The organism is Amycolatopsis sp. NPDC001319, assembly GCF_042896185.1.
Lineage (GTDB): Bacteria > Actinomycetota > Actinomycetes > Mycobacteriales > Pseudonocardiaceae > Amycolatopsis.
Genome location: NZ_JBIAWY010000010.1, coordinates 280,609 through 335,453, shown reverse-complemented (window position 1 = coordinate 335,453; position 54,845 = coordinate 280,609). Strand labels below are relative to the sequence as shown.

The following is a 54,845-nucleotide window of genomic DNA, read 5'->3' as shown; positions in this document are numbered from 1 at the left end:
GCGGGACTGACGTGCGTTCGCCAGTTCGCCGGGACCACACGGGAGGCGGCCTAGGATGACGATCATGAGCGGGGCACCCCGGACCGCACCGCCCGAGGGCGGCCAGCACCGGCAGCCGATCGTCACCGCGGCCATCGAGCTGACGGCGAGCGAAGGCTGGTCGGCGGTCACGATGGCGCGGCTGGCCGAGGCCGCGGGCGTGAGCCGCCAGACCGTGTACAACGAGATCGGCTCCAAGGCCACGCTGGCCGAGGTGATGATCTCCCACGAGCTGGCCCGCTTCCTCGCCGTGGTGCGCACCGCGTTCGACCGGCACCCCGACGACCTGGTCGAGGCGATCTACGAGGCCATCCGCGCCGTGCTCGACCTCGCCGACGACAACACGCTGCTGCGCGCCATCGCGTCGGCGACACACGGCACGGACACGGAACTGCTGCCACTGCTGACCACGCGCGCGGGCTCGTTGCTCACCGAGGCGAAGACCATGCTGATCGAGCGCGTGCGCACCTACGGGCCGCCGCTGGACGACGAGCAGATCGCCGTGGTGATCGACCTCGTCGTGCGCACCGTGCTCAGCCACGTGATGCAGCCGTCCGACACCCCCGCCCGCACGGCCGACGCGCTGGCCTGGGTGGTCGGGCGCGTGCTGGGCACGTCGGCGGCGCGGCCTATGCGCCGCGGCTGACCGGCGGCTGGGGCATGATGGACCCGTGGAGTCGACCAGGGTGGACCGCTGGCTGTGGGCCGTACGGCTGGCGAAAACGCGCTCGGACGCGGCCGCCGCGTGCCGGGGCGGGCACGTGCGCGTGAACGACCGGCCGGCCAAACCCGCCACCACCGTCGTCCCCGGCGACGAGGTCCGCGCCCGGATCGGCCAGACCACCCGCGTCGTCGAGGTCGTCCAGGTCATCCAGAAACGCGTCGGTGCGCCCGAGGCGGCCAAGTGCATCATCGACCGCACCCCGAAACCCCCGCCGGAGGCCGCGATCCCGGTGGCGCGCCGCGAGCGCGGCGCGGGCCGGCCGACGAAGCGGGAGCGCCGCGTGCTCGACGAGTTCCGGTCGCGCTGGGGCTGAGTCAGCCCAGGGTTCGGGCGACGTACTTCGCGGCCTCGGCGATCAACGCGTACCGGGGTTCGTCGTCGTAGGCGGTGCGGTCGGACATGATCGCGAAGACCAGCGGGGGCGCGCCCGGCGGCCGGAGGACGGCGACGTCGTTGACGCGGCCGTAGTCGCCGTGGCCGGTTTTGCCGATCACGCGCCAGGCGGCGGGCACACCCGCGCGGATGGTCTGGGCGCCCGTGGTGCTGCGGGCCAGCCAGTCTTCGAGGAGTGCTCGCTGGTCCGGCTGGAGCGTGGTGCCGAGCACGACCGCTCGATGGTCGGCGGCCAGCGCGCGCGGGGTGGTGGTGTCGCGGGGGTCGTCCAGGGGGTCGCGGTTGAGCTCCGGCTCGTACTGGTCCATGCGGCTGGTGGCGTCGCCGAGCCCGCGCAGGTACGCGGTGAGCCCGGCCGGCCCGCCGGCGTCGCGCATGAGCAGGTTGCCGGCCGTCCCGTCGCTGTAGCGGATCGCGGCGTCGCACAGCTGCCGCACGCTCATCCCGGCGCCGGCGTGGTGCTGGGTGATCGGCGAGAACGAGTTGACTTCGGCTGGGGTGTACGGGATTTTCGTGTCCAGGTAGGACAGAGAGTGGTTCTGCAGCACGGCTGCCGCGGCGAAGGTTTTGAAGGTGGAACAGAAGGCGAATCTTTCGTCGGCCCGGTAGTCCAGCGTGGCTCCGGTTTTCGTGTCGAGCGCGTGAATCCCCAGGCGGGCCTGGTACTTCCGCTCAAGGGCTTCGAGTGGGGCGGTCGACGGCGGGATTGCCGTTTTCGGTGGTGGTGCGGGGTTCGGCGGTGATGCGGGGCTCGGTAGGGCCGGGTTCGCACACCCGGCGATAGGTGCGGCGAGCACTCCGGCGAGCAGGGTCCGCCGCGTGATGCGACGTCGGTCCGCCACGGAAGTTCCTCTCACGATTCCGCGTCCGCCAGGGAGAAGCCCGGGTGGGGGACGCGCGGTGGACGGCCTTCGGGGTGGTATTCGAAGTGCCACCATTCGTTGTCGTAGACGCGGTACAGGTGGTGGGCCGCGCCGTGGAGTTCGAGCCAGTGGGCGCCGTCGCGGGGGCGGATGTCGAGGGCGGTGCCGGTGACGTGGCGGGAGCTCGCCGGGGGCAGGGCGCGCCGGCGGGCCGAGGCGGCGGAGCCAGTGCGGCGGACCTCGGCGGTGAACAGGCGGTCCTGGGCGCCGGCGTCGCGGTGGCCGGAGGTGAGCCCGAGGAGGGTGCCGTGGTGCCAGAGGGCCGCGCAGCGGGCCGCGACGAAAGCGGCGTGGGTGCCGGGCGACAGGCCGCTGAGGTCCTCGGACGGGAAGCGGATGCGGAGCGCCCAGGAGCACGCGACGGATCGTCCGAGGCCGGGCGCGACCAGGCAGGCCGGTGGCCACAGCGCGAAGGCGAGCAGTCGCGTGATCACCCGGTAGCCGAGGTCACGACGCCGCGAATAAGGGTCCGAAGTGGACGGTTTCATGACTCCCCCAGGAGAACGTCTCATCCCAGCGCCTTCACCGCGGCCGCCGTGGCGCGGGCGACGAGGGCGTCGTCGATGGGGGCGTCGGTGGCGAGGTGGTCGGAGAACACGACGAACACGATCGGCGCGCGGCCCGGGGGCCAGGCGATCGCGATGTCGTTGCGGGTGCCGCGGTCGGCGGTGCCGGACTTGTCGGCGACCTGCCACCCCGAAGGAACGCCCGCGCGGACGAGGTTGGTGCCGGTGGTGCTGGCGCGCATGGTGTTCGTCAAGACGGTGCGCAGCGGCGCGGCCAGGGTGTCGCCGAGGGCGACCGTGCGCAGCGACCGGGCCCAGGCGCGCGGGGTGGTCGTGTCGCGGAGGTCGCCGGGCGTGGTTTCGTTCAGGGTGGGTTCGGTGCGGTCGACGTGGGTGGTCGTGTCGCCGATCGAGCGCAGCCACGTGCCCAGCGCGGCCGGCCCGCCGAGCTCGCGGAAGAGCAGGTTGCCGCCGGTGTTGTCGCTGTAGCGCAGGGCGGCGTCCATGATCGCGCCGAGCGTCATGCCGGCGCCCGCGTGTTTTTCGGTGATCGGCGAGTTCGCGACGACGTCGCCCGGCCCGTACTTGATCACGCGGTCGAGCCCCGCCGTCCCCACCTTCTGCAGCACAGCCGCGGCGCTGAACACCTTGTGCGTCGACGCGTACGCGAACCGCTCGTCCGCGCGGTAGGCGACTTCGCGGCCCGAGCCGGTGTCCACGACGTACACGCCGAGCCGGGCGCCGAACGACCGTTCGAGATCGGCGAACGCTTGGTTCGAGACCGTCGGCGAAGCGGAAGTGACGGGCGGCGCGGCGGGCGGCAGAGCCTGCGGCGCGCCGCATCCCGCCAGCGCCACCAATGCCACCGCCGCCACCACAGACTTGCTGAACACCGGGTTCCCCCTTCGGAAGTGATCGACATCCGCAGTCTCACCAAGGTCGTTCATGCTGTCCAAGACAGAAGTGGCCCCTTCCATGCGGAACGGGCATACAGTGTGGTCGTGGACCTGATCGGAAGCTGCCGCGCGTTCGTCGGCGTGAGCGAGACCGGGAGCTTCACGGCGGGGGCGGCGGTGGCCGGCATCCCCCAGCCCGTGGCGAGCCGCCGGATCGCAGCGCTCGAACGCCACCTCGGCGAGCGCCTCTTCGACCGCGCGACGCGAAGAGCCCAGCTCACGCCGTTCGGCCGCGACATGCTGCCGTCCGCGCGGCGCCTCGTCCACCTCGCCGACGCCATGGAGCACGACGCGAAGCGCGCCAAGCTGCGTCCGCTGCGCCTCGCCGTGCCCGGCACCTGCCCGACGCGTGACCTGGCGGAGCTCGACGCCGAGGCCCGCGCGCTCGGCATCTTCCTCGAGTTCCGCCCGGCGCCGCCCGGCGAGCGCGCCGAGCTCGTGCGCACGCAGGACGTGCGCGCCGCCCTGGTGGCCGTGCCCGAGACCGAGGCCGTGTGGACGGTGCCGCTCGGCGTCGCCGCGACGGAACGCCAGCAGCTCCCGCCCGTGGTCCACCTCGAGACGCTGCGCGCCGGCCGTGCCACGAAAGCCGGGCGCCGCCGCGTGTGGATCCAGCCCGAGGACGACGTGCCCCACATCCGCGATCGCGTGTTCCGCGTCCGCGACGCCGTCGGGCTGCAACCGGCCCAGGTCTCCGTCGCCGATTCCCTGACGGCCGCCGCGGCCGCCGTCTACAGTTCCGCCGACCTGCTCCTGTGCTCCCCCGCGCAGGCCACCGAGCTCGGCCTGGGCTGGCGCCCCCTCGGCGTCGCCTCCCTCGCCCGCGGCTTCGACATCGCCGCCGCACTCGGCGAAGACGCCCACCACCTGCGCACCCGGCTGCGGTCCGGCATCGCCCGCTGCCTCGGCGCCTCCGACGAGGAGACCGTGTGAACACCGAATCCCTGCTCCGCGACCTCCGCGAACAACTCGACGACGGCGGCCTGCGCGGCTCCTTCCTCGTGCGCGACCTCCACACCGGACACGAGATCGGCCTCGACGCGGACTGGGAGTTCCCCAGCGCGTCGCTGGTCAAGGTGCCGCTCGCGGCGGCGACGCTGGAGCGCATCCGGCGGGGCGAGCTCGACGGCGCCACACAGCTGGAGGTGGAGCCCGGGCGGGTCACCACCGCCGGGCCGGCCGGGCTGGCGCGGTTCCGCCACCCGGCGCGCGTGGCGATCGACGATCTGCTCTACCTGAGCGTGGCGGTGAGCGACGGCACCGCGGCCGACGCGTTGTTCGAGCTCACGCCGCCGGCCGAGGTCACGCGGATGCTGCGCGAGTGGGGCATCGACGGCGTCTCCGTGCGGCACCCGACGGCGGAGCTGGCCGACACCCCCGCGGAACGGTTCGAGCCCGGCGAGGTGCACCTCGCCCACGCGCTCGCCATTCGCGCGGGCACGGCCGGGCGGGGGCACCCGGTGTCGCAACTGGACGTCAGCCGGGCCAGTGCCGGGTCGGCGCGGGCGTATGTCGCTTTGCTGGAGGCGTTGTGGCGGCCGTCCGAAGTGGACTCCGAGGTGGCGGCGCGCACCCGGGAGCTCATGGCCCACAACCTGCTGCGCCAGCGGCTCACGCCGGATTTCGGGTCCGACGCGACGAAGTGGTCGTCCAAGACCGGCACGCTGCTGAACCTGCGGCACGAGGTCGGGGTCGCCGAGCACGCCGACGGGCAGGTGTTCGCGGTGGCCGCGCTCACCGAGTCGCGGGTGCCGGCGGCGATCCAGCCCGAGGCGGAGATCCTCATGGCCCGGGTCGCGCGCACGATGCGGGACCACCTGCGGTCGCGGTGAACCTCAGCCCAGGCGGTCGAACCAGCGGTCCACGACCGCGTCGGCAACGGTGGTGTCGTCGCGCAGGATGCTGGTGAGCGCGAGGCCCCGCAACAGCATCAGCAGCGACTCGTAGCCGACGCGATCGTCCCCTGTGGACTCGAACGCCTTGCGCAGCTCCCGCCCCAGCTCGCGTTCGGCGGGCAGCAACGCCGCACGCAACGCCGGGTCGGTCCGCGCGCCGAGCCAGAGTTCCAGCCCCGCCAGGAACAACGGCCCCGACATCGCCTCCCGCAACGCCGCCACCAGCTGCCGCCGCGAGTCGGCGCCGGCGAGCCGCACCCGCGCCAGCTGCTGCTCGGCGATGTAGTGGATCGCCGCGACGAACAGGTCCGCCTTCGAGCCGAAGTGGTGCAGCAGCGCGCCGCGCGACACGCCCGCTCGCTCCTGCACGCGCTGCGTCGTCGTGCCGGCGTAGCCGAACTCGACCAGGCACGCGACGGTGGCGTCCAGCAGGGTCTGGTGGGTGCGCGCTCGTTGTTCGCTGCGGGTCACCCGGGCAGCCTACCGTCCTCGTTGACAGTCCGGACGGACTGTGAAAACCTTCCGGCATGCTCGCTGTGGAGTTGGTGCGCCGGGGTGCCCAGCGCTTCGCGGACCGGACGGCCGTGGTCGTCGGCGACCGGGAGTTCTCCTTCGCCGAGGTCGACGAGCGCGCCAGCCGCCTCGCGAACGCGCTGCTCGCCGCAGGGGCCGGCCGCGGCACGAGGGTGGGGCTGCTGGTCGACAACGGCGAGTGGTCCGTCCCGCTCGACTTCGCCTGCCTCAAGGCCGGCGTGACCCGGGTGCCGCTCAACGCCCGCCTCGCCGTGGCCGAACAAACGCGGATGCTCGCCGAAACCGGCGTCACCCTGCTCGTGTACAGCAAGCCCCTGGCCGAACGTGCCGCGGAACTCGCCGAAGCCCTCGACGGCCTGCGCCTGGCCGGGCTCGGCGACCGCCGGCGCGCCCGGGACCTCGACCTCGTCGCCGAGCTGGACCGCTTTCCGGCGGCCGACCCGTGCATCCGGGTCGCCCCGGACGACGTCGTGCTCGCCCTCTACACGTCCGGCACCACCGGCACCCTCAAGGCCGCGCAGCACACGCAGGCCAGCTACGCCGCGATCACCACGAACATCCTCGCCAACCTCCTCTCCCCCGGGCCCGGCTCGGCGATGCTGCACGCCGCGTCGCTCATCCACGCCAGCGGGACTTTCGTGCTGCCGTACTGGATCCGCGGCGGCCGCGCGGTCGTGCTGCCGGGTTTCGACCCCGGGTCCTATCTCGACTCGATCGCCCGGCACCACGTCACCGAGGTCAACCTCGTGCCGACGATGCTGGGCCTGCTGCTCACCGAGTCCAGTGTGGACTTTTCTGCGGTGGACACCATCGTCTACGGCGCCAGCCCCATGCCGAAGCCGCTGATCGAGGAGGCGATGGGGCGCTTCGGCCCGAAGTTCGTGCAGTACTACGGCCAGACCGAGGCACCGCTGTGCCAGACGGTGCTCGGCAAGGCCGACCACCTGCGCGGCGAGCTGCTCGGCTCGTGCGGCCACCCGGCCGTCGACGCGGAACTCCTGCTCACCGACCCGGACGGGAATCCGGTGCCGCGCGGGGAGATCGGGGAGATCCGCGTGCGCGCGCCGTTTACGATGAGCGGGTACCTCGACGCGCCCGAGCTCACCGCCGAGACCCTCGTGGACGGCTGGATCCGCACGCGCGACCTCGCTCGCGCCGACGAGCGCGGGTACCTCTACCTGGTCGACCGCGCGAGCGACATGATCGTGACAGGCGGCTACAACGTCTACCCGCGGGAGGTCGAGGACGCGCTGGCCGCGCACCCGGCCGTCGCCGAGTCCGCTGTGGTCGGCGCACCCGACCCGACGTGGGTCGAGGCGGTGACGGCGTTCGTCGCCCTGCGGCCGGGCGCTGCGGTGTCCGAAGAGGACTTGCGCACGCACGTGCGTGGCCTGCTCGCGGGGTACAAGGTGCCCAAGAGCGTGCACGTGGTCGACGCGATCCCGAAGTCGGCGGTGGGCAAGATCCTGCGCCGTGCCCTGCGTGAGCCCCTGTGGGAGGACCGATGACCGTCCTGGTCGAGAAGCGCGGCCCCGTCACGATCGTGACAATCGACCGGCCCGAACGGCGCAACGCCGTCGACCGCGCCACCGCTTCGGCGCTGGCGGACGCTTTCCGCGCCTTCGACGCCGATCCCGACGCCTCGGTCGCCGTGCTGCAGGGCTCCGGCGGCACGTTCTGCGCGGGCGCCGACCTCAAGGCCGTGAGCGAAGGCCGCGGCAACCGCACCGAACCGTCGGGCGACGGTCCGATGGGCCCGACGCGGCTGCGCCTGAGCAAGCCGGTCATCGCCGCCGTGAGCGGCCACGCCGTGGCGGGCGGGCTGGAGCTGGCGATCTGGTGCGACCTGCGCGTGGCCGACGAAACCGCCGTGTTCGGCGTGTTCTGCCGGCGCTGGGGCGTGCCGCTCATCGACGGTGGCACCGTACGGCTGCCGCGTCTGATCGGCCAGAGCCACGCTTTGGACCTGATCCTGACCGGACGCCCGGTCGCCGCCGACGAAGCACTCCGGATCGGACTTGCCAACCGCGTCGTTCCCGCCGGCCAGGCCCTCGACGCGGCCGTCGAGCTGGCCCGGAGCCTGGCGGCTTTCCCGCAGACCTGCCTGCGCGAGGACCGCGCGTCCGTGCTCGAACAACACGGCGCCACCGAAGAACAAGCCCTGGCCAACGAGTTCGGCCACGGCCTGGTGTCCCTCGCGAGCGACACCGTCGCCGGCGCCACCCGCTTCACCCGCGGCGCCGGCCGCCACGGCTCGTTCGACGCGTGACTCCGGGGCGGGGCACAGCAAACCCCGCCCCGGATCCGTCACGCCGCGACGTAGCCCGCGTCCAGCTCCCGATGCAGGGTCACGCGGTCGATGGCCTTCTCCCACTTGCCCACGACCAGTGTGGCCACGCAGTTGCCCGCGATGTTGGTGAACACGAACGCGGCCGACAGGACACTGTGGACACCCAGCACCAGGGCGATGCTGCTGACCGGGATCGTGTGCGTGGCCGCCAGGGTCAGCGCCAGCACCGCGATGGCCGAGCCCGACACGCCGGCGCCGCCCTTGGACGTCAGGAGCAGCACGAACAGCAGGCCCAGCTGGGCCTGCCAGCTCAGGTCCGTGCCGGTGGCCTGGGCCAGGAACACGCTCACCGCGGCGAAGTACAGGCAGGTGCCGTCGTGGTTGAAGCTGTACGCGGTGGGCAGCACGAGCCCCACCACCGGCTCGTCGACGCCCAGCTTTTCCAGCTTCGCCGTGAGCTGCGGGAAGACGCTTTCGGACGAGCTCGTGCCGAGCACCAGTACCAGCTCCGCGCGGAAGTAGCGCAGGACCTTCCACAGGCTGACCCCGGCGTAGTGCGACACCGGCCACAGCACGAGCACGAAGAACAGCACCACGATCAGGTAGAACACCCCGACCAGCTTGCCCAGCGGCAGCAGCGTGCTCAGCCCGTACTTCGACACCGTGAACGCGATGGCCCCGAACGCGGCGAACGGCGCGAGCCGCATGACCTTCTTGATGATCCAGAACAGCGACTGCTGCACGGTGCCGACGATGTTCAGCACCGGCTGCGCCTTCTCGCCCAGCGCGGCGAGGCCGCAGGCGAACAGGACCGAGAACACCAGCACCTGCAGGATCTCGCCCTTGGCGAACGCGTCGACGGCCGACGTGGGCACGAGGCTCACGAGGAAGTCGTCGAAGCCCTCCGACTTGGCCGGCGCGGCCGAGGCGGGGGCGTGCAGCGACGACGGGTCGATGTTCATGCCGATGCCGGGCTTGAGCACGTTGACCACCACGAGGCCGATCACCAGCGCGATCGTGGTGATCACCTCGAAGTACACAATGGACTTCACCGCGATGCGGCCGACCTTGCCGAGGTCGCGCACGCTGGCGATGCCGTGCGTGACCGTGCAGAAGATGATCAGGCCGACGACCATCTGGATGAGGTGGATGAAGATGTCGCCGAGGAAGTCGACGTGGTGGCCGACCGAGGGCGCGAGCGCGCCCACGAGCACGCCGACGACGACGCCGGCGAGGACCTGGAAGGTCAGGTCCTGGTAGAACGGCTTGCGCTTGCGGGTCTGCCCGGGGGCGCCCGTGGACGTGGTTTCGCTCATCGTCTTCCGGTTTCTCCGTTGAAATGTCCGGTGGGGAGGGAACTAGCCGAGGATCTGCCGGGCCGGCGCGAACACCTCGTCGGCGCCGAGGCGGCGCGGGAGCAGGCCCTGTTCGAGGCACGCGTCGACGATCAGCTCGATCGGGGCGCTCAGGTTCTCGAAGCCGAACATCGTGGGGACCGGCGCGCCGTCGGGCCGCTCGACGGTCGCGTCGGCGCGGCGCAGTAGCTCGTAGGCCTCGCGGACGGCGCCGGGGTCGCGGCGGCTGAGCGACTCCCCCGCGACGACCATGTGGTTGATCGGCATGAAGCCGTGCTCGCGCCACCACTGCTCATCACGCGTTGCGGCGTCGGGGATCACGCGCACGAACTCGTCGCCTTCGGGCAGGTCGTTGCCGAGGATGGTGGCGTCGATGCGGCCTTCGCGCAGGAGGTCGGGCAGGCTCGAGTCGCCGACGCCGTGCTCGACGAAGTCGGGGTCCTCGTACTCCGCGACGTGGGCGCCGTCGCGGGTGAGCCAGTGGATGTCGCGCGAGGCGAGGCCGAAATCCTCGGTGAGGTGCGCGCGGACCCACATGCCGGTGGTCTGCGTGAAGGCGCGCACGCCGATGCGCTTGCCCTTGAGCCCGGCCGGGTCCACCGGGCGCGACGCGTGCGCGATGAGGCAACCGCGCTGGAACCGCGACGCGACCACGACCGGCAGCAGCACCACGGGCCGGCCGTAGGCGATCGCCTGCAGCGCCGTGACCACGGCCAGCTCGCTCAGGTCGTAGGCCTCGTCGCGCACCATCGGCGCGAACGCCTTGTGCACCGGGGAGACCGCGGTGAAGTCGAGCTCGACCGACGGGCTGGTGACCTCGCCGTTCTTGAGCGGCTTCGTGTGCGGGTAGTCCGCGAGGACGGTCCGCAGGATCGTGGGCTCAGGCACGGCTCGCACCCTTCAGCGACGGGTAGAAGGCGGCGGCGGTCCCGCCGAAGATCTGGTCGAGGTCGGCTTCGGGCAGCACGGACACCGTCTCGCGGGCCTCGGCCAGCAGGTCGGGCAGCACGCCGTCGGCCGCGGGGAAGTTGGAGCCCCACGCGATGCGGGCGGCGCCGTAGGCCGAGACCAGGTCGTTGAGGAAGTCCTCGGTCGTGGACGCGCCCTTCGCCGACGCGGCCAGCGCGCGGTGGGTGAGCTTGAGGTGCACGCCGGGGTAGGCGGCGAGGTCGAACAGGTCCTTGGCCAGGCGGTACGGCCGCCCGTCGGACAGGTCGGGGCGCGCGCAGTGGTCGAGCAGCACCCGCACGCGCGGGAACCGGTCGAGGATCTCCCGCAGCTTCGGCAGGCCCTGGATCGTCATCTGCAGGCACACGGGGATGTCGTGCTTCTCGGCGTGGGCCCAGGCGGGGAACGAGTCCTCGTGGCCGAGCCAGTCGGCCTGGCCGGGCATGGTCGTGCCGGTGGTGAACAGGCGGAAGCCCGAGAGGCCGAGGCCCTGCCAGTGGTCGATCTTCTCGACGGCGTCCGGCGCCATCGCGTCGATCGAGTAGACGCCCGCGAACCGGTCGGGGTGGCGGCGCAGCGCTTCGGCGACGTAGCGGTTGTCGTGGCCGTACACCGTGGACGCCTGCACCACCACGGCCTGCGCGATGCCCGCCGAGTCCAGCGCCCGCACGAGGCCGTCGATGTCCACCGGGTGCGCCTTCGACCACTCGCTCTGCTTGCCGCCGATGGGGTCGACCGGGTACTGGCCCGCGTCCGGGGAGATGACGTGGGTGTGCGAGTCGATGATGTCCATGTGACCTCCTGTGAACCGGCGATTCGGCGCAGCACCGGATCCTCGGCGACCCGGCTCGGAGCCCGCGCGCTCCGGCAGATCGGGACCATACACGATTGTTAACAATCTCGTACAAGATTGTGGGGACGATTTCGTTGAGGATCACGGTGCGCATCACTCCGCGAACACAGCGCGAGGCGGGCCCCGTGGAATCCGTGCAGGTGGGAGGGTGCGGGACGGGCGGGCGTCCTGACAAGTGAGGGTGGCTGGAGACTCAGTAACCCGGACGGGGGAAGGTGACACCGCGGGAGGGTTCGCCTGAACCGGGCAATCCGAAGCCGGAGGGGTGGCGAGGCCCAGGTCGGGCGCGGGTTCGGGTGGTGTTTCCGGCCCCCGCCCGACACCGACGCCCCTACGCCGGACTCTCCACCCGAGGGGACCTCGGGCCCCGCGGCATCCGGCCGGCGAGCGCGGCCAGGTCTACGACGGCGCGGCGGACGAACTGCCGCTCGACGACCACACCGACAGCGGTCGCCGCGGTCCGGCACCATCGCCGAGGCGCGAGGGGCGAGGGCTCGAAGCAATCCGGCAGTGGGCGGGGCAACGCCCCCGGCTCCGATGAGTCCGGCGCCCGAGGCGTCAGGGCGATGGGAGCGGGGATCGATTCGGCGCTGTCCGGGAGCGGACAGCACGACACCCCTCGCGCCCGAATCCCCCAGGCCACAGCGGCGACCGGATCAGTCAAGAAAGACAAACGGGGCAAATCAGACGCAGACAGCACAACGCCCCAGGCTCTGGGAGATCCGGTGCCTGGGGCGTCGTAGCGGTGGGAGCGGTGGTGGGCCGGGGTCAGCCGAACATGCCCACCTCGTAGTGGCCCGCGGGCTGCTGGGTGATGACGTTCATGCGGTTGTAGGTGTTGATGAGTGCAATGAGCATGGTGAGGCCGGTGAGCTGGTCCTCGTCGTAGTGCTTGGCGGCCTGCTGCCAGACCTCGTCGCTGACGCCGCCGGCGGCGTCGGCGATGCGGGTGCCCTCTTCGGCCAGTTCGAGGGCCGCGCGCTCGGCGTCGGTGAAGACGGTGGCTTCGCGCCAGGCCGCGACGAGGTTGAGGCGCGTGGGTTCCTCGCCCGCGGCCACGGCTTCCTTGTAGTGCATGTCGGTGCAGAAGCCGCAGCCGTTGATCTGGCTGGCGCGCAGCTTCACGAGCTCCTGCGTCGCGGCGGGGAGGCCCGAGTCGGCGATCGGCTTGTTCGCCGCGTTCAGGTACTTGACGAACTTGCCGGCGACAGCGTTTCCGAAGAGGTTGAGTCGTGCTTCCACTGATCTGCTCCTTCACCCGTTTCCACTGGTTACACACCCTTGACGGGTGGGCCCGCGAAGTTGTGACACCGGTGAAAGTGACCTGCGTCTCACCCCAGGTCGGCCTCCGCGCGGATCTCCAGCGCCTCCCCCGGCTGGTGCAGCTCCAGCACCACGAGCTCGTTGCGCCCCCGTCGCCACAGCGGCGCCGGGGCGTAGAGAGTCCGTTGTGGACCGCGGCTCCAGTAACGGCCGAGGTTGAAGCCGTTCAGCCAGACGATGCCCTTCTCCCAGCCCGGCAGCGCGACGAACCCGTCGGCGGGCGCCCCGATCGTCACCGCGGCCCGGTGGAAGGCCGGCCCGGCGCCCGGAGCGCCCGGCGTGAAGTGCACAGTGGACAGATCGTCGAGCGGCAGCGGCCGGATCTCCCAGCCGAAGAGCTTCTGCTGGGTGTTCATCGCGACCCACCCGTCGATGCCCTTGCGATCGGCCAGGTACGGGCCGTAGTTGATCCGGCCCATCGTGTCCACGAGGATGTCGAGCTGGTTCTCCGCCTCCTCGAACACGAGGTCCACCGTGCCGTCGGGGGTGTTGCGGTCGAGAACGCCGACCTGCTCGCCGCCGGCGAAGACCAGCGCGCGGTCGGCGAGGCCGTGGATGCTCAGGGTGCCGTTGTGCGGGCCCTGCACCTTCGTCCGGTAGTGGACGAGCCCCGTGGCCTGGCCGAGCTTCTCCATCGGCAACGGCTGCGGCGAGCGCACCACCTTCGACAACGCGGGCAGCGACTCCAGCAGCGACGCCGTCGCGTCCGGCTTCACGGTCTGCGGCGCCAGCCGCGGGGAACGGCCGGGGATCGGCCCCTCGGGCAGCTTCGTGTACTTGCCGATCACGCTCCGCAGCGCGGTGAACTTGGCGCCGAGGTCGCCGGCCTCCCCCACCGGCGAGTCGTAGTCGTAGCTCGTGACGGTGGGCTGGTAGGTCGTGCCGGAGGTGTTGGCCCCGCTCGTGAAGCCGAAGTTCGTGCCGCCGCACGCCATGTACAGGTTCACCGACGCGCCGGACGCGAGCACGGTGTCGATGTAGCCCGCCATCTGCTGCGGGTCGCGGGTGTTGTGCTGTTCGCCCCAGTGGTCGAACCAGCCGTCCCAGAACTCCGCCATCATCACCGGTTTGCCGGGCTGGAACTTCTTCAGCGCTTCGAGACTCGGCACCGGGTTCCCGTCGCCCGTGCCGACTTCGAGCGTGCCCGGCAGCGAGCCGAAACGCATGAAGAAGTCCGACGCGCCGTCGGCCGCGAACAGCAGGCTCTCGCACCCGCGCGAACGCAGGCTGTCGCGCAGGTGCGCCAGGTACGAGGTGTCGTTGCCGTAGCTGCCGTACTCGTTCTCGATCTGCACGGCGATCACCGGCCCGCCGCGGTGCGCCTCCAGCGCGGCCAGGCGCGGCACGAGGTGGTCGTACCAGGCGTCGACCGCCTTGAGGTACTTCGGATCCGCGCACCGCAGTTCGAGGTCGCGGTCGGCGAGCAGCCACGCGGGCAGGCCGCCGAACTCCCACTCCGCGCAGATGTACGGGCTCGGCCGCACGATCACCCGCAGTCCCACCTCGCCGGCGGTGCGGATGAACTTCGGCAGGTCACGCCACCCGCTGAAGTCCGGCAGGCCCGGCTTCGGCTGGTGGAAGTTCCACGCGACGTACGTCTCGACCGTGTTCAGGCCGAGTGCACGCAGCCGCTCCAGCCGGTCGCGCCACTGGTCGGGGTGGATGCGGAAGTAGTGCACGGCACCCGAGATGATCTGGAACGGCTTACCGTCCAACAGGAACTGCTCGCCGGACACGGTCAGTCCGCCACGGCCCGCCGCGCCGGCCGGCCCGGCGAACACCGTGCTCGCCGCGGCCAGCCCGGCGACCCCGCCGAGGAAACTCCTCCTGCTCACTGCGCTCACGAAGCTCTCCGTCCTTCCGGGGTCAGCCGAGCGTCGCGGCCCGGGCCTGGGTGATGAACGCGTCGAGAACCCCGTCGCCAACGAGCGCCTGCCGCACTCCCCACCGGTTGGTGTCGCCGGTCTTCACGGCCTGGGCCCGGGCGACGAGACCGTCGGCGGACGCGGTGAGCCGTTGCGCCGCCTTGGTGTCACCACGCCCGGCGGCCGCGAGGGCGTCGAGCTGGTCGACCATCGCGCCGCCCCACAACGCCGTCGCGTCGAGCCACGGCGAGGCCTCCTCGACGAAGGCGCTCTCGACCCGGCCACCGCGGATCACCTTCGCGGCGTCGCGGATCTGCACCGCGTACGCCCGCAGGTCGCCCACCCGGTGGTCACCCGCGTTCCACCGCTGCCAGAACGCCTTCGTCTTCGCCGCGAGCACCGGCGCCTGCGGCTGCCACGGCGTCGGGCCGAACGTCGGGGCCAGGTGTTCGAGGTCGGCGAACACCCGCAACGCGGCCGTGGCCCGGGCGTCACCGCCCGCGAGCCGCGCAAGCGCTTGCGGCCAGGAGCGCTCCGGCGAGTACCCGGCGTCGTTCCACGCGAAGTCGGTGGCGCCGAACTCGGCCACCTCGCTGGCCGCCTCCTGGTTCATCGGGTTCGCGACGATCCCGTTGAGGTACTGCGAAAGCCCGGCCTCCCGCTGCGCGTAGGGCGCGAGCAGCAGCCGGCCGGCGGACTGCTCGTAGTCGTTCACGGGGTAGTTGTCCCAGAGGAACACCTTGCGGCCGTACACAGTGGACACCTGCTGCGCCTCGTCGGTGGTGACGCTCGGCGGCACCACGTCCGTGCCGGTCCACTGCACGACCACCGACGGGTCGAGGTTCTCGCGCAGCTCGGTCTTGTACGGCGAGTCCTTCAGGTCGCTGTACTCGGTGGGCACCGTCTGCAGTGGACGCACGCCGTCGTGGGTCTTGACGAAGTCGCTGGTGATCGCGTTGAGCAACGAAACCTGGGCCTTGCCCGCGGCGGCCTGCCCGGGCGCGCCGAACGCCGTCTGGTCGGCGGCGCAGTTCCACTTGGTGTAGGAGATGTCGTCGAACGGGATCGAGAACGACCGCACGCCCAGGTCGTACACCGACTGCAGCTTCGCTTTCACCGCGGCGAGATCGTCGGGCGAGGAGAAGCAGATCGACACGCCGGGCGAGAGCGCGTAGGTGAAGTCGACGTGGTGCGCGGTCGCCGACTGCACCAGCTGCCCGAGCGTGGCCAGCTCGTCCGCGGGGTACGGATCGCGCCACTGCGCACGCAGGTAGGAGTCGTCCTTGGCGCTGTAGACGTAGGTGTTGGCCTTGACCTCGCCGAGGAACGCGATCTGCCGCAGCCGGTCGGCGGTGCTCCACGGCGGGCCGTAGAAGCCTTCGATCGACCCGCGCAGCGCCATGTTCGGCCAGTCGCGCACGGCCACGCCGCTGATCGCCCACCCGTGGCCGGAGCGGACGAAAAGCTGCCGCAACGTCTGCGCGGCGTAGTACTGGCCGGAGCCGTCGCGCCCGGCGAGCACGACCTCGCCGCGCGTGGTGGTGAGCGAGTAGCCCTCGGCCTGGGACGGGGCCGTGGATCCGGCGCCGAGCCGGACCACGAGCGCGTGGCCGCGGCCAGGTTCCTTCGTGACCGTGGTGACCTTGCGTGCGCCGTGCTGCCGCAGCAGCGTGGTGACGAGGTCTTTCGCGGCGGCGTCGGTGGTGCTGTCGGTGACGAGCACGACCTCGTCGGGCACAGCGATGTCGGCGGAGTCACGGGCGAGCGACTGCGGCGTGGGCGTGACGACGGGCAGCGGCTGCTGGTGGTCGGGGGCGGCCGCGGCGGGTTGCGTGACGAGGGCGGCGAGCGAAACCCCGGCCGCGAGCACGGCGGCCAGGTGGCGCTTTCGGGAAGTCATCAAGGGGTCCTTCGGGTCAGGCGGCCGGCGCCACGGTGCGGTACAGGGCGAAGGTCGAGAGGTACGGCGTGGCGCGGGCCTGGGTGATCACCACGCGCAGGTGGCTGGTCGTCACGGGCGCGGAGAGCGTGACCAGGCGGGTGTAGCCGATGGTCGTGACGGTGCCGAGCGTCCGCCACGCGCCGTCGACCTCGGCCTGCACGGTCGCGCCCTCCACGTGCTGGCCGCGGCTGATGTCCTCGCCGAGGCGGATCTGGTCGAACGTCGCGGGCCGGGCGAGCGGCACGTCGAGCGTGCCCGCCGGCGCGCCGTGCGGCGGGGTCCAGGACGTGGTGAGCGATCCGTCCGTGACCGCGGCGACGGCCTTGTCGCCGGGCCGTGCGTGGGCCTGGTTCACCTGTGTGGCCGCGACGGACTGGCCGAAGGCGGCCAACGAAGCGACGTCGGCAGGGGCGAACTCGCCGTCGGGGCCGGGCGGCACGTTCAGCAGCAGCGAGGAGTTGCGGCCCACCGTGCGCCGGTAGATGTCCACTAGCTGCGCGGCGGTTTTCGGCTGTTCGCCCGGGTGGAAGAACCAGCCGGGGCGGATCGAGACGTCGGACTCGGCCGGCGCCCACTGCAGGAAGCGCACGGACGGGTCGGCCAGCACCTGGCGCGAGCCGAGGTCGGTGGCCGTCGCGCCGCCGAGGAACAGCTCCTCGTTGTGCGCGGTGTTCGGGTCGCCGGTCGTCGGCAGCGGGCTCCACTCCGGGGTCCGCGCCTGGCCGGCCTCGTTGCCGACCCAGCGCACGCCGGCGGGCCCGGCGAACGTGACGGTGTTCGGCGAGAGCGCGTGGATCATCGAGAACCAGGTGGTGAAGTCGTAGTTCTCGCTGATGCCGCGGTCGCGCCACGGGTTGGCGCCGTCGAGCCACAGCTCGTCGATCGGGCCGTACTGGGTGAACAGTTCGTAGAGCTGGTTGAGGTAGTAGGTGTTGTAGTCGTCCTCGCTCACGGTGAAGCGCGGCAGCTTCCCGGCGGCGAGCGCGGCCGCGCGGTCGTCGTCCGCCACCAGCGTGGGGATGGTCCGTCGGGTCACGGCGCTGCCGGTGCCGTAGCGGCCCTGGCCCTGCGGGGCGCTCGCGCGGTCGTCGTAGGTGGCCTGTTCCTCGATGGACAGCGACTGTCCGGCCGCGACCTTCGCCTCGATCCGCTTGACCTCGTCGGCGAAGAAGGTCGCGGGCAGCTCGGCGCCGTCGGCGGGCGAGAGGTAGACGCCGACCTTGAGGCCGGCCTTGCGAGCGGAATCCACGTAGTCGCGCAGGATGTCGCCGCGGGGGTTGGTGCAGCCCGCGTCGCGCGCCTGCCAGAACGCGGACGGGTCCTGCGAGCGCGTGGCCTGCGCGGCTTGGCGGGCGGCGTCGGCCTCCGGGTCGGTGCAGCCCGCGCTGAGCCACCACGGGCTGGCGACGACGGAGTGGTCGGTGTAGCGCGTCGGGTAGAGCACGAAACCGTCGTGGTGCTTGGCGGTGAGCATCACCTGCGTCACCCCGGCTGCCTTGAGCGAGCGCATCCACTGGTCGGTGTCCACGGCCGGTGGCGCGAACGTCGACTCCATCTCGGCGCCCGAACCCCATTCGCGGTCGGTGAAGGTGTTCATGCCGAAGTGCGTGAAGGCCGTGACAGGCCGCTGCTGCCAGGCGAGCTGGCCGGGCCGCGGCACGACGGCGGCCGCCTTGGCCAGCACGCGGTCCATGCCGTCGCACGGTTCGACGGTCATGATCGACGCGGTCTTGATCGGTCCGGTGCAGCCGCGGTCCGGCTGTGCGGCGATTCCGGGCGTGGCCGTGGATCCGGCCACGGCGAGGGAAAACAGTGCGGCCAGAACGGCGTTCCGGCGCGTCGAGATCGGCACGTGCTCCTCCTGACGGGTCCGCGCGGCCGCGTGCCCCGGTGGCGGCCGGCGACGAGCTGGTGGATCGCCCAGCACATTAGGTGCGTGATCCATCGGATGTCTAGACCTACTCGGGGGAGATGCACTCGACTGTCCATTCCCTGTCTTCCCGCGGGAATCTGCGTTCGTGCCTGGTTGACGCCGTTTACTCGCGGGTGGGTTTGCCGGTGGGACAAGGTCAGTCGTCCGATGGTTCTTGACCGATGCCGTCGTCGCGCCAAGACCCGATCGCGGCGCTAGGATCCGCGAAGTGCTGACGGTGCCCGGGTGGCTGACGCTCGTGGTGTGGCTGGGACTCGCCTTCGGCCACGGCTGGTTCTGGCGGACGGACCAGCGGCTGCCGCCGTCGGTGCGCCCGGCCGAGTGGCCGTCGGTGGCGGTCGTGGTGCCGGCGCGCGACGAGGCGGCCGTGCTCCCGACGACGTTGCCCGCCCTGCTCGCGCAACGCTATCCGGGCGAGGCGCGCGTGATCCTCGTCGACGACGACAGCGCCGACGGCACCGGCGAGCTGGCCCGGCGGCTCGGCGGTGCGGCCGGGGCGTTGCCGCTGACCGTGGTGACGCCGGACCCGTTGCCGGCGGACTGGACGGGCAAGCTGTGGGCGGCCGCGCGCGGCGTCGCCGAGGCGGGCGCAGTGGATTTCGTGCTGCTGACCGACGCGGACATCGAACACGGGCCGGGTTCGCTCGAAACCCTCGTGGCGGCGTGCGGTGAGCACGACCTCGTGTCGCAGATGGCCGTGCTGCGCACCGAAACGCCGTGGGAACGGCTGATCGTGCCGGCGTTCGTGTACTTCTTCGCGATGCTCTACCCGTTCCGGCGCGTGAACAACCCGCGCTCACGGGTGGCCGCGGCCGCCGGCGGGTGCGTGCTCGTGCGCCGCTCCACTCTCGAACGCGCGGGTGGCCTCGCGGCCGTCCGCGGCGCCGTGATCGACGACGTCGCCCTGGCCCGCGCGGTGTCCGCGGCGGGTGGGCGGACGTGGCTCGGGTTCGCGTCGAACGTCCACAGTGTCCGGCCGTACCCGCGGCTTTCCGATCTGTGGCAGATGGTCGCGCGCACGGCGTACACGCAGCTGCGCCACTCCCCGCTCGTGCTGGCGGGCACGGTCGTCGGTCTGGCGCTGGTGTTCCTCGCTCCCCCGGTGCTGACGTTCACCGGCCCTTCGTGGCCCGCGCCGGCCGCGTGGCTGCTGATGGCGGCGACGTTCGTGTCGATGGCGCGCTACACCGGCAGTGGCCGGTGCTGGGCTTGCTGCTGCCGCTGACGGCGCTGCTGTACACGCTGATGACGCTCGATTCGGCGCGCCGGCACTTCGCCGGCCGTGGCGCCGGGTGGAAGGGGCGGACGTACTCGTCCACTTAGGACGTTGCGCGGGTCGGACACCGGCCTAGGGTCCGGATCGAGACGCCGAATCACTGACGTGACCCAGGACTGCCCACATCGGATTGTTTGACAGGTCCTGGGACCGCGAGTCATGATGAACACCTGTTCATGAACGTATGTTCACAACGCTGGGAGGACATCGTGACCGGGATCGTCAACACGGAGCAGGCGCAGGCGTGGAACGGCTACGAGGGTGGGCACTGGGCGGAGCACGCCGATCGCTACGACGCGGTGAACAGCGGGTTCAACGAGTTCCTGCTGGCCGCGGTGGGGCCGGGCGACGACGTGGTCGACCTCGGGTGCGGCACGGGGCAGCTGACCCGGCTCGCGGCGGCGCGGTCCGGGTCCGGGCGGGTGCTGGGCCTCGACCTGTCCGGGCCGATGCTGGCGACGGCGCGGGACCGGAGTGCGCCGAACGTGGTGTTCGAGCAGGCTGACGTGCAGGTTTACCCGTTCGAGGAGGGCTCGTTCGACGTCGCGCTGAGCCGGTTCGGGGTGATGTTCTACGCGGATCCGGTGGCGGCGTTCGCCCGGGTGCGCCGCGCGCTGCGGCCGGGTGGGCGGCTCGCGTTCGTGTGCCTGACGGAGCCGGCGGGGACCGACCTGGGGGCGGTGTTCGGCGCGCTGGCTCCGCTGCCTTCGGGCGTCGGGCCGGCGTCGCTGGCCGATCCCGCGCACACGCGTTCGGTGCTGACGGACGCCGGGTTCCGCGACGTCACGTGCACGCGCGTCGAGGCCGACCAGGTCTGGGGCCGCGACGTGGCCGACGCGGCGGAGTTCATCGCCGGCTGGGGCCCGGTCCGGCACCACGGACCGGACGCCGAAGCCGTGCTGGTGGAGGCCTTGCGCCCATTCGCCGAGCCCGGCGCCGTGCGGCTGCGGGGCGCGGCGTGGCTCGTCACCGCCGTCCGGTGAATACGATGGCCGCGATGTCACCGAGAACAGCAGCCGCCCTGCGCGACGGGGACCGCAGCCTGCGCGAGCACCTCATCGCGACGGCCGGCGCGCTCATGGCCGAGGAAGGCGCGGCGAAGCTGACGGTCCGCGCGATCGCCCGCCGCGCCGGCGTCGCGGACGGCGTGCTGTACAACCACTTCGCCGACAAGGAGGAACTCCTGGCGCACGCGCTGCGCGCCCACGTCCGCGCCGCCGAACGCGAACTCGGCGCCCTGCCCACACCCGGTGACGCCACGGTCGAAACCAACCTGCGCGCGCACCTCGCCTACGGCCTCGCCCTGCACCGCGCCATCCTGCCCACGTTCGCCGGCCTGCTCGCCCACCCGGCGGTCCTCGCGCGCTTCGCCTCCCTCACCCCCACGCACACCGAATGGCGCGACCGCCTCCTCACCTACCTCCACGCCGAACGCGACCTCGGCCGCCTCTCCCCCACCGCCCACCTCGACGCCGCGGCCGCCCTCCTGGTCGGCGCCTGCCACGAGACGGTGTTCTCGGCCTTGGTTCCCCACGCGGGCCCGCCCCAGGCCCCGTCGATCGACGCCGTGGTGGCGACGGTGCTCGAGGGCATCGGCGCCTGAGGATCACCTCGCCGCACGCGAGTCCCGCCGGTGTTGCCCCTGGTGAGAACGACGCAGTCATCCGCAACAGGTGATGCCGAGATGGCCGGGGGTTCGCAAGGTGGGGCATCGAGGAGAGGGGCGCCCGATGGCCACGGGATCGAAGAGCGTCTCCGCGTCCGCAGTGGTGCTGCCGCTCGCGCTCGGGCAGTTCATCGCGAGCTACGCGGCGACGAACATGAACGTGGCGATCAGCACGATCGCCGACGACATCGGCACGTCGGTCATCAGCATCCAGACCGCGATCACGCTGTTCACGCTCACGATGGCCGCGCTGATGATCCCCGGCAGCAAGCTCACGGACTTCCTCGGCCGCAAGGTCTGTTTCATCGCGGGTCTCGTGATCTACGGCTCGGGTGCGCTGCTGTCGTCGTTCGCGCAGGGCATCGGGGTGCTGATCGTGGGGTACTCGCTGCTGGAGGGCATCGGGTCGGCGCTGCTGATCCCGCCGATCTACATCCTCGTGACGGTGGTGTTCGACGACGTGAGCGCCCGCGCGCGCAACTTCGGGATCGTGAGCGGGGCGGCGGGGCTCGGGGCGGCGGCGGGGCCGCTGCTCGGTGGTCTGATCACGAGCTACCTCGGCTGGCGGGCGTCGTTCCTCTTCCAGGTGGCCGTGATCGTGCTGATCATCTTCCTCGCCCTGCGCATCGTCGACCCGCCGCTGGCCGAGCGGCCGCCGCACTTCGACGTGTGGGGCGCCGTGCTGTCGGCGGCCGGGCTGTTCTTCGTGGTGTTCGGCGTGCTGCAGAGCTCGACCTACGGGTGGCTCAAGTCGCGGGGGGACTTCACGATCGGGGGCACGGTGGTGATCCCGAAGGGCGGCATGTCGCCGGTGTGGATCTACGTCGCGATCGGGGCCGTGCTGCTGGTGATCTTCTTCCTGCACCTGCGGCGCGTGGAGCACGCCGGACGCGCACCGTTGTTCTCGCTGAAGATCTTCCGCAGCAAGGCATCCAACCTCGGGCTCGTCACCCAGGTGCTGCAGTGGCTGGTCATGCAGGGCGCGTTCTTCGTGACATCGGTGTTCCTGCAGCAGATCCGCGGCTTCAGCGCGATCGAGACGGGACTGGTGCTCGTGCCGGCCACCATCGGCATCCTCGCCGCGTCGGCGCTCGCGGGACGGATGTCGCGGCGCCACTCGCTGCGCCGGCTGATCCGGGCCGGCTTCACCTCCACGACGCTGGGCCTGGTGCTGATGCTGGTGCTGGTCCGCGAGGACTCGAGCGTCTGGACCTTCACACCCGGGCTGCTGCTGATGGGCATCGGGATCGGCGTGATGCTGACGGCGTCGGTCAACCTCGTGCAGTCGAGCTCGCCGGAAGAGGCGCAGGGCGACATCTCCGGTGTCTCGCGCAGCGTGTCGAACCTCGGCTCGTCACTGGGCACCGCGCTGGTCGGCTCCGTGCTCGCCGGTGCGGCCGTCCCGGGCAACGGGCCGTTCGGCATCGCCCTGATCATGCTCGTGTGCCTCGGCCTCGTCGGGGTCGTCACGGCGCTGCTGATCCCGAAGCACGCCCAGCGGTAACCGCGAGCGGCTGCGCTGCACGGCCGTCAGGATCACCCGCAGCGCGACGCCGACCACCAGCAGGTTCGCGATCATCTGCACCGTGACCAGCAGGCGCGCGGCCTGCGTCACGGGCACGATGTCGCCGAACCCGACCGTCGCGAACACCGTGACCACGAAGTACAGCGAATCGGTGCGGTTCAGCGGCGCGCTGAAGCTCTGCGGCACGTTGTACTGCAGCACGTAGTAGACGTTGGCGAACACCAGCAGGAACAGCGGCACCACCAGCGCCAGCGCCTGGATGCCCTGCAACGCCGGGCGCGCGGAGCGCAGGATCGCGCGCGCTTCGACCACGACCAGGACCACGACCAGCGTCACCCCGACGACGAGCCCCACGACCGTCCACGCGTCGAGCTGCCGGTTCACCGGGAGCAGGTAGTACACGGCGATGAGCGTCGCCACCGTCAGCACGGGACGCAGCACACCCGGGCCGAGCAGCTGCCGCGCCTTCACCGCCCGGACTCGGCCTTGACCGCACCGGTCTTGATGGCCTTGGTCAGCTCCGTGTGGTCCTTCTCGTTCTGGTCGGCGTAGTCGTGCGTGAACTCGGCGATCGCGTGGTCGAACGAGTCACCGGAACCGACGTAGGCGCCGATCGCCACGCTGTCGCCGGTGCGGGCGTGGGCGCGCGCGAGCGTCCACGCGCACAGCATGCCGTAGGTGCGCAGGTCGCGCGGGTCCATCGACTCGACGTTGGCCGAGCCCTTCCAGTCGCGCAGCTGGCGCAGGTAGAAGTCGCGCGGGCGTTCGTCGACACCGGTCACGTGGACCCAGCCGAGGAAGATGTCGCTCACCGTCTGCATCAGCCGCTGGCCCACGACCACGCGGCGCCCGGAGTTGTCGTAGTCGCTGGCCCCGGCGAACTCCTCCAGCACCGACGGGCCGGCTTCCTTCGCCTGCAGGAACAACGGGTCGCGGTCGTCGTTGCCGAGCAGCAGCACCATCCAGCACCGGGTGCCGACACTGCCGACGCCCACGACCTTGTGCGCCATGTCCACGATCCGGTAGCGGTCCAGCAGCACGCGCCGCTCGGGTTCCAGCGTGGCGCGGTAGGCCTTCAGGATCGAGCCCATCTGGTTGCGCACCTCGTCGGCGGCCTCCTTGGTGGGCGCCAGCTCTTCGAGGGGCAGCACAATCGGCGGGTCGGGCTTGATCTGCACCGTGCCGTCGGTGACCGACGTGAAGCGACGCAGGGCGCCGAGATTGTCGTGCGCCTGAGCCGAGGCCATGCCCTTCGCGATCATCCGGCGCCGGTGCCCGCCCAGGCGATCGGCGTACAAGGCCTCGACCTGATCGACATCGGCGTGGGCGTACCAGACATCGAGCGCGGTGCGCTCGCCGAAGTCCCGCATCGCCTTGCGGTACTGCGCGATCGTCGCGAGCACCACGCCGCGGCACTGGCGGGCGGAAAACCCGTTGTCCCGGCTCGCGATCTCGAGGCTCGCCGCGAGGCGCTTCACGTCCCACTCCCACGGGCCGGGCAGGGTCTCGTCGAAGTCGTTGATGTCGAATACGAGCTTGCGTTCCGGCGAGGCGAACACGCCGAAGTTCATCAGGTGCGCGTCGCCGCACGCCTGCACCCGCAGCCCGCTGACCGGTGTGCCGGACAGGTCGCTCGCCATCGGCAGCGCGGCACCGCGGAAGTAGGTGAACGGCGACACCGCCATGCGCCCGTAGCGGATCGGCAGCAGATCCTTGACGCGCGTCTCGTCTTGGCGTGCGAGCAGTTCCAGCGGACCCGGGCGGCCACGTTCTCTCGTGAACCCGGCGTGGCTCGACCGCGGAGCGGCCGCGCGGGCCGCCTTGCCCCGGGCGATCCGGTCTTCCCGGGATTCGACCGTCGAACGTCGTGAGGTGAGCACCATCGGGGCAGCTTCGCGCTCGGGCGAGCGCCTTTCCTCCCCCGCACGGGGTGAGACGAGGCATCATCCGGACGGGGTGACGACACGGGGCCGTCCGCCCACGCAGGGTCGGCGCATGACCGGCCCTGCTCCGTCGCTCGCCCGGCGCGCGTGCGCGCTCGGCGCCCTCCTCGCGCTGGCCGCCGCGGTCGTGGTGGCGGTGCTCGCCGCGGTCCGCAGCCCGGGGCAGCTGGTGCTCGCCGTGGTGCTACTGGTGATCGCCACGATCGCGGCCTGGGCGGCGCTGGTCCGCCACGGGTTCGCGCGGATCGTGCTCGCGGTCGTGGCGGTCCTCGCGCTCGCCGCGATCGCCCTGCTGCCGGACCTGCGCACGTTGGTGGTGCTGCTTCTGGTCCTCGGGCTGATGGTGCTCGCGGCACTGGCGGCGCGGGTGGCGATCGGCCACGACCTGGCCCGGCGGGCACAAGCCGACCGCGTCGGGCCCGCGCGCCACGGCGTGCTGCTGATGAACCCGCGCTCCGGCGGCGGGAAGGTGGCGCAGTTCGACCTCGAACGCAAGGCGCGCGAACGCGGCGTCACCCCCGTGGTGCTGCGCCGCGGCGATGACCTTCGGGCGCTCGCCGAAGAGGCCGCCCAGCACGCGGACGTGATCGGGATGGCCGGCGGCGACGGCTCCCAGGCGCTGGTCGCCGACGTCGCGCGCCGCCACGGCCTGCCGTACGTCTGCGTGCCCGCCGGCACCCGCAACCACTTCGCCCTCGACCTCGGGCTCGACCGCGAGAACGTGACCGCCGCCCTAGACGCGTACGGCGAAGCGGCCGAGCACCGCATCGACCTCGCGCTGATCGGCGACCGGGTGTTCGTGAACAACGCCTCGCTCGGCGTCTACGCCACCGTGGTCCAGTCACCGGGCTACCGCGACGCCAAGGTGTCGACGGTCGCCGGCCAGCTGCCGCAGCTGCTGGGCCCGGAGTCCGAGCACTTCGACCTCCAGTACCGCGTGCCCGGTGACGAAGACCGCCCGCCGGCCGACATCGTGCTCGTGTCCAACGGCGCCTACCGCCTCGACCGCCTCAGCGGCTTCGGCTCGCGCGAACGGCTCGACAGCGGCTCGCTCGGCATCGTCACCGTGAACGTCGACCGCGCGCGCGACCTGCCGGCGCTGATCACCGCCGAGCTCACGGGCCAGCTCGCCCGCTACCCCGGCTACCACGAGTGGCAGACCGAGGAGTTCGTGGTGAGCTCGGGACAGTCCCTTGTGGACATCGGCGTCGACGGTGAGGCGCTTCGGCTGGAACCACCGCTGCGGTTCCGCACCCTGCCCGGCGCGCTGCGCGTCCGCGTGCCGCTGGACGCGCCCGGCGTCGCCCCCGCCGCGGCCGCGCCCCACGGCATGGGCGAGGCGCTGCGCGTGCTGTTCCGCGTGCTCGCCGGACGGCCGGCCCGCTGACGTCCGGAATGGACGGTTTCATCCGCACGGGGCGAAGCGCCCGCGAGCCCGGCCGTCGAGGATGTCCGCGGCCAGGAGAAGGGACCCGATCATGAGCGATCACGCTGTGCGCCCGGACGCACCCGCGCAGGAGTCCACCGACGAGGAGTCCGGCTGGGCCCGCTGGATCTTCTTCGGTGCCACGATGATGCTCCTGCTCGGGAGCTTCACCCTGGTCGAAGGGCTCACGGCGCTGCTCGACCCGCAGTACTACGCCGTGACCGCGCACGGGACCCTGCTGTTCGACCTCACCGGCTGGGGCTGGGTGCACCTGGTGCTGGGCGTGGCCGCGGTGGTGACGGGGCTCGGGCTGTTCGCGCGGGCGAGCTGGGCCCGGTACCCCGGTATCGCGATCGCCGGGCTCAGCGCCTTGGCGCACCTGACTTTCCTGCCCGCCGCGCCGTTCTGGGCGCTCATCGTGCTCACCCTCGACGTGCTCGTCATCTGGGCGCTGGTCGTACATGCCTCCGACGCACTCCAGCCCCGTCACAGCCGCCGCTGAACCGGCGACGCGCCCCCAAGGCGCGCTGACCGCGTGGGCCTGGGGCCTCGCGCAGCGCCACCTTTCGCGCGAGCTGCCGCGAAGGTGGGAGCACGTGCGGGGCGTCGCGAAGTGCGGGCGGCAGATCGGGCCGAGCCTGCTGTCCGCCGACGAGGAGGAGCTGCTTGTCGCGGCCGCGCTGGTGCACGACATCGGCTACGCACCCGGCCTCGTCGTCACCGGCTACCACCCGCTCGACGGCGCCCGGTTCCTCGTCGCGGTGGCGGCACCGCCCCGGCTGGTGAACCTCGTGGCCCAGCACTCGGCCGCCGCGTTCATCGCAGAGGAGCGCGGGCTCGCGGCCGACCTCGCCCGCTACCCGGACGAGCGCACCGTGCTGCGCGACGCCCTGTGGTTCTGCGACATGCGGACGGCCCCGGACGGCCGCCCGACCGACTTCGCCGAACGCATCGCGAGCATCCGCGCCCGCCACGGCCCCGGCTCACCCCTCGTGCGCGCGCTCGACGCCGGCGCGCAGGCCGCCCGGCACGACGCGGTCCGGCGCACCGAGCTGCGGCTCGGTGCCGCGGCGGTCCGGCGGCGGGTCTCACCCCGCAGGGGCGAGGCGGACGGGGCCGTGCGGGGCGACGGTGGCGTCGGCGCAGCCCGCGAACCCGACAGGAGAGCACGATGACGACGCTGACGGTGTGGAAGTTCGACAGCCCCGACGGAGCCGACAACGCGGTGGACACCCTCCGGAGCCTGGCCAAGCAGGAACTGATCTCGATCCACGACGCGGCCACCGTGTCGTGGAAACCCGACGCCAAGAAGCCGAAGACCCGTCAGCTGCGCAACCTCACCGCCGGCGGAGCGATGAGCGGGATGTTCTGGGGCATGCTGTTCGGCCTGATCTTCCTGGTGCCGCTGCTCGGTGCCGCCATCGGCGCGGCGACCGGGGCGCTCGCCGGCTCGCTGACCGACGTCGGCATCGACGACGACTTCATCAAGTCTGTGCGCGACAAGATCACGCCCGGCACCTCGGCCTTGTTCCTGATGTCCAGCGACGCGGTGGTCGACAAGGTCAAGGCCGCGATCGAGGCCGGCGGCCACAAGCCGGAGCTGCTGCAGTCCAACCTGTCCGCGGAGCAGGAAGCCGCGCTGCGGGAAATGATGTCGAGCTGAGCGGACCGGACCGGTCATGTCGGAGAGCACGGAACACCGCATCGAGCCGACCGCCGACGAGCGGGCCGAGCTGGAACAGCTGCGGCTCGAGGTAGCGCGGCTGCGGGCCACGCGCGAACGTCGCCGCGTCAGCTGGCGGCCGATCGTGTCCTCGATCCTCATCGTGATCGGCTGCATCCTCGCCCCGCTCGCGCTCGCGTCGGTGTGGGTGCACAACCAGATCTCCGACACCGACCGGTTCACCGCCACGATGAGCCCGCTGATCCGCGACCCGGCGGTGCAGGCCGCCGTGACCGACCGGGTCACCGAGGCGATCTTCACCAACGTCAACGTGCAGGCCATCGCGACCGACGCCGTCCGCGCGCTCGCGGCCCAGGGCGTCCCGCCGGCCGTCACCGACCGGCTGGAGGACCTGACCGGTCCGCTCGCGTCGGGCGTGCAGAGCTTCGTGCACGGCCGCGTCGCGACCCTCGTGGCGAGTGACCAGATCGCGCAGACGTGGGACCGCGTGATCCGCGTGGCCCACGAGCAGGCGGTGGCGGTGCTCGACGGATCGGCCTCGGCCATCGCGATCCAGGGTGACAAGGTCGTGCTCGACCTGGCGCCGTTCATCGACGTCGCCAAGCAGCAGCTCGCCGCCGACGGGCTCACCATCGTCAACCGCATCCCCGAAGTCCACCCGACGATCGCGGTCGCCGACGCGGCCGGCCTGGTGAAAGCGCGGTCCTGGTACACCGCCTCGGACCGGCTCGCCACGTGGCTGCCGTGGATCGCGATCGTCCTGCTCGCCGCGGGCGTCTACGTCGCCAAGCACAAACGGCGGGCGCTCATCGGCGCCGCGCTCGGGTTCGCCTTCAGCATGCTGGTCCTCGCCATCGGGCTCGCGATCGGGCGCACCATCGTCGTCGACGCGGTCCCGAGCCGCTCGGCGGCGCCGGTCTCGGCGGCGTTCGACATCGTGCTGCGGTTCCTGCGCGACGGTCTGAGAACGCTGTTCGCGGTCGGGATCGTCGTGGCGCTCGGGGCCTTCCTCGCCGGTCCTTCGTCGACCGCCGTGCACATCCGCCAGGGTGTGGTCAAGGGTCTGTCGTGGCTGCGCTCGCGCAGCGGCCTGCGCGCCACCGGTCTCGGCAAGTGGGTGCACTCCTACCGCGTGGCCCTGCGCGCCGGTGCCGTCGCGATCGCCGTGCTCGTGTTCCTGTTCCTCGACCGGCCGAGCGGGCTCGCGGTGCTGCTGATCGCGCTCGTGCTGCTGGTGGTCCTCGCCGTGATCCAGTTCCTCGACGCCCCCGGCGACCGGCCGGCGGCGACCGGCTGAAAGGGGACGGTCGTGAACGACGAGCCCGACCGCGTCGGTGCGGTGCTGGGGCTGGGCGCGGTGGCGCTCAAGGCCGGCTGGTGGGCGTCGACGCCCTTGCGGCGGGCGGGCTGGGCCGTGCTGACGGCCGCCGTGCCCGAGGACGTGGCGCGCCGCGCGGTGCGGGACGTGGTGACCGCGGCCGCCGCGGCCGTGCTCGACGCGGTGGATCTGCCGAAGCTGGTCGGCGAGCACGTGGACGTCGACGCCGTGCTCGCGGAGATCGACGTGGCGGGCGTGGTGTCCACACTGGACTTCGGTGACCTCGTGGCCGCGATGGACCTGCCCGAGGTCGTGCGTCAGTCGACTGGAACCGTTGCGGGGGAAGCGATCCGGGGCGTCCGCGGAGCCGGGGTGAACGCCGACGACGCCGTGGCCCGCGCGGTCGGCCGCGTGCTGCGGCGCCGTGGTGACCGGCCCGCCTGAGGGGCCGGCGGGCATCGTCACGCGCCTGATCGCCGCGGTGATCGACGCGGCCGTGACCGGGCTGATCACGGTCGGCGGCTACTTCGCGGTGGTGGCAGCGCTGTTCGCGGCCTCGCCGCTGTCGTTCCGGTGGCCCGCGGCACCGCCGGCACTGGCCGGCGGGATCTCCGTGGCCGTCGCGATCGCGTACCTCACCGTCGGCTGGGCCACCATCGGCCGCAGCTACGGCGACGCCCTGCTCGGCCTCCGCGTGCTGGGCCGCGGCCGGCGCCTGGGCTGGGCGCGCGCCGCGGCTCGCGCGCTGTTCTGCGTCGTCTTCCCGGTCGGGCTGCTGTGGGCGATCGTCAGCCCGCACCGCCGGTCCCTGCAGGACGTCGTCCTCCGGACGACGGTCGTCTACGACTGGCACACGGACGGCGGAGCGCAGGTGTCCACAAAGGACGCCGTATAGGTCGTTATACGATCCGGTGACCGAAAGGTGCCACGCCCCGCACCGGGCCGTCTGCACCGCTGAGCTGAGTGTGACCCAAGACACAGCGGAGGGCCGACGGTTTTCGCGGCGCCGCGAGGTCTTGATGCGGACCGATTTCCCTCACCACCCGGGAGTGTCCGATGTCTTTCCAGACCGCCGTCGTCACCGGAGCCGGCCGTGGGTTCGGGCGGGCGATCGCCGTCGCGCTCGTGGCCGCCGGCACGCGCGTCGTCGGGATCGCGCGCACCGAAGAAGATCTGCGCGCCGTCCGCGACGAGGCCGGGGAGCTCTTCACGCCCCTGGCCGCCGACGCGACCGACGAAACGCTGGCCGCGGCCGTGCTCCGCGACCACCGTCCCGACCTGCTCGTGCTGAACGCCGGCGCCACGCCGCACATGGCGCCGGTGCAGGAGCAGACCTGGGAAACCTTCAGCCGCAACTGGCACACCGACACGCGGCACGTCTTCGAGTGGACGCGCGCGGCGTTGCGCCAGCCGCTCGCGCCCGGCGGCGTGGTCGTGTCGATGTCGAGCGGTGCGGCGCTGGCCGGGTCGCCGCTCAGCGGTGGGTACGCGAGCGCCAAGGCCGCGGTCCGCTACCTGCGCGGCTACGCAGCCGACGAAGCCGAGCGCGCCGGGCTCGGCCTGCGGTTCCTGACGCTGCTCCCCCAGCTCACGCCGACGGCCGGGGTGGGCTCGGCCGGCGTCACCGCCTACGCGGCCCGCCAGGGCGTGGCGCGCGACGCGTTCGTCGAGGGTCTGCAGCCGGTGCTCACCCCGGAGCAGGTGGCCAAGGCCGTGATGGACCTGGCGGCCGATGAGACCGCGGCGCCGGAGCACGTGGTCGGCGGCGCCGGCGTGCGCCCGCTGCCGTGAGCGGCCTCTACAGTGGACTCCTGCGCACCACGGGAGAGCCCATGCCGTCGAACGCCGAGTTCAGCGCGCTGACCGAGCCGTTCCGGCCGGAGCTGCTCGCCCACTGCTACCGGCTGCTGGGTTCGATCCACGACGCCGAGGACCTCGTGCAGGAGACGTACCTGCGGGCGTGGCGCGGGTTCGGCGGGTTCGAGGGCCGGTCGTCGGTGCGGCGCTGGCTGTACAAGATCGCCACCACCGCCTGCCTCACGGCGCTGGCGACCCGGGCCCGGCGGCCGCTGCCGTCGGGCCTGGGCGCGCCGTCCGACGACCACCGGGTGCCCGTCGCCTCGCGGGAGCCCGCGGTCGCGTGGCTCCAGCCGGCCCCCGAGTTCGGGGCCGGCGACCCGGCCGTGGCCGCCGCCGCGCGGGCCGGGGTGCGGCTCGCGTTCATCGCCGCGCTGCAGCTGCTGCCCGCGCGGCAGCGGGCCGTGCTGACGTTGCGCGACGTGCTCGCCTTCCCCGCGGCCGAGGTCGCCGAGCTGCTCGACACGACCACGGCGGCCGTCGACAGCGCCCTGCGCCGCGCGCGGACCCACCTCGCCGAGGCCGGACCGATCGAGAACGAGATGACCGAACCGACCGGCGAGACCGACCGGGCGCTGCTCGAGGACTACGTGGCCGCGTTCACCCGCGCCGACGCCGAAGCGCTGGTCCGGCTCCTGCGCGCCGACGTCGAGCTGGAGATGCCGCCCATCCCGACGTGGTTCACCGGCCGCGACGCCGTCGCGGGGTTCCTCGCCGCGCGCGTGCTGCGCCCTGGCCGCTGGCGGATGACGCCCACCCGCGCCAACGGCCAGCCCGCCCTCGTCGTGCACCACCGCACCGACGACGGGCGCGACCAGCCGTACGGCGTGCAGGTCCTGACCGTCCGCGGTGGGCGCATCGCCCGCATCACGTCGTTCAACGACCCGGCGCTGGTGCCGGTGTTCGCGCCTTCGTACCGGTGACCCGGCCGGTCCGCCCACCGCGGGCGGACCGGCCGGGACGTCACGCGCTGGGCAGCTCGTCGAACTCGACGACCTGGCGCACCTCGACCTCGATCTCGTCGTCGAAGAGCGCCGCGTAGGTCTTCGCGTACTCCACGGCTTCCTCCCGGTTCGCGAAGTTCAGCAGCGCGAAGCCCCCGATGACCTCCTTGGCCTCGGTGAACGGGCCGTCGGTGGCCTTGATGGCGCCGCCGCGCGTCTTGCGCACGAGCGCGCCCTTCTCCGACGGGTGGACGCCCTCCGCCGTGATCAGGATGCCCTTCTCCGCCGAGTCCTGGATGAACTCGCCCATCTTCGCGATGAACTCCTGGCTGGGGTTCCACGCCGAAGAGTCGCTCTCCGACAGCCGGTGCATCATGAGAAACCGCATGTCCGCTCCTTTGTCCCTCGGGCCGGGATCCGGATTCTTCCGGAAGCGCTGACCGGCCCACACCGACGCGTCGAACGGCCCCGCGCACGATTCGACAAACCGATCGGGAAGATTTTCGACGACCCCGGGGCGGGGGACCAGCCGAGCCCGGTCCCCCGCCCCGAACGTCACGAAACCGCAGGTACGCGCAGGTCGATCCCGCCCGTTTCGCGGCCGGTCACCACGGGCACGGGCCGCGGGTACTCGAGCGGACCCTGGCTGCCGTGCCACCACTCGATCCGCACGTCCTGCGTGGCCAGCCCGGGCAGCGTGTACTGGCCGGCGCCGGTCACGAGCCCGTCGGGACCGGCCGGGTCACCCGTGCGGGCGTTGTAGGCGTTCACTGCGACCCACTGCATCGGGAGCGTCGCGTCGAGCACCTTCCCGGTGATCCTGCCCGCCGGCTTCAGCGCGGCGTCGAGCGTGGTCGCGGCCCCCGCCGTGACGTGCACGGGCCGGGCCGAGAACCGGTCGGACGCGCCGCCGGACCACTGCCACGCGTGGGCGCCGGTCAGGTCGGGGAACTGCACGCGCCAGTCGTAGGGCCCGAGCCCGCCGATCGTGTACCGGCCCTCGGTGTAGGTGCACTGCACGCCCCACGGGTGGTTGTAACCCGACCACGCGGCCGTGACCCCCGGGCAGACCTCGGAGACCGTTGCGCCCGTCGCGGCGTCGGTGACCTTGCCGGTGATCGAGCCCGCCGCGTCGAACTTCACCCGCACGTCGGTCGTCTGCCCGGGCTTGATCTCGAACCAGGTCGCCTTCTCGACGTCACCCGTGCCGCCCCGCGCGCCGACCCACTGGCTGCCGTGCACGCCGTCGCCGCCCGCGACGTTCCCGGGCACCGCGAAGAACCGGTACTTGCCCGGCCACAGGAAGTCGAGGTCGAGCTTGCCCGTGCCGAAGGCGCACGACATGTTGTCCGGCGACACCGACCCGTGCTGGGTCGGGTCGACGATCGCCAGGCAGGCGTCGCCGACCGGGGCGCCGGTGGCGGCGTCGGTGAAGCTGACCGACACTTTCGCCCGCTGCAGCAGCTTCGACGCGAGCTCGGTCGTCTCGTCGGCGCGGACGTCGGCGTTGATCACGTCGTCGAGGTGGCCCTCGGCGGTGATGCGGAACTGGTAGGTGCCGGCGCGCAGCACCGGGAAGCGCACCTTGCCCGCCGAGTCCGCGCACGCGTTGGCCCACTGGCCCACCCCGGTCGCGGACACGCACGCCCCTGGCAGCGGCCGGCGGGTCGCGTCGTCGGTCACGGTGAGCTCGGCCGAACCCGCCGGCAGCGCCGTCTCGTCGACGACGGTGTCCGCGCCGGCGGTCACCTCGACGAGCTTCGCCTGCTACGGATCGGTCTGCCGCGGATACCACTGCTCGGCGTTTTCGGGCCAGTAGTAGCGGAGTTTGTACTTGCCGGTCTTCACGTGGTCGAAGCGGTACCCGCCGCCGGCATCGGTGACCGTGCGGGCGACGTCGTTGCCGTTCGGGTCGGCGAGCTGCACGGCGGCGCCGGTGACCGGCCGGCCGGGGCCGCGCCCGAACGTGCCGGCCAGGCCGCCGTATTCGTACGGTGCCAGGGCGACCGGCACGGTGCCCGGCGAGGTCACCGGGTCGGTGACCTTGGTGTCGTACTCGGTGGCCATGACCTCGAGCGTGTACTGGCCCGGCCGCAGCGAAACGTCGTAGTGGCCCGCGTCGTCGGTGCCGGCCCCCGTGATCCCGGCCCCGCTGCTGTCGTGCACCTGCACCCACGCGCCGCGCACCGGGGCGCCGGTCCGGGCGTCGGTGACGACGCCGTCGATCCCCTTCTCCGACGCGACCGCGGGCGCGGCCGTCCCCACCAGCACCAGTGCCGCGCTCGCCACCGCGAGCACCAGAGATCTTCGTCTGTGCACGATTTCCCCCTCCGTGGACGTTCGGTCGCTTTCCTCACGCACGACCGGTCCGGACGGTTGCTTCCCCGGCCGGGCGAACTTCGCCGACGCACCGGACCGGTCACCGGTGGGCGGGGCGGCTACCTCTACGATTCGGCGGGTGACCACCTACGACGACACCTTCGACCATCTCGACGCCTCGTCCCTGCCACTTCGCCAGCAGCAGATCCTGGTCACGATCCGGGACTGGGTGGTCCGCCACGGATACGCGCCGAGCAGCCGCGAGATCGGCGAGGCCGTGGGACTGCGGTCGTCCTCGTCGGTGTCGAAGCACCTGGCGAGCCTGGAGGACAAGGGTTACCTGCGGCGCAGCAGCTCGATGTCGCGGCCGATCGACGTGCGCGCGTTCCTCGGCACGGCCGAGCCGCAGCAGGGTGAGGACTCCGTGGCGGTGCCGGTCGTCGGCCACATCGCCGCCGGCACGCCGATCTCGGCCGAGGAGCACCTCGACGAGATGCTGCAGCTGCCGCGCGGGCTCACCGGCCGCGGCAACGTCTTCGGCCTGCGCGTGCGCGGCGACTCGATGATCGACGCCGCGATCTGCGACGGCGACATCGTGGTGGTGCGCCAGCAATCGGAGGCGCACTCGGGTCAGATCGTCGCCGCGATGATCGACGAAGAGGCGACCGTGAAGGTCTACCGGCGCCGCAACGGCCACGTGTACCTCGAACCCCGCAACCCGGCCTACGACGTGATCGACGGCGACCGGGCCGTGGTGCTGGGCACCGTCGTGTCGGTGCTGCGCAGCATGTGAGTCAGCGCATGAACAGGCCGCCGTTGATGTCGAAGGTGGCCCCGGTGATGTACCCGGTGTTCTCGCCGCACAGGTAGGCGACGAGGTCCGCGACCTCCCCGGCCCGCCCGAACCGGCCCACGGGGATCGCGGCCTCGGCGGCTTCGAGCTGTCCGGCGTCCATCTCGTCCATCACCGGCGTGCGTGTCGCCGCGGGCGCCACGGCGTTCACCGTGACGCCCGAGGCCGCGAGCTCTTTCGCGAACACCTTGGTGAGCACCAGAACCCCGGCCTTCGACGATGCGTAGTGCGCCCCCGCCACCAGCCCGCCCTGCTGCCCCGCCAGCGACGCGAGGTTGACCACGCGGCCCCACCCGCGCTCGCGCATCGCCGGCGCGAGCTCGCGCGTGAGCAGGAAAACGCCGCGCAGGTTGGTCGCGAGCACGTCGTCCCACTCGGCCACGTCGATGTCCCACACCGACCGGCTCTGCGTGCGGGCCGCGTTGTTCACCAGGATCTCCGGCACGCCGAACTCGTGCCGCACCTGCTCGGCGACGGACCGCACGGCGGCCGGGTCGCGGACGTCGACGGCGAACGCACGCGCAGCCGTGCCGGAGGCGTCGAGCTCCCGTGCCTTCGCCGCCGCGCTGCCGGCGTCGAGGTCGAGCAGCGCGACGCGGTGGCCGAGCCCGTGCAGCCGTTCCGCGACGGCCGCCCCGATCCCGCGCCCGGCCCCGGTCACGACGGCGGTCCTGCGAGTGTCCACTGTGTCCTCTCGGGAGTCGGGTCGTCGGCGTCGCGCATCCGTTGCGCGGCAGGGACCATCCTGCCCGAGATCCGCCACCGCGTCCGGGTCAGGCCGGCAGCCCCCACGGGGTGCTCGGTCCGTTCGGAGCCACCGGCCGCACCGCGAAGTCCGGCCGGTCGCCCGCGCGGTACACGAAGGCGTCTTCTCCGCGGGCGAGGTCGACCTGGACGTCGCCGTTGGGCAGGGTGCGCCAGCGCTTCGAGCGACCCCGTGCGTCGGTGACCTCGAGGGCGCCGTCGATGCCCGGGCGCAGGACGCAGGGGGCGCCGGCTTCGCTGTGGACCTTCAGCCAGCGCGTTCTGCCGCCTTCGCGGGCGGCGCTGAGCAGGAACGCGCCCTCGGTGCGGAAGTCGCGCAGGGAGATGTCGGCCCACGTCGCGGGGACGGCGGGGAACAGCCGCACGACGCCGCCCCAGCTCTGCACCAGCATGTCCTGCATCGACTTCACCGCCGAGAGCGGCGTCTCGATCACGGGGCCCGACTCCTCGTACATCGTGTTGGGCTTGATGAACCGGCTCTGCAGCTGGTCGAGGTAGGCCGCCGCCTGGTCGCCGCGTCGCATCGAGGCCGAGATCGACGCCGCGCCGGTGAAGGTGTAGCCCTGCAGCGCGCCTTCGAAGCCGACCCAGTGCGCCAGCGACTTCTCGATGAGGGCGCGGTTCTCCGGCTGCTCCCAGGTGATCTCGTACAGCGGATAGACCTGCAGCAGGTGTGAGTAGTGCCGGTGCGACTTCGCGAACGGCACGCCGGCGCCGATCATGTAGCCGTTCTCGTCCACGGCGTAGGGCGCGAGCGTCGCGGCCACCTGCTGCCAGCGGGACACGAGCGGGTCGGCGATGCGCAGTTCGCGCGCCGCGTCGAGGAGGGTGCGGCAGCCCCAGCGCACGAGCGCGAGGTCGTAGGTGCAGTCGGGGGCGTTCACGCCGTACTCGGGCGAGAAAGTGGGCGGCAGGTGCAGTCTGCCGTCCGGGCCTGGCGCGAGGAAGTGCAGGTAGTAGTTGATCGCCTTGCGCAGCAACGGGAACAGCGTGTCGCGCAGCAGGCGGCGGTCCAGTGTGTGCCGGTAGGACAGCCACACGTTGTGCAGTGCCCACGTGAGGTCGCCGACCTCCGGGGTCGGGGTGTCCTGGCCGGGCACGCCGACGGGGAAGCCGCTGTTGGCGTCGGAGACGCCGTTGGACAGCGTCATGTCGGTAGTGCGCGGGATGCCGGCGGAGTCGCCCTGGTACGGCGCGCCGACCTGACTCGACAGGTGCCCGCGGTACTGGTCCAGCGCCCGGCTCACGGCGTCGAGCTCGAGGTGGTTGGAGCCGTGGATGAGCCAGTACTCGAGCTGCACGTTGAGGTTCCACCACGTGGCCGGCCACGGCGTGTTCTCCAGCCACGGGCCCGAAGTCGCCATCACCGGTGCCTCGCGCCGCGCGGCCGAGGCGAGCTTGTACAGCTGGATCCAGTAGAAGCTCTGCAGCCGGGTGTCCGGAATGGACACGAAACTGCGCCGGTAGTAGTCCTGCCACCAGCGGCGGTGCTCGCGGGTGAGCGCGCCGAACTCGGCCGCCGTGCGCACGGACCACAGCGCCCGCGCGGTGGACGTGCGCTCGGGGTGCGACCAGGCGACCGAGGCGTAGAGCGTCCGCGCGCCGCCGCGGGTGACCTCCCGCCAGGCGGTGACGTGCTCGCCGCCCGCGAGCAGCGGCTGCTCGGCGACGTGGCTGTCGCCGACGGCGCGGACCGTCGCCGGTGGGTTCGCGACGTACCCCTCGGGCGGCGCCTTCTTCCAGACGGGGTCGGCGCGTGGGCTCACGGCCTCGGCCGGGTGGAAGACCCAGCGGAACCCGCGTTCGCCCTCGGTCGGACGCACCTCGACGGCGAGCACCGGCTGTCCGGTGTGGACGATCGCGCGCAGCGCGAGGCTGCCCGCGGCGGTGGTGATCGTGCCGGTGAGCTCGGCGTTGCCCAGGTCCAGCCGCCAGTCGACGCCCGTGATCGCGCCGGCGGGTTCGAGCGTGAAGTACCCGATCGGCAGCCGCGCCAGGCCGAACAGCGAGCCGTACTGCGGCCGGTGGTCCTGCACCTCGCTGTGCTGCACGGTGAAGCGCACCGCGTTCTTGTCCGGCTCGGCGTAGACGCCGGAACCGAGGAAGCCGTTGCCGAGGAACGGCCCTTCCGTCCACACGGTCGGCATCCGCTGCCACCGCAGATCCGCGGTGGCGAGGAATGCGGCCCAGTCGAAGTCGTCGCCGCCGGGCGGCGGGTGGCTCGCGGCCGAGGCGACGGCCGGGCCCAGCCCCGCCGCGCTCGCCGCGATCCCGGCGAGCGCGCCGCCGAGGACTGTTCTGCGGGAGACGTCCATGTCTGCGACCTCCAGGTCAGGGGCGGCGGCGGTCGGGCACAAAACATAGGATGTCTGACATCCGTTGTCGAGACCTCTGCGCAAGTTCGTGACAAGGCAACCCGACTGGAGCACCATGACTCCTCGAAAGCGCTGTAGCCTCTTCATCGATTCATCGGATGACTATCGTGCCGCAGGCCGGTCGGGACGAGCGCGCCCCGCAGGGGCGCAGGTCACAGCCGGGCGCGCCGGGCCCGGCCCTACAATCGGGGCCAGCCGCGCCGCGGCGGTGGGCGGAGGAGAACCGTGCGGGTCACGATCCGGGATGTCGCACGGCGGGCAGAGGTGTCGGTGGCCACGGTGTCGCGGGCGCTCGGCTCGCCCGACCGCGTCAGCGAAGCCACGCGCGACCGGGTGCTCGCGGTCGTGCGGGAGCTGGGCTACCGGCCGAGCCCGGCGGCCCGCAGCCTCATCACCGGCAAGACCGGCGCGATCGCGATCGTGGTGCCGGATCTGGGGAACCCGTTTTTCACCGGCCTGCTCAAGAGCGTGCAGGCGCGGGCGCGCGAAACCGGCCACGCCGTACTGGTCGGCGACAGCGACGAGGACCCGGCCACCGAGCAGGAGCTCGTGCGCACGCTGGCGAAGCAGGCCGACGGCGTGCTGCTGTGCTCACCCGGGATCGACGACGACACCATCACCGAGCTCGCCGGCCTCACGTCGCTGGCGCTGCTCAACCGCCGCGTCGCCGGGATCGGTGCCACGGTGATGGACAGCGCCGGCGGGATGCGCGAGGTCGTGGCGCACCTGGCCGGGCTCGGGCACCGGCGCTGCGCCTACCTCAACGGCCCGGACAGCTCGTGGTCCAACCACGAGCGGCTGCGCGGGCTGCGACCCGCCGCCGCGGAACACGGCGTCGAGATCGTGGAGCTCGGGCCGTTCGCCCCGCGGTACGAGGACGGTGCGCCCGCCGCCGACCAGGCGCTGGCCGCCGGGGTGACCGCGGCGCTCGCCTACAACGACGTGATGGCGCTCGGTGTGCTGGCGCGCCTGCGCGACCGCGGGGTCGACGTGCCGGGCGAGCTGAGCGTGACCGGCTTCGACGACCTCGTCTACGCGGCGGTGTCCGCTCCCCCGCTCACCACGGTCGCCATGCCGGTGGCCGAGGCCGGCCGCCACGCCGTGGATCTGCTGCTGGCCCACGCCGCCGCCGACCCGGCCGGCCGGGTGGTCACGGAACTGCCGACGCGGCTCGTCGTGCGCGCCACCACGGCCAGCGCGCCCGGGTGTCACCGCTGACCATTCCCGCGTGTGAGGGGAAATGTCGGAAAATGATCGGGACGGACACGTAATCCGGTCACTCCCGATACTGCGTTCCACTGTGGATCGATGTTACAGTTCTTCACAGGCCACGGAAACGGGGCTGCCGGAAACGTTCGAGGAGGATTCACCCGCCATGGCGCACAAGGTCCTGGTCCAGATGGTGGACGACATCGACGGCGGGGTCGCGCACCAGACCGTGCCCTTCGGCCTCGACGGCGTCCAGTACGAAATCGATCTCTCCGACAAGAACGCGGGAACTCTGCGTGAAGAGTTCGCCCGCTACATCGCCGCCTCGCGGCGCACAGGCGGCCGCAAGGTGCGCCGTGGCACCGGTTCGGGCACGCCGACGCCCGAGGACCGCGAACGCTCGCGCGCCATCCGCGCGTGGGCCGCGGACAACGGCTGGAGCATTTCCGAACGCGGCCGCATTCCCACCGACGTGGTCACCGCCTACGAAAACAGCCGCGCCTCCGGCTCGAAGTCGCGTGCCCGCGGAGGCCGCACAAAGGCGAAGGCGTAAAACCGATCCGGGGGTGGCCGTGCGGCCATTTCCCCGGACTGCCGCACGCCCCGACGGAAACGTCCACACCGAATTCGAAAACCGCGGATCACCGGCGGCTTCCGGTGAACCACTGCCGCCGCGAGGGCCTTGACAGCCCGTCGCGGCGGTTCGTACGTTCCGACCGGGAGCCGCGGACCTTCCCCGAAGTCCGCTTCGGAGAGGGTGCTCGCGGATGAGTTTCACCGAGTCGTTCGAGACCGTCGCCACCGTGATCGAAGGCCTCGGCGTCGGCATCATGGCCCTCGGTCTCGTGGTGGTCCTGGTGCGCTTCGTCGTCGACGTCACCCGGCACCGCGGCAGCTACGACCAGCTGCGGGTGCACCTCGGCCGCGTCATCCTGCTCGGGCTCGAGATCCTCATCGCCGGTGACATCATCCGGACCGTGATCGTCGACGCGTCGCTGGAGAACGTGCTGGTCCTCGGCCTGATCGTGCTGATCCGGACCGTGCTGAGCTTCGCGCTCGAGGTCGAGATATCCGGCGCGTGGCCGTGGCAGGCCAGGCGGGGGCCGCAGCCGCCCGCCTGACCTCCCCCGGCGCTCAGGCCGCGCGGCCCAGGAACGCCAGCAGCCGCGTGGTCTCGTCGGCGTCCGCCGGCGGTGCGAGCTCGGGCCCGAAGAACTCGGGCCGCCGCAACGGAATCGAGCGGACCCACTCGTCCGTCGCCTTCACCACGGCCGGATCCAGCGTGACGGTCAGACCGACGGCCTGGGCGATGTCCCAGGTGTGGACGAGCGCGTCGGAGATGAACGCCGGCAGCAGCGTCGTGAGCGGCGCGCCCCCGGCGTCGTCGACCGACGTGACCCGCGCGAGCCCGTCGCGGGTCAGCGCCGGGGCGGTGGCCTCGAAGGCCACGCGCCACTCCCCCGCCGGGTCCCCGGCGCACAGCACCCCGGGGTTCGGCGCGCCGGGCTCCCCCGCGGTCTCGGGGTAGTCGGCGCCGGTCACCCAGGCCGCCAGCCGGTGGCGGCCCCACAGCACGTGGCCCACGATGTCCCGCACCGTCCACGCCGCGCACGGCGACGGCGCGTCCCACCGCCGCGCCGGCACCTCGGCCACCACGGCGCCGAAGCCGTCCTGCGCCACGAAGTACTGCTCCAGAAGATCCACAGCTCGCTCCCTTCACCGATGTCGTCGCCCTACGACCACCGGCGGACGGCGAAACAGACCGAATCCGGTCCCGGCTTCGCCGGCTCGCGGCTACCGTGGCAGGAATGACCGATTCGACCAGTACCGAAGACCAGACCGGCGCGCTGACGCGCAACGTCGAGGGACACGAGGTCGGTGCGAGCGTGTCCATCATCCGCGAGAGCACCGACGTCGCCGGGTCCGGCCCGCGGCTGCACCGCCACCCCTATCGCGAGACGTTCGTGATCCAGCGCGGCCGCGCTCTGTTCACGATCGGCGACACCGAACGGGAAGGCCGGGCGGGCGACGTCCTCGCGGTCGCCGCCGGGGTCGCGCACAAGTTCGTGGTCCTCGGGCCCGAGCGCTACGAGGCTGTGCACATCCACGAGAACGACCGGTTCGTCACGGAGTGGCTCGAGTAGACGCCGTCCACTCACGACGATGCCCCCGACCCGCCCGCGCGTTCGCGTTCGCACATTTGTCGGCGCGCGTCACAGCGCAGTCGGCAACTGGCCGAATCACGCCCTGACCTGCGGAACCTTCCGGCGTCCCGGAGGACGAGTTTCCGTCACGCGGAAACACTCCGCGCCCGGGCCGCCACGTCGTGAAAACCGGCCCTGACCACCGGCAACGGCCGGGGCCGCCGCTGCCTTGACACCACGTCGGCCCGGACTCATCCTCACATCTCTCGTTTCCGTTCGATGGAGGGTGTGATTCCGCATGACGGAGGTGCTGGACCGGACAACCGGCCGCGACGACCGCGACCGGCTGTTCGCCGCCGCGCCCGGGTCGGCCGTCGATCTGGCGGTGCCCCTGGGCCCGCTCACGCTCGCCAACCCGGTGATGCCCGCGTCCGGCTGCTTCGGCCCTGAGCTCGGTCCCCTGCTGCCGGTGCGCGAGCTCGGCGCGGTCGTGACGAAGACCGTGTTCGCGCAGCGCCGCTCCGGCAACCCGTCGCACCGGCTGACCGAAAGTGCGCTCGGCATGCTCAACAGCGTCGGCATCCCCAGCCCGGGCACGAGCCGGTTCGTCCACGACGTGCTGCCGCGCTACCGCGAGTTCGGCGTCCCGGTGATCGCCAGCGTCGGCGGGCTGACCGTGGACGAGTACTGGCAGGTCGCCGACGAGCTGGCCGGTGCGGAGTGCGCGGCCTTCGAGGTCAACGTGTCCTGCCCCAACCTCGAACACGGCGGGCTCGCCATCGGCGCCGACCCCGCGGCGGTCGAGGCCGTCGTCGCCGGCGTGGCGGCTCGGACGGAACTGCCGGTGCTGGTGAAGCTCACGCCCGGTGTCACCGACATCGGCGAGATCGCCCGCGCCGCCGAGCGGGCGGGCGCGACCGCCGTGACCGTGAGCAACACCTTCCCCGCCCTGGCCGTCGACGTGCGCTCGCGGCGCGCCGTGCTGGGCAACGGCGTCGGCGGCCTGTCCGGCCCGGCCGTGAAACCGCTCGCGCTGCGGCTGGTGTGGCAGGCGGCCTCGGCCGTCGACATCCCCGTCATCGGCTGCGGCGGCATCAGCAGCGCGCGTGACGTCGTCGAGTTCCTCATCGCCGGCGCCACCGCCGTGCAGGTCGGCACCGCGACGTTCACCCGCCCCTACGCGATGGCGGAGATCGTGCGCGACCTCGCGGGCCACTGTGCCGAGCTCGGGGCGGGCGCCGTCCACGAGCTCATCGGAACCCTGCGCACCTGACCCTTCCCGTCCTTCCCCGACCCGTCTTTCCCCCAACGCCGTGAGGAGTGCTCCCCACCATGTCCGACGAAACGCTCGCCGGCAGCGCCGCGCCACCCGTCACGTCCGAAGACACCCCCGCCACGAAGGCGACCACGCGCTACGCCCGCAAGGCCGTGTTCGCGTCGTCGCTCGGCTACGCGATGGACGGCTTCGACCTGCTGATCCTCGGGTTCGCCCTCTCCGCCATCTCCGGCGACCTCGGGCTCGGCGGCGCCGAGGCCGGCTCGCTGGCCACCATCACGCTGATCGGCGCGGTGGTCGGCGGGATCGCGTTCGGGGTCCTGTCCGACCGCATCGGCCGCGTGAAGGTGCTGACCTACTCGGTGATCTTCTTCGCCGTGTTCACCGGGCTCACGGCGATTTCCACGAGCTACTGGGAGATCGCGGTCTTCCGGTTCCTCGCCGGCGTCGGCATCGGCGGCGAGTTCGGCATCGGCATGACGCTGGCGGCCGAAGCGTGGCCGGCGAAGAAGCGCGCACGGGCGACGTCGCTCGTCGGCCTCGGCTGGCAGGCCGGGGTGCTGCTCGCGGCGCTCGTCTCCGCTCCTGTGCTCAACGCGTGGGGCTGGCGCGGGCTGTTCCTGCTCGGCGCGTTTCCCGCGATCGTCGCCATCGTGTTCCGCTCGCGGCTGCACGAGCCCGAGCAGTTCACCCGCCACCGCGAGAGCCGGCAGGGCAAGCCGAAGGTGCCGCTCAAGCTGCTGGTGGCCGACGGGCCCACCACCCGCGCGACGATCGGCGTCCTCGTGCTCACGTCGGTGCAGAACTTCGGCTACTTCGGCATCATGATCTGGCTGCCCACCTACCTGTCCACGCAGTTCGGCTACAGCCTCACCAAATCCGGGGTGTGGACCGCCGTCACGGTGGTGGGCATGGGCGTCGGAATTCTGGCGTTCGGCGAGATCGCCGACAAACTGGGCCGCCGCAAGGCCTTCTGGCTCTTCCAGGCCGGGGCCGCCGTCTCGGTACTGGGCTACAGCCAGCTCTCTTCGCCGTGGGCGCTGATGGTGGGCGGCGCGGTCATGGGCGCCTTCGCCAACGGCATGATCGGCGGCTACGGCGCGCTGATGGCCGAGCTCTACCCCACGGCCATCCGGTCCACGGCGCAGAACGTGCTGTTCAACCTCGGCCGCGCGGTCGGCGGGTTCGCACCGATCGTCGTCGCGCTCGTGGCCGCCAGCTACGGCTTCGGTTTCGCCATCGGCGTGCTGTCCGTGATCTACCTGCTCGACATGGTCGCAATGATCTTCATCCCCGACCGGCGCGCCGAGCAGCTGGCCTGAGCCGCCCCGAGCAAGGAGAACCATGCAGGTCGTCATCCGCGCCTTGTCCGTGCTGCGGGCCCTCGCGACGAAGGGCAAGGGCGCCACGCTCCAGGAGCTGCACGAGGAGCTCGACATCCCCGTGGGCAGCGCGCACCGCGTGCTCACCACGCTGATGGAGGAGAACTTCGTGACCCGCTCCCCCACCAACAAGCGCTACTTCCTCGGCCCGGCCGCGCGGCAGCTCGGCGAGCCGGCGCCGCACCGGACGGCCTTGCTGGCCAACCCGCACCAGGCCGTGGTCGACGCCGCGGAAGCCAGTGGCGAGACGGTGTTCCTCACCGAGCTCATCGGCGCCCGCGCGGTGTGCGTCGCGCTGGTGGAGGGCCGGCACCCGCTGCGCCTGTTCGTGCGCATCGGGCAGGAGATGCCGCTGCACGCCGCCGCGTCCAGCCGTTCGCTGCTGGCCTACCTGCCGGAGCCCGCGGCCCGGCGGGTGCTCGAAACCCAGTCGCTCGACGCGTTCACCCCGGACACGCCGACCACAGTGGACGAGCTCGTCGAGCACCTCGCCCTCGTGCGGGCCCGTGGTTACGACATCTGCGACGACGAGCTCGACCGCGGCGTGTGGGCCGTGGCCGCCCCGATCTTCACCTCCACGGGCGCGGTGGCCGCGAGCGTGACGCTGGCCGCGGCGGGCAACCGCATGCGCGAGGGCAGTGCGCGCACGGTGGCGACGGACGCCGTCCTCACCGCCGCGCGCGAGCTTTCCGCGGAGCTCGGTTTCGCCGGTGCCGAACCCACCACGGCCGTCGGCGGACCGGCGAGGAGCGCCCGATGAGCCTCGATCACGACCTGGCCACGGCCACCGACACCACCACCGTGTTCCTCGACGCCGCGCGGCGGCGGACCGAGCTGCGCGCGGATCTCGCCGCGATCGGCGCCGCGTTCACCACGCGGCCGTCGATCCTGCGCCGGGCCGCGGCGCTGCTCGCCGAGGAACTGCCCACGGCCACCGATCGGCTGGTCACGACGGGCACGGCCGACGCCGTCGCGGTCACCACGGCGCTCGCGTTGCACACCGGCCTGCCGTTCACGGTGGACGCCGGCGAGGTGCACCGGGGCGACCGCGTCGCCGTGGTCACGCCGATCGCCGACAACCCGGCCGACACCCCCACCCACACGACCGCCGCCGCGCTGGCCGACCGCGTCCGCGCGGCCGGCGCCGAGCCCGTCGTCCTGCTCAGCGTGCTCGCGGCCGACGGCACCCCCGCCCTCGCGGGCACTCGAACCCCTTCGGAGAACCCGTCATGACCACTCCCGTCCAGGACGCCGGCGCCGCGGTGCGCAAGCTCGGCGTCAGCCCCGACACCTACGGCCCTTCGCTCGACACGCCCACCGATCCCGCCGCCACCGAAGTGGTCGGGGCCGCGCTGGCGGAGTTGCTGACCACGCAGACCCTCGACCAGATCGCGGTGTGGCACGGCGCCGACGACGCCGTGCTCGCCCACGTCGTCGCCCGGCAGCTGGGCGCCACGGTGACGCGCGCGTCCGAGCTCGAAGGCGTGGTCGGCTTCCACCCGCCGGTCGCGGCCGGCACGCGGATCGCGCTGGTCGGCACCGCGTGGGAACCCGCGCGGCTGCGGACGCTGCTGAACCTCGCGGCGACCGCGCGTGCCGAAGTCGCCGCAGTGGTGGCGGTGGTGGCCACTCCCGCGCTCGCCGAGGTGACGGGCCCGCCGACGGCGGCGCTGCTCGCGGAGCTGCCAGGCGGCCCACGATGACCGCGTCCACCGCACCAGCAGGGTCCACTGTGGACGCTCGGCTGCGCGCCGACCCGGAGCGGATCGCGCACTGGCTCGACACGTTCGCCGCACTGTCCGAACCGGACTCCGGCCCGGGCGTGACCCGCCTCGCGCACACCCCGCTCGAACGCCGCGCGCACGCGCTGTTCGCCGAGCACGTCAGCGGGCTCGGCCTCGCCGTGCACACCGACGCCGCGGGCAACACGATCGCCGAGCTCCCCGGCACCGTGGCCGGCGCGCCCGCGCTCGGCACCGGCTCGCACCTCGACAGCGTGCCCAACGCCGGCGCGTTCGACGGCATCGCCGGCGTGGTCGCCGCCATGGAGACCGCGCGGCTCTACACCGAGCACGACGTGCGCCTGGCCCACCCGGTGCGGTTCGTCGTGTTCGCCGCGGAGGAGGGCGCGCGGTTCGGCCAGGCGTGCACCGGCAGCCGGGTCGTCGCCGGGCTCACCGGCGCCGCGGACCTGGAGACCAAGTTCGACGCCGGCGGCGTGAGCCTGGCCGACGCGATGCGCTCGGTGGGCCTCGATCCCGCGGGTGCGGCCGGTGCGCGCTGGCGCCCCGAGGACTGGGCCGCGTTCCTGGAGCTGCACATCGAACAGGGCAGCGTGCTCGAGTCGACGGGCCTGCCGCTCGGCGTCGTCGACCTCATCTCCGGCAGCACCCGGCTGCGGCTCGACCTCACCGGCCGCGCGTCGCACACCGGCGGCACGCCGATGCACCAGCGCGCCGACGCGCTCGCCGCCGCGGCCGAGATCGTGCTGCTGATCGAAGCCATCGCCACCGACAGCCGCCACCACGGCACCCGCGCGACCGTCGGGCGGCTCGACTCCGCGCCCGGCTCCATCACGACGATCGCGGGTCAAGCGCAGCTGCACGTCGACGTGCGCGACGTCGACAGCGACCGCCAGCGCCAGACCGCCGCGGAGATCGTCGAGCGCGCCCACGCCCTCGCTGCGCGCCGGGGAATCGGGTTCGCCGCCCACACCCTCGCCGACGCGTCCCCCGTGCTGCTGCCCCGCCGGGTGACCGACGTCGTCGCGGCCACGTGCGCCGAGCTGGGCTACGCGCACCGCGTACTGCCCAGCGGCGCCAGCCACGACGCGCAGATGGTCAACCACGTCACGCCGACCGGCATGCTCTTCGTGCCCAGCCGCGCCGGGGTGAGCCACAGCCCCGACGAGTGGACCGACCTCGCCGACCTCGTCGTCGGCACCGATGTGCTCGCCCACAGCCTCGTCCGGCTCGACACCGCGTTCCCGGTCGCGGGATCGGAGCAGTCATGACCACGACCGAAACGCGGGCCGTCCGCGACCACGTGACGCCCCTGCCGCCCACCGGCGCCGTGCTCCCGACCCCGACGTGGCACCACGCGGAAGTGCTGGAGCACCGCCCGGAAGCCGACCGCTACCAGTACCTGCGCCTGCACGCGCCGACCATCGCGCGGGCCGCGACGGCCGGGCAGTTCGTGATGCTCACCGCCGCCCGCCACGGCGAACGCGGCCCCGTGCTGCCCCGGCCGATGGCGATCTACCGCCGCGACGCGGAGGCGGGCACGATCGAGGTCGTCTACGGCGTGGTCGGTGACGGCACGCGCAAGCTCACCACATTCGCCGCGGGCGAGACGATGCTCGTGGTCGGCCCGCTGGGCCGCGGGTTCCACGTGCCCACCGGCACCCCGCGCGTGCTGCTGGTCGGGCGCGGCATCGGCACCTGCTCGCTCACCACCGTCGCCCAGGACCTCGCCGGCAGCGGCACGGAGCTGGTCGCCGTCGCGAGTGGACGGACGCGGCAAGCCGTGATCGGCGCGGACTTCTACCGCGAGTGCGGCGCCGAGCGCGTACTCACCGTGACCGATGCCGAGGGCACCAGCGAGATCGCGCGCCTGCGCGCGGAGCTGACCTCCACTTTGGACAGTGCACCGCCGCGGCAGATCTTCACGTGCGGCTCGGACCGGCTGGCGTGGCTGTGCCGCGAGCTGGCCGATCGCTGGGGCGCCGAGGTGCAGGTGTCGCTGGAAGCCCACATGGCGTGTGGCCTCGGCTACTGCCACGGCTGCGCCACCGGCACCCGCGGCGGGCCCGAGGAGTCGCCGTTGATCTGCAAGGACGGCCCCGTTTTCCGCCTGGAGGAGACGCCATGAGCCCGCTGACGCAGGCCCCGCTCGGCCACGCGGTGCTCACCGGCGTGGCCCCGTTCGGCGGCACCCCGATCGACCTCGTGGTGCGCGACGGCCGCATCACCGAGCTGCGGCCCCGCGGCAGCGCCGACGAGCCGAACCGGTTCGACGCCGACGGTCTCGTGCTGCTGCCCGCGTTCGTCGACCTGCACACGCACCTGCGCGAGCCGGGCGGCGAGGACGCCGAGACCATCGCCACCGGTACCGCCGCGGCGGCGGCCGGCGGCTACTCCGACGTGTTCGCCATGGCCAACTGCAGCCCGGTCACCGACTCCGCCGAGCGGATCCGCCACATCCTCGACCTGGCCGAGCGCACCGCGTCGTGCCGCGTGCACGCCGTCGGCGCCATCACCGAAGGCCTTGCGGGACAACGCCTCGCGCCGCTGGAAGCCATGGCCGCGGCCGGCGCGCGCCTGTTCTCCGACGACGGCCGCTGCGTCGACGACCCGGTGCTCGTGCGTGACGCCCTCGAGCTGACCAAGCGGACCGGCACCGTGCTCGCCCAGCACGCCCAGTCCGGCCCGCTGGCCGGCGCCGGCCAGATCAACGCGGGCCGCGCGGCCGAGCGCACCGGGCTGCCGCCGTGGCCGGCCACGGGCGAGGAAACCGTGGTGGCGCGCGACATCGTGCTCGCCGCCGACGCCGGGGCGCCGCTGCACGTGTGCCACGTGTCCACGGCGCGCTCGGTCGCGCTCGTGCGGTGGGCCAAGGAGCAGGGCTGGGCCGTGAGCGCCGAGGTCACGCCGCACCACCTGCTGCTCACCGACGGCGAAGCCGCGAGCGCCGACACGAAGTTCAAGGTCAACCCGCCGCTGCGCTCCCCGAGCGACGTCCGCGCGCTGCGCGCCGCGCTGCTCGACGGCACGATCGACGCCGTCGCCACCGACCACGCGCCGCACCTCGCCGAGGCGAAGGCCGCCGACTGGTGCGGGGCGCCGTTCGGGATGACCGGGCTGGAGACGGCGCTGGCCGTGGTGTCCGAGGTCCTGCACACCAGCCGCGGCGTCGACTGGGCGCTGGTAGCCGACCGCATGTCCCACGCCCCGGCGCGCATCGGCGGCATCGCCGCGTCCGCGGGCCGGCCGATCGCCGTCGGCGAGCCGGCCACGTTCACCCTCGTCGACCCGCGGGCCGGCTGGACGGTCGACCCCGCCGACACCGTCGGCCGTTCGCACAACACCCCGTTCGCGGGCCTGTCCTTCACCCACCGGCCCGTGGCGACGGTCGTCGCCGGCGCCGTGACCGCCGACCACGGCGGGTTGTTCACCAGGAGTGACCGATGACGTCCACCCGCACCGAAGCGGACCTGCTCGGCGAGCTGGCCGTGCCCGCCGACGCGTACTACGGCGTGCACACCCGCCGCGCCATGGCCAACTTCCCCATCAGCGGCCTGCCGCTCTCGACCCACCCCGAGCTCGTGGTCGCGCTGGCCCGCGTGAAGCACGCGGCCGCGCTGGCCAACCACGACGTCGGCCTGCTGTCCGGCGACAAGACCACCGCGATCGTCGCCGCGTGCGAGGAGATCGAGGCCGGCCGGCTGCACGAGCAGTTCACCGTGGACGTGATCCAGGGCGGGGCGGGCACGTCGTCGAACATGAACGTGAACGAGGTCGTGACGAACCGGGCGCTGGAGCTCCTCGGCCACCCCCGCGGCGACTACGCCCGGCTGCACCCGATCGACGACGTGAACCTGGGCCAGTCCACCAACGACGTCTACCCCACCGCCGTGAAGCTCGCGGTGCACGCGGCCGCGACCGAGCTGCTCGACGCCATGGCCGAGCTGCGCGGCGCGCTCGCCGCCAAGGGCCGCGAGTTCGCCGACGTCGTGAAGATCGGGCGCACTCAGCTGCAGGACGCCGTGCCGATGACGCTGGGCCGCGAGTTCACCGCGTTCGCCGTGACGCTCGGCGAGGACGAGCAGCGGCTGGCCGAGGCACTCACGCTGCTGACCGAGATCAACCTCGGCGGCACCGCGATCGGCACGGGCCTCAACGCGCACCCGGACTACGCGCGCCTGGCGTGCGAGCACCTCGCCCGGCTCACCGGCACGCCGCTCGTCACCGCCACCGACCTCGTGGAGGCGACGGCCGACGTCGGGGTGTTCGTGCAGCTGTCCGGCGTGCTCAAGCGCGTGGCGGTGAAACTTTCCAAGACCTGCAACGATCTTCGGCTGCTGTCCTCCGGTCCGCAGGCCGGGCTCAACGAGCTGCGGCTGCCGAAGGTCCAGGCCGGGTCGAGCATCATGCCGGGCAAGGTCAACCCGGTGATCCCCGAGGTGGTCAACCAGATCGCGTTCGAGGTGATCGGCAACGACACCACCGTCACGCTCGCCGCCGAGGCCGGGCAGCTGCAGCTCAACGCGTTCGAGCCGATCATCGCCCACTCCTTGCTGAAGTCGCTGCGCCACCTGCGCACCGGCGCGCAGACGCTGGCGCGCCGCTGCGTCACGGGCATCACGGCCAACACCGAGCAGCTGCGCCGCCAGGTCCGCGAGTCGATCGGCCTCGTCACGGCGCTGAACCCGGTGATCGGCTACGAAGCGGCGAGCGCGCTGGCGAAGCAGGCTTCGGCCACCGGCCGTTCGATCCACGAGCTCGTGGTCGACGCCGGCCTGCTCACCTCCGAGCAGCTCGACACGCTGCTGGGCCTGCCTGCGGCCAAGTCGAGCTGACACCGTCGGCCGACACCGTGACGACCGGCTTCGTTTACCCCACGTTTACCTAGGTGTACTGCAATGAAACCTCCATCGGGTGACGCCAGGAGGCTTCATGAGCACGCAGACCCTCGGAGCCCTGGCCCCGGAGCAGCCCGACGCCCACTTCGGGCACCTGGAAGACCGCCTCAGCCGCGACTTCGCGACCGTCGGCGCCGAGTCCGTGCACGACCTCGTGGAGCGCGAGCGGGCCCGCTTCACCGGCGCGCCGGTCCAGGCGTTCGTGCCGATCCTGGTCGAGCGCGCCGTCCGGGCCGTGCTGGCCGGCCGGCAGCCCGCCTGAGGCGGGCGCTGAAAATTCAGCGGCCGCACCGTCCACTGTGCACTGACCGTCCGGCGCGGCGGGCCGCGACCGCTGCTCGGTAGGCTGTCGGGTCGTGACCGCCCACGACGACCGGACCGACTCGCTCAGCGCTCGTGTCGAGGAGCGGCTCGCCGGGCTGTCGCCTGCCGAGCAGCGCGTGGCGGAGTACCTGCGCAGCCACCAGGAAGCGATCCTGCTGTCCACGGCCGGCGACCTCGGCGTGCTCAGCGGCACCAGCGACGCGACGGTCGTCCGCGCGGTGAAGGCGCTGGGCTACTCCGGCCTGCCGGAGCTCAAGCGCGTGGTGGGCCGCTACGTCGTCGGCGACACCAACCCGGCCACGCGGCTGCGCGAGCGCATCGAGCGGACCGGCGACGACACCGGCGCCCTGCTCGACCAGGTGCTGACCGAGTCGGTCGAGCGGCTCACGGAGACACGCCGGCTGCTGGCAGACCCCGAGTTCACCGCGGCCGTCGACCTGCTGGACTCCGCGGCCGAGGTGCTCGGCTACGGCCTCGGCCCGTCCGAGCTGCCGATGCAGTACCTCGTGACCCGCCTGCACCGGCTCGGCCGGCGCGCCTGGAGCACGTCGGCCACGGGCTTCCGGCTCGCCGACGACCTGTTGCGCCTCAAGGGGAACGACGTCGTGGTGCTGTGCGTACCCGACCGGCTCCTGCACGACGTCAAGACCCTCGTCGACCACGCGCGTGCGATCGGCGCGCGCGTGCTGCTCGTGACCAACTCCCTGCGGCCCGTGCTCGGCGACCAGGTCGACGTCGTGCTCACGGCCGTGCACTCGGTCAGCGGCCTGACGCACGAGGGACTCGGGGCGACGCTGGTCGTCGACTGCCTGGTGGCCGGGCTGGCGCGCAAGGACCCGGCCGCGGTTTCGGACCACACCGACCTGCTGACCGCCTTGCGCACCGCCCTCGTGCCCCGCGACATGCGGGCGCGGCGGCCCGGCCGGGAGTGACCCGGGCTCAGCGCCCCATCTCAGCGCCCCATCTCAGCGGCCCGGTCGCGCGCCGCCTCGATCGCCGCCATCACCGCCGCGCGCACCCCGCGTTCCTCGAACTGCCGGATCGCGGCGATCGTCGCCCCGCCCGGGCTGGTCACGGCCGCGCGCATGCGCACCGCGTCGGCGTCCGGGACCTGCAGCATCTCGGCCGCGCCGGCGGCGTTGGCCTTCACCAGCTCCTCGGCCAGCGGGCGCGGCAGGCCGAGCAGGATCCCGGCTTCGATCAGCGCCTCGGTGAGGAAGAAGTAGTACGCCGGTCCGCTGCCCGACAGTGCCGTGATGGCGTCCATGCGCGACTCCTCGACGCGCACGACCTTGCCCACCGGCTCGAACAGCGACTGCGCGTAGTCGAGCTCGGCCTCGCCCGCGTGCGTGCCCGCGCTGATCGCCACGACCCCGCGGCCGACGGACACCGGGGTGTTGGGCATGCAGCGCACCACCGGCGACTTGCCCGGCAGCAGCGCTTCGAGCCGCGACGTGCGCACGCCGCCGACGGCCGAGACGAACAGCTGGTCGTCGTTCACGTCGTCCGCGACCGCGGCGAACAGGTCGTCCACGTGGTACGGCTTCACCGTGAGCAGCACGGTTTCCGCCGCCCGGATCGCGGGTCCGGCTTCGGCCGTGGTGGCCACGCCGTAGCGCTCGCGCAGGTACGCCGCGCGCTCGCCGGCGAGCTCGACCACGACGACCTCGGCCGCCGTGAACCTCGGTTCGGTGCCGGCGAGCAGTCCGGCGAGCAGCGCCTCGCCCATGTTGCCGCCGCCGATGATGGCCAGTTTCGTCATCGCAGGGTGAACCCCGTTCCCAGTTCGTCGGCCGGGTCGAGCGTGAACACGCTCTCGCCGGCCAGGTGTGCGGTGCCTTCGATCTCCGTGGCGACGCTGCCGTCGGTGCCGTCGCCGCCGGTCGACAGGATCCGGCCGGTGAAGGTCGTGCCGATGATGGAGCCGTGGGTGAGCACGTCGCCCTCGCGCAGCCGGCCTTCGGCCGCGAGCAGCGCCAGCCGCGCGGAAGTGCCGGAGCCACAAGGGGAACGGTCGACCTGCCCGTCGGCGAACACGGTCACGTTGCGCTGGTGCGGCCCGGTCGCGGTGTCGCCGAGGTCGTCGTAGAGGATCACGCCGTAGACGCCGCCGAGCCGGCTGTCCGCGGAGTGCCGTGCCCACTCGGTGCCGCTGAGCGCGGCCTTGACCTCGCGGCCGGCCGCCACGAGCTCGGCGTGGTGCTCGGGGACCACGGCGAGGCCGAACGCGGAAGCCGGCACGCACGCGTAGATCGCGCCGCTGTAGGCGAGATCGACCGCGACCGGGCCGCTTTTCGTGCTGACCTCGACGCCGCGGCCGAGCACGGTCGTGCCGACGTTGCGGAAGGCCACCTTCCGCACCTCGCCGCCCTCGCACGTCACGGCGGCGATGACGCGACCCGACGGGACGTCCATCGGCACCTCGGTCACGCCGTCGGCCGCCGCTTCGACCCGGCCGGTGCGCACCGCCCACGCGCCGAGCGCGATCGTGCCGTGCCCGCAGGCGGTGGAGTAGCCCTCGCGGTGCCAGAACAGCACGCCGAACAACGACCCCTCGGTCTGCGGCGGCACCAGGAAACAGCCGTACATCGCCGAGTGCCCGCGCGGCTCGCGCACGAGCAGCTCGCGCACCGCGTCGATGGCCGGCGTGGACCGTGCGGCCTCGCGCCGTTCGAGCACCGTCGTGCCGGGGATCTCCGGCGCCCCACCGGTGACGATGCGGAAGGGCTCCCCCGCCGTGTGGTAGTCGGTGACGGTCACCGCGTCCACTGTGGACCGTCCAGCCTTGTTGTAGTTTTCATGACAGGTGACAGTACATGGTAGTTTTCACTACGGGAAGACCTGTGCGCGCGGTCACCGCTGCCGCCGTCCGGAATACTATTCGTGCACGAATAGTTGAACCGAGCATGAAGACTTCCGTGCTCACCCGGCACCGCTGGTGGTGGCAGCCACTGGGCATCTCCCTGCTGCTGGTGCTCGTGTTCATCGGTCTCTACGTCGGGTTCCAGCGCAGCCCGCGGCCCTACCAGGTGCCCGTCGCGGTGGCCGGGACCTCGCTGCAAGCGCAGTTCGCCGGGGCGACCGGGCCGGCCGTGGCCGTCGTGCCCGTCGCCGACCAGGCCGCGGGCGACGCGCTGCTGCGCCACGGCGACGCCGTCGCGACGCTGACCGACCAGGCCGGGCACCTGCGGCTGGACGTCGCCGGCGCGAGCGGCGCCTCGACGGTGTCCGCAGCCGAGAAGCTCGTGACCGCGTTCGCGCAGCACCGGGGGCAGCCGCTGGCGGTCACCGACGTGCTGCCGCTCTCGGCGTTCGACAGCAAGGGGATGTCGGGCTTCTACGTGGCCTTCGGCGTCACGCTGGCGTCGTTCGCGCTCGCGCAGAACCTGCTGGCGGCCGCGCGGCGCGTCCGGCTGCGCCACCGCATGGCGGCGCTCGTG

Annotated in this window: 57 protein-coding genes and 1 pseudogene (2 of these 58 only partly in view); 37 read left to right on the top strand and 21 right to left on the bottom strand. The window is 72.4% G+C overall.

All coding sequences use genetic code 11. The features are described 5' to 3' along the window. The 3 genes in view from ACFY1H_RS34900 to ACFY1H_RS34890 are tightly spaced (at most 45 nt apart) and all read left to right on the top strand, a layout consistent with a single transcriptional unit that may run on beyond the window. Positions 1–10, top strand: partial view of a ferredoxin gene (locus tag ACFY1H_RS34900; RefSeq protein WP_366578244.1) — the final stretch only. Its footprint begins 182 nt before the window's first position; the window shows 10 of its 192 coding nt (coding positions 183–192); its start codon lies beyond the left edge, outside the window; the stop codon is at positions 8–10. A gap of 45 nt (positions 11–55) precedes the next feature. Beyond that, the gene (locus tag ACFY1H_RS34895) at positions 56–685 is read left to right on the top strand and encodes a TetR family transcriptional regulator (protein ID WP_386953584.1); all 630 of its coding nucleotides are present in this window, start codon (positions 56–58) and stop codon (positions 683–685) included. Positions 686–710: 25 nt separating this feature from the next. Further along, positions 711–1,076 (top strand): RNA-binding S4 domain-containing protein, encoded by a 366-nt coding sequence (locus ACFY1H_RS34890; protein WP_366578241.1) that lies wholly within the window; start codon positions 711–713, stop codon positions 1,074–1,076. Position 1,077: 1 nt separating this feature from the next. Here the strand turns inward: ACFY1H_RS34890 and bla (ACFY1H_RS34885) are convergent, their stop codons facing one another. The 3 genes from bla (ACFY1H_RS34885) to bla (ACFY1H_RS34875) are packed head-to-tail and all read right to left on the bottom strand — an operon-like array spanning position 1,078 to position 3,478. Continuing rightward, on the bottom strand, positions 1,078–1,998 hold the full coding sequence (bla, locus tag ACFY1H_RS34885; protein WP_386953580.1) for a class A beta-lactamase: 921 nt from the start codon (positions 1,996–1,998) through the stop codon (positions 1,078–1,080). Positions 1,999–2,009: 11 nt separating this feature from the next. After that, the gene (locus ACFY1H_RS34880; RefSeq protein ID WP_366578237.1) at positions 2,010–2,567 is read right to left on the bottom strand and encodes a D-alanyl-D-alanine carboxypeptidase family protein; all 558 of its coding nucleotides are present in this window, start codon (positions 2,565–2,567) and stop codon (positions 2,010–2,012) included. A gap of 20 nt (positions 2,568–2,587) precedes the next feature. Beyond that, on the bottom strand, positions 2,588–3,478 hold the full coding sequence (gene bla / locus ACFY1H_RS34875) for a class A beta-lactamase (protein WP_366578236.1): 891 nt from the start codon (positions 3,476–3,478) through the stop codon (positions 2,588–2,590). A 102-nt stretch (positions 3,479–3,580) separates the two neighbouring features. Between bla (ACFY1H_RS34875) and ACFY1H_RS34870 the strand changes: the two genes are divergently transcribed. Beyond that, complete coding sequence (locus ACFY1H_RS34870; protein WP_366578234.1) at positions 3,581–4,474, top strand: LysR family transcriptional regulator; 894 nt, start codon at positions 3,581–3,583, stop codon at positions 4,472–4,474. Beyond that, complete coding sequence (locus tag ACFY1H_RS34865; RefSeq protein WP_366578232.1) at positions 4,471–5,373, top strand: serine hydrolase; 903 nt, start codon at positions 4,471–4,473, stop codon at positions 5,371–5,373. Before ACFY1H_RS34870 ends, ACFY1H_RS34865 begins: the two co-directional genes overlap by 4 nt. A 3-nt stretch (positions 5,374–5,376) precedes the next feature. On the opposite strand, the gene ACFY1H_RS34860 is transcribed toward ACFY1H_RS34865, so the two are convergent. Continuing rightward, on the bottom strand, positions 5,377–5,907 hold the full coding sequence (locus ACFY1H_RS34860; RefSeq protein WP_386953576.1) for a TetR/AcrR family transcriptional regulator: 531 nt from the start codon (positions 5,905–5,907) through the stop codon (positions 5,377–5,379). A gap of 56 nt (positions 5,908–5,963) precedes the next feature. Between ACFY1H_RS34860 and ACFY1H_RS34855 the strand changes: the two genes are divergently transcribed. Beyond that, entirely contained in the window at positions 5,964–7,478 is a 1,515-nt protein-coding gene (locus tag ACFY1H_RS34855; RefSeq protein ID WP_386953573.1) for an AMP-binding protein, read from the top strand. Continuing rightward, positions 7,475–8,239, top strand: a complete 765-nt coding sequence (locus ACFY1H_RS34850; protein ID WP_366578226.1) for a crotonase/enoyl-CoA hydratase family protein — start codon at positions 7,475–7,477, stop codon at positions 8,237–8,239. The genes ACFY1H_RS34855 and ACFY1H_RS34850 overlap by 4 nt, the downstream gene beginning before the upstream one ends. 38 nt (positions 8,240–8,277) lie before the next feature. Here ACFY1H_RS34850 and ACFY1H_RS34845 read toward each other — a convergent pair whose 3' ends face one another. From ACFY1H_RS34845 to ACFY1H_RS34815, 7 genes are all read right to left on the bottom strand, one after another. Then, positions 8,278–9,576: a cation:dicarboxylate symporter family transporter gene (locus ACFY1H_RS34845; protein WP_366578224.1), complete on the bottom strand. Its 1,299-nt coding sequence runs from the start codon at positions 9,574–9,576 to the stop codon at positions 8,278–8,280. Between the two features lie 42 nt (positions 9,577–9,618). Continuing rightward, on the bottom strand, positions 9,619–10,503 hold the full coding sequence (locus tag ACFY1H_RS34840) for a hypothetical protein (RefSeq protein WP_366578222.1): 885 nt from the start codon (positions 10,501–10,503) through the stop codon (positions 9,619–9,621). Beyond that, a complete protein-coding gene (locus ACFY1H_RS34835) occupies positions 10,496–11,356 on the bottom strand; it encodes an amidohydrolase family protein (protein ID WP_386953569.1) in 861 nt (286 codons plus the stop codon). The genes ACFY1H_RS34840 and ACFY1H_RS34835 overlap by 8 nt, the downstream gene beginning before the upstream one ends. Positions 11,357–12,184: 828 nt before the next feature. Continuing rightward, entirely contained in the window at positions 12,185–12,658 is a 474-nt protein-coding gene (locus ACFY1H_RS34830; RefSeq protein ID WP_366578218.1) for a carboxymuconolactone decarboxylase family protein, read from the bottom strand. An 89-nt stretch (positions 12,659–12,747) separates the two neighbouring features. Beyond that, positions 12,748–14,583, bottom strand: a complete 1,836-nt coding sequence (locus ACFY1H_RS34825) for a beta-galactosidase family protein (protein ID WP_386953566.1) — start codon at positions 14,581–14,583, stop codon at positions 12,748–12,750. Between the two features lie 22 nt (positions 14,584–14,605). Further along, positions 14,606–16,504: a beta-N-acetylglucosaminidase domain-containing protein gene (locus ACFY1H_RS34820; protein WP_386953563.1), complete on the bottom strand. Its 1,899-nt coding sequence runs from the start codon at positions 16,502–16,504 to the stop codon at positions 14,606–14,608. Between the two features lie 16 nt (positions 16,505–16,520). Beyond that, on the bottom strand, positions 16,521–18,398 hold the full coding sequence (locus ACFY1H_RS34815) for an alpha-L-fucosidase (RefSeq protein WP_386953560.1): 1,878 nt from the start codon (positions 18,396–18,398) through the stop codon (positions 16,521–16,523). A gap of 289 nt (positions 18,399–18,687) precedes the next feature. Between ACFY1H_RS34815 and ACFY1H_RS34810 the strand changes: the two genes are divergently transcribed. The 4 genes from ACFY1H_RS34810 (at position 18,688) to ACFY1H_RS34795 (ending at position 22,925) form a co-directional block, all read left to right on the top strand. Continuing rightward, positions 18,688–19,704 (top strand): glycosyltransferase, encoded by a 1,017-nt coding sequence (locus ACFY1H_RS34810; RefSeq protein ID WP_386953557.1) that lies wholly within the window; start codon positions 18,688–18,690, stop codon positions 19,702–19,704. A 260-nt stretch (positions 19,705–19,964) separates the two neighbouring features. After that, positions 19,965–20,738 carry a class I SAM-dependent methyltransferase gene (locus ACFY1H_RS34805; RefSeq protein ID WP_386953554.1) on the top strand — a complete coding sequence of 258 codons (774 nt, stop codon included), beginning with the start codon at positions 19,965–19,967 and terminating at the stop codon, positions 20,736–20,738. A gap of 14 nt (positions 20,739–20,752) precedes the next feature. Then, a complete protein-coding gene (locus ACFY1H_RS34800; RefSeq protein WP_366578204.1) occupies positions 20,753–21,358 on the top strand; it encodes a TetR/AcrR family transcriptional regulator in 606 nt (201 codons plus the stop codon). A 127-nt stretch (positions 21,359–21,485) separates the two neighbouring features. Beyond that, positions 21,486–22,925, top strand: a complete 1,440-nt coding sequence (locus ACFY1H_RS34795) for an MFS transporter (RefSeq protein WP_386953551.1) — start codon at positions 21,486–21,488, stop codon at positions 22,923–22,925. Between the two features lie 27 nt (positions 22,926–22,952). Here the strand turns inward: ACFY1H_RS34795 and ACFY1H_RS34790 are convergent. Further along, positions 22,953–23,168 (bottom strand): annotated as a pseudogene (locus ACFY1H_RS34790) (potassium channel family protein); the annotation flags it as partial. A 245-nt stretch (positions 23,169–23,413) separates the two neighbouring features. Next, positions 23,414–24,829 (bottom strand): DUF2252 domain-containing protein, encoded by a 1,416-nt coding sequence (locus ACFY1H_RS34785; RefSeq protein ID WP_366578200.1) that lies wholly within the window; start codon positions 24,827–24,829, stop codon positions 23,414–23,416. Positions 24,830–24,941: 112 nt separating this feature from the next. Between ACFY1H_RS34785 and ACFY1H_RS34780 the strand changes: the two genes are divergently transcribed. The 9 genes from ACFY1H_RS34780 to ACFY1H_RS34740 all read left to right on the top strand — a co-directional run bounded on the left by ACFY1H_RS34780 (position 24,942) and on the right by ACFY1H_RS34740 (position 32,097). Further along, positions 24,942–26,276 carry a diacylglycerol/lipid kinase family protein gene (locus ACFY1H_RS34780; protein WP_386953548.1) on the top strand — a complete coding sequence of 445 codons (1,335 nt, stop codon included), beginning with the start codon at positions 24,942–24,944 and terminating at the stop codon, positions 26,274–26,276. Positions 26,277–26,367: 91 nt separating this feature from the next. Further along, entirely contained in the window at positions 26,368–26,817 is a 450-nt protein-coding gene (locus tag ACFY1H_RS34775) for a hypothetical protein (RefSeq protein WP_366578196.1), read from the top strand. Continuing rightward, positions 26,777–27,490, top strand: coding sequence for an HD domain-containing protein (locus ACFY1H_RS34770; RefSeq protein WP_366578194.1), 714 nt, complete (start codon positions 26,777–26,779; stop codon positions 27,488–27,490). The genes ACFY1H_RS34775 and ACFY1H_RS34770 overlap by 41 nt, the downstream gene beginning before the upstream one ends. Further along, positions 27,487–27,978 carry a DUF1269 domain-containing protein gene (locus ACFY1H_RS34765; protein WP_366578192.1) on the top strand — a complete coding sequence of 164 codons (492 nt, stop codon included), beginning with the start codon at positions 27,487–27,489 and terminating at the stop codon, positions 27,976–27,978. Before ACFY1H_RS34770 ends, ACFY1H_RS34765 begins: the two co-directional genes overlap by 4 nt. Before the next feature lie 16 nt (positions 27,979–27,994). Continuing rightward, a complete protein-coding gene (locus tag ACFY1H_RS34760; protein ID WP_366578190.1) occupies positions 27,995–29,296 on the top strand; it encodes a hypothetical protein in 1,302 nt (433 codons plus the stop codon). Between the two features lie 12 nt (positions 29,297–29,308). After that, entirely contained in the window at positions 29,309–29,761 is a 453-nt protein-coding gene (locus tag ACFY1H_RS34755) for a hypothetical protein (RefSeq protein WP_366578188.1), read from the top strand. Further along, positions 29,745–30,212, top strand: coding sequence for an RDD family protein (locus ACFY1H_RS34750; protein WP_366578186.1), 468 nt, complete (start codon positions 29,745–29,747; stop codon positions 30,210–30,212). Before ACFY1H_RS34755 ends, ACFY1H_RS34750 begins: the two co-directional genes overlap by 17 nt. Positions 30,213–30,373: 161 nt before the next feature. Beyond that, positions 30,374–31,108, top strand: a complete 735-nt coding sequence (locus tag ACFY1H_RS34745; RefSeq protein ID WP_386953543.1) for an SDR family oxidoreductase — start codon at positions 30,374–30,376, stop codon at positions 31,106–31,108. 41 nt (positions 31,109–31,149) lie between these two features. Further along, positions 31,150–32,097, top strand: coding sequence for an RNA polymerase subunit sigma-70 (locus tag ACFY1H_RS34740; protein WP_366578182.1), 948 nt, complete (start codon positions 31,150–31,152; stop codon positions 32,095–32,097). A 40-nt stretch (positions 32,098–32,137) separates the two neighbouring features. On the opposite strand, the gene ACFY1H_RS34735 is transcribed toward ACFY1H_RS34740, so the two are convergent. From ACFY1H_RS34735 to ACFY1H_RS34725, 3 genes are all read right to left on the bottom strand, one after another. Next, positions 32,138–32,506 (bottom strand): YciI family protein, encoded by a 369-nt coding sequence (locus ACFY1H_RS34735; protein WP_366578180.1) that lies wholly within the window; start codon positions 32,504–32,506, stop codon positions 32,138–32,140. Between the two features lie 167 nt (positions 32,507–32,673). Further along, entirely contained in the window at positions 32,674–33,867 is a 1,194-nt protein-coding gene (locus ACFY1H_RS34730; RefSeq protein ID WP_386953539.1) for a carboxypeptidase regulatory-like domain-containing protein, read from the bottom strand. An 18-nt stretch (positions 33,868–33,885) separates the two neighbouring features. Continuing rightward, positions 33,886–34,437 (bottom strand): collagen binding domain-containing protein, encoded by a 552-nt coding sequence (locus ACFY1H_RS34725; RefSeq protein WP_386953536.1) that lies wholly within the window; start codon positions 34,435–34,437, stop codon positions 33,886–33,888. 139 nt (positions 34,438–34,576) lie between these two features. Between ACFY1H_RS34725 and lexA the strand changes: the two genes are divergently transcribed. Continuing rightward, positions 34,577–35,230 (top strand): transcriptional repressor LexA, encoded by a 654-nt coding sequence (lexA, locus tag ACFY1H_RS34720; RefSeq protein ID WP_364045697.1) that lies wholly within the window; start codon positions 34,577–34,579, stop codon positions 35,228–35,230. Position 35,231: 1 nt separating this feature from the next. Here lexA and ACFY1H_RS34715 read toward each other — a convergent pair whose 3' ends face one another. Both ACFY1H_RS34715 and ACFY1H_RS34710 read right to left on the bottom strand, forming a co-directional pair. Beyond that, positions 35,232–35,951, bottom strand: coding sequence for an SDR family NAD(P)-dependent oxidoreductase (locus ACFY1H_RS34715; protein ID WP_366578176.1), 720 nt, complete (start codon positions 35,949–35,951; stop codon positions 35,232–35,234). A gap of 112 nt (positions 35,952–36,063) precedes the next feature. Beyond that, positions 36,064–38,370 (bottom strand): Tat pathway signal sequence domain protein, encoded by a 2,307-nt coding sequence (locus ACFY1H_RS34710; protein WP_386953533.1) that lies wholly within the window; start codon positions 38,368–38,370, stop codon positions 36,064–36,066. 285 nt (positions 38,371–38,655) lie between these two features. On the opposite strand from ACFY1H_RS34710, the gene ACFY1H_RS34705 reads away from it, so the two are divergent. The 3 genes from ACFY1H_RS34705 (at position 38,656) to ACFY1H_RS34695 (ending at position 40,760) form a co-directional block, all read left to right on the top strand. Further along, positions 38,656–39,648, top strand: a complete 993-nt coding sequence (locus tag ACFY1H_RS34705; protein WP_366578172.1) for a LacI family DNA-binding transcriptional regulator — start codon at positions 38,656–38,658, stop codon at positions 39,646–39,648. A gap of 157 nt (positions 39,649–39,805) precedes the next feature. Beyond that, a complete protein-coding gene (locus ACFY1H_RS34700; RefSeq protein ID WP_386953529.1) occupies positions 39,806–40,192 on the top strand; it encodes an Lsr2 family protein in 387 nt (128 codons plus the stop codon). Positions 40,193–40,406: 214 nt separating this feature from the next. Further along, positions 40,407–40,760, top strand: coding sequence for a DUF1622 domain-containing protein (locus tag ACFY1H_RS34695; RefSeq protein WP_366578168.1), 354 nt, complete (start codon positions 40,407–40,409; stop codon positions 40,758–40,760). A gap of 13 nt (positions 40,761–40,773) precedes the next feature. Here ACFY1H_RS34695 and ACFY1H_RS34690 read toward each other — a convergent pair whose 3' ends face one another. Further along, positions 40,774–41,343 (bottom strand): TIGR03086 family metal-binding protein, encoded by a 570-nt coding sequence (locus ACFY1H_RS34690; protein ID WP_366578166.1) that lies wholly within the window; start codon positions 41,341–41,343, stop codon positions 40,774–40,776. A gap of 104 nt (positions 41,344–41,447) precedes the next feature. Between ACFY1H_RS34690 and ACFY1H_RS34685 the strand changes: the two genes are divergently transcribed. The 12 genes from ACFY1H_RS34685 to ACFY1H_RS34630 all read left to right on the top strand — a co-directional run bounded on the left by ACFY1H_RS34685 (position 41,448) and on the right by ACFY1H_RS34630 (position 52,337). Then, entirely contained in the window at positions 41,448–41,783 is a 336-nt protein-coding gene (locus tag ACFY1H_RS34685; protein ID WP_366578164.1) for a cupin domain-containing protein, read from the top strand. Between the two features lie 298 nt (positions 41,784–42,081). Then, a complete protein-coding gene (locus tag ACFY1H_RS34680) occupies positions 42,082–43,056 on the top strand; it encodes a dihydroorotate dehydrogenase (RefSeq protein ID WP_366578162.1) in 975 nt (324 codons plus the stop codon). 59 nt (positions 43,057–43,115) lie between these two features. Further along, positions 43,116–44,381 carry an MFS transporter gene (locus tag ACFY1H_RS34675; protein WP_366578160.1) on the top strand — a complete coding sequence of 422 codons (1,266 nt, stop codon included), beginning with the start codon at positions 43,116–43,118 and terminating at the stop codon, positions 44,379–44,381. 22 nt (positions 44,382–44,403) lie between these two features. Further along, complete coding sequence (locus tag ACFY1H_RS34670; RefSeq protein ID WP_366578158.1) at positions 44,404–45,201, top strand: IclR family transcriptional regulator; 798 nt, start codon at positions 44,404–44,406, stop codon at positions 45,199–45,201. After that, the gene (locus ACFY1H_RS34665) at positions 45,198–45,674 is read left to right on the top strand and encodes a hypothetical protein (protein ID WP_366578156.1); all 477 of its coding nucleotides are present in this window, start codon (positions 45,198–45,200) and stop codon (positions 45,672–45,674) included. Before ACFY1H_RS34670 ends, ACFY1H_RS34665 begins: the two co-directional genes overlap by 4 nt. Then, positions 45,671–46,144 carry a hypothetical protein gene (locus ACFY1H_RS34660; protein WP_366578154.1) on the top strand — a complete coding sequence of 158 codons (474 nt, stop codon included), beginning with the start codon at positions 45,671–45,673 and terminating at the stop codon, positions 46,142–46,144. Before ACFY1H_RS34665 ends, ACFY1H_RS34660 begins: the two co-directional genes overlap by 4 nt. Then, positions 46,141–47,454, top strand: a complete 1,314-nt coding sequence (locus ACFY1H_RS34655; RefSeq protein WP_386953523.1) for a Zn-dependent hydrolase — start codon at positions 46,141–46,143, stop codon at positions 47,452–47,454. The genes ACFY1H_RS34660 and ACFY1H_RS34655 overlap by 4 nt, the downstream gene beginning before the upstream one ends. Then, entirely contained in the window at positions 47,451–48,311 is an 861-nt protein-coding gene (locus tag ACFY1H_RS34650; protein WP_366578150.1) for a dihydroorotate oxidase electron transfer subunit, read from the top strand. The genes ACFY1H_RS34655 and ACFY1H_RS34650 overlap by 4 nt, the downstream gene beginning before the upstream one ends. Next, positions 48,308–49,630, top strand: coding sequence for a dihydroorotase (locus ACFY1H_RS34645; protein ID WP_366578148.1), 1,323 nt, complete (start codon positions 48,308–48,310; stop codon positions 49,628–49,630). Before ACFY1H_RS34650 ends, ACFY1H_RS34645 begins: the two co-directional genes overlap by 4 nt. Next, on the top strand, positions 49,627–51,018 hold the full coding sequence (locus tag ACFY1H_RS34640) for an aspartate ammonia-lyase (protein ID WP_366578146.1): 1,392 nt from the start codon (positions 49,627–49,629) through the stop codon (positions 51,016–51,018). Before ACFY1H_RS34645 ends, ACFY1H_RS34640 begins: the two co-directional genes overlap by 4 nt. A gap of 97 nt (positions 51,019–51,115) precedes the next feature. Further along, positions 51,116–51,343 carry a three-helix bundle dimerization domain-containing protein gene (locus ACFY1H_RS34635; RefSeq protein ID WP_366578144.1) on the top strand — a complete coding sequence of 76 codons (228 nt, stop codon included), beginning with the start codon at positions 51,116–51,118 and terminating at the stop codon, positions 51,341–51,343. A gap of 94 nt (positions 51,344–51,437) precedes the next feature. Continuing rightward, complete coding sequence (locus ACFY1H_RS34630; RefSeq protein ID WP_366578143.1) at positions 51,438–52,337, top strand: MurR/RpiR family transcriptional regulator; 900 nt, start codon at positions 51,438–51,440, stop codon at positions 52,335–52,337. Between the two features lie 20 nt (positions 52,338–52,357). On the opposite strand, the gene proC is transcribed toward ACFY1H_RS34630, so the two are convergent. Continuing rightward, complete coding sequence (proC, locus tag ACFY1H_RS34625; RefSeq protein WP_366578141.1) at positions 52,358–53,167, bottom strand: pyrroline-5-carboxylate reductase; 810 nt, start codon at positions 53,165–53,167, stop codon at positions 52,358–52,360. Beyond that, positions 53,164–54,165 (bottom strand): proline racemase family protein, encoded by a 1,002-nt coding sequence (locus tag ACFY1H_RS34620; RefSeq protein ID WP_366578140.1) that lies wholly within the window; start codon positions 54,163–54,165, stop codon positions 53,164–53,166. The genes proC and ACFY1H_RS34620 overlap by 4 nt, the downstream gene beginning before the upstream one ends. Before the next feature lie 146 nt (positions 54,166–54,311). On the opposite strand from ACFY1H_RS34620, the gene ACFY1H_RS34615 reads away from it, so the two are divergent. Next, a protein-coding gene (locus ACFY1H_RS34615) for a carboxypeptidase-like regulatory domain-containing protein (protein ID WP_386953517.1) crosses the window boundary here: on the top strand, positions 54,312–54,845 show its 5' end (the start). Its footprint extends 690 nt past the window's final position; 534 of the gene's 1,224 nt are visible here — the first part of the coding sequence; it begins with the start codon at positions 54,312–54,314; its stop codon lies beyond the right edge, outside the window.

What these genes read in the sequence shown, in the direction of transcription:
- ACFY1H_RS34835 (WP_386953569.1), bottom strand. Translation starts at nt 11,356, where the DNA reads ATGGACATCATCGACTCGCACACCCACGTCATCTCCCCGGACGCGGGC.
- ACFY1H_RS34650 (WP_366578150.1), top strand. Translation starts at nt 47,451, where the DNA reads ATGACCACGACCGAAACGCGGGCCGTCCGCGACCACGTGACGCCCCTG.
- ACFY1H_RS34645 (WP_366578148.1), top strand. Translation starts at nt 48,308, where the DNA reads ATGAGCCCGCTGACGCAGGCCCCGCTCGGCCACGCGGTGCTCACCGGC.
- ACFY1H_RS34655 (WP_386953523.1), top strand. Translation starts at nt 46,141, where the DNA reads ATGACCGCGTCCACCGCACCAGCAGGGTCCACTGTGGACGCTCGGCTG.
- ACFY1H_RS34795 (WP_386953551.1), top strand. Translation starts at nt 21,486, where the DNA reads ATGGCCACGGGATCGAAGAGCGTCTCCGCGTCCGCAGTGGTGCTGCCG.
- ACFY1H_RS34820 (WP_386953563.1), bottom strand. Translation starts at nt 16,504, where the DNA reads ATGACTTCCCGAAAGCGCCACCTGGCCGCCGTGCTCGCGGCCGGGGTT.
- ACFY1H_RS34700 (WP_386953529.1), top strand. Translation starts at nt 39,806, where the DNA reads ATGGCGCACAAGGTCCTGGTCCAGATGGTGGACGACATCGACGGCGGG.
- ACFY1H_RS34635 (WP_366578144.1), top strand. Translation starts at nt 51,116, where the DNA reads ATGAGCACGCAGACCCTCGGAGCCCTGGCCCCGGAGCAGCCCGACGCC.
- ACFY1H_RS34780 (WP_386953548.1), top strand. Translation starts at nt 24,942, where the DNA reads ATGACCGGCCCTGCTCCGTCGCTCGCCCGGCGCGCGTGCGCGCTCGGC.
- ACFY1H_RS34845 (WP_366578224.1), bottom strand. Translation starts at nt 9,576, where the DNA reads ATGAGCGAAACCACGTCCACGGGCGCCCCCGGGCAGACCCGCAAGCGC.
- ACFY1H_RS34665 (WP_366578156.1), top strand. Translation starts at nt 45,198, where the DNA reads ATGAGCCTCGATCACGACCTGGCCACGGCCACCGACACCACCACCGTG.
- ACFY1H_RS34710 (WP_386953533.1), bottom strand. Translation starts at nt 38,370, where the DNA reads ATGGACGTCTCCCGCAGAACAGTCCTCGGCGGCGCGCTCGCCGGGATC.
- ACFY1H_RS34670 (WP_366578158.1), top strand. Translation starts at nt 44,404, where the DNA reads ATGCAGGTCGTCATCCGCGCCTTGTCCGTGCTGCGGGCCCTCGCGACG.
- proC (WP_366578141.1), bottom strand. Translation starts at nt 53,167, where the DNA reads ATGACGAAACTGGCCATCATCGGCGGCGGCAACATGGGCGAGGCGCTG.
- ACFY1H_RS34785 (WP_366578200.1), bottom strand. Translation starts at nt 24,829, where the DNA reads ATGGTGCTCACCTCACGACGTTCGACGGTCGAATCCCGGGAAGACCGG.
- ACFY1H_RS34685 (WP_366578164.1), top strand. Translation starts at nt 41,448, where the DNA reads ATGACCGATTCGACCAGTACCGAAGACCAGACCGGCGCGCTGACGCGC.
- ACFY1H_RS34675 (WP_366578160.1), top strand. Translation starts at nt 43,116, where the DNA reads ATGTCCGACGAAACGCTCGCCGGCAGCGCCGCGCCACCCGTCACGTCC.
- ACFY1H_RS34775 (WP_366578196.1), top strand. Translation starts at nt 26,368, where the DNA reads ATGAGCGATCACGCTGTGCGCCCGGACGCACCCGCGCAGGAGTCCACC.
- ACFY1H_RS34680 (WP_366578162.1), top strand. Translation starts at nt 42,082, where the DNA reads ATGACGGAGGTGCTGGACCGGACAACCGGCCGCGACGACCGCGACCGG.
- ACFY1H_RS34740 (WP_366578182.1), top strand. Translation starts at nt 31,150, where the DNA reads ATGCCGTCGAACGCCGAGTTCAGCGCGCTGACCGAGCCGTTCCGGCCG.
- ACFY1H_RS34800 (WP_366578204.1), top strand. Translation starts at nt 20,753, where the DNA reads ATGTCACCGAGAACAGCAGCCGCCCTGCGCGACGGGGACCGCAGCCTG.
- ACFY1H_RS34765 (WP_366578192.1), top strand. Translation starts at nt 27,487, where the DNA reads ATGACGACGCTGACGGTGTGGAAGTTCGACAGCCCCGACGGAGCCGAC.
- ACFY1H_RS34735 (WP_366578180.1), bottom strand. Translation starts at nt 32,506, where the DNA reads ATGCGGTTTCTCATGATGCACCGGCTGTCGGAGAGCGACTCTTCGGCG.
- ACFY1H_RS34855 (WP_386953573.1), top strand. Translation starts at nt 5,964, where the DNA reads ATGCTCGCTGTGGAGTTGGTGCGCCGGGGTGCCCAGCGCTTCGCGGAC.
- ACFY1H_RS34640 (WP_366578146.1), top strand. Translation starts at nt 49,627, where the DNA reads ATGACGTCCACCCGCACCGAAGCGGACCTGCTCGGCGAGCTGGCCGTG.
- ACFY1H_RS34760 (WP_366578190.1), top strand. Translation starts at nt 27,995, where the DNA reads ATGTCGGAGAGCACGGAACACCGCATCGAGCCGACCGCCGACGAGCGG.
- ACFY1H_RS34745 (WP_386953543.1), top strand. Translation starts at nt 30,374, where the DNA reads ATGTCTTTCCAGACCGCCGTCGTCACCGGAGCCGGCCGTGGGTTCGGG.
- ACFY1H_RS34850 (WP_366578226.1), top strand. Translation starts at nt 7,475, where the DNA reads ATGACCGTCCTGGTCGAGAAGCGCGGCCCCGTCACGATCGTGACAATC.
- ACFY1H_RS34660 (WP_366578154.1), top strand. Translation starts at nt 45,671, where the DNA reads ATGACCACTCCCGTCCAGGACGCCGGCGCCGCGGTGCGCAAGCTCGGC.
- ACFY1H_RS34695 (WP_366578168.1), top strand. Translation starts at nt 40,407, where the DNA reads ATGAGTTTCACCGAGTCGTTCGAGACCGTCGCCACCGTGATCGAAGGC.
- ACFY1H_RS34770 (WP_366578194.1), top strand. Translation starts at nt 26,777, where the DNA reads ATGCCTCCGACGCACTCCAGCCCCGTCACAGCCGCCGCTGAACCGGCG.
- ACFY1H_RS34895 (WP_386953584.1), top strand. Translation starts at nt 56, where the DNA reads ATGACGATCATGAGCGGGGCACCCCGGACCGCACCGCCCGAGGGCGGC.
- ACFY1H_RS34880 (WP_366578237.1), bottom strand. Translation starts at nt 2,567, where the DNA reads ATGAAACCGTCCACTTCGGACCCTTATTCGCGGCGTCGTGACCTCGGC.